The organism is Hyunsoonleella aquatilis, assembly GCF_014270105.1.
Classification (GTDB): domain Bacteria; phylum Bacteroidota; class Bacteroidia; order Flavobacteriales; family Flavobacteriaceae; genus Jejuia; species Jejuia aquatilis.
In genome coordinates, this window is record NZ_JACNMF010000001.1 from 634,385 (window position 1) to 692,055 (window position 57,671).

The 57,671-nt window shown below is 38.3% G+C and carries 51 protein-coding genes (1 of these 51 cut by a window edge); 21 read left to right on the plus strand and 30 right to left on the minus strand.

Annotation, left to right across the window (positions count from 1 at the left end):
- Window positions 1-673 carry the 5' portion of a type IX secretion system plug protein gene (locus tag H7U19_RS02685; protein ID WP_186558369.1) on the minus strand. 572 nt of this gene lie to the left of the window's left edge, so only the first 673 of its 1,245 coding nucleotides appear in the window; it begins with the start codon at window positions 671-673; its stop codon lies off the left edge, out of view.
- Between the two features lie 153 nt (window positions 674-826).
- Here H7U19_RS02685 and H7U19_RS02690 point away from each other — a divergent pair, with 153 nt between their 5' ends.
- From H7U19_RS02690 to nqrF, 6 genes are all read left to right on the plus strand, one after another.
- Window positions 827-2,182 (plus strand): Na(+)-translocating NADH-quinone reductase subunit A, encoded by a 1,356-nt coding sequence (locus H7U19_RS02690; RefSeq protein WP_186558371.1) that lies wholly within the window; start codon window positions 827-829, stop codon window positions 2,180-2,182.
- Window positions 2,183-2,220: 38 nt separating this feature from the next.
- Window positions 2,221-3,447 carry an NADH:ubiquinone reductase (Na(+)-transporting) subunit B gene (locus H7U19_RS02695; RefSeq protein WP_186558373.1) on the plus strand — a complete coding sequence of 409 codons (1,227 nt, stop codon included), beginning with the start codon at window positions 2,221-2,223 and terminating at the stop codon, window positions 3,445-3,447.
- A gap of 2 nt (window positions 3,448-3,449) precedes the next feature.
- A complete protein-coding gene (locus tag H7U19_RS02700; RefSeq protein ID WP_186558375.1) occupies window positions 3,450-4,244 on the plus strand; it encodes a Na(+)-translocating NADH-quinone reductase subunit C in 795 nt (264 codons plus the stop codon).
- A gap of 2 nt (window positions 4,245-4,246) precedes the next feature.
- A complete protein-coding gene (locus tag H7U19_RS02705) occupies window positions 4,247-4,894 on the plus strand; it encodes an NADH:ubiquinone reductase (Na(+)-transporting) subunit D (protein WP_186558377.1) in 648 nt (215 codons plus the stop codon).
- Window positions 4,895-4,969: 75 nt separating this feature from the next.
- Window positions 4,970-5,692, plus strand: coding sequence for an NADH:ubiquinone reductase (Na(+)-transporting) subunit E (nqrE, locus tag H7U19_RS02710; protein ID WP_186558379.1), 723 nt, complete (start codon window positions 4,970-4,972; stop codon window positions 5,690-5,692).
- Between the two features lies 1 nt (window position 5,693).
- On the plus strand, window positions 5,694-6,998 hold the full coding sequence (nqrF, locus tag H7U19_RS02715; RefSeq protein WP_186558381.1) for an NADH:ubiquinone reductase (Na(+)-transporting) subunit F: 1,305 nt from the start codon (window positions 5,694-5,696) through the stop codon (window positions 6,996-6,998).
- Between the two features lie 134 nt (window positions 6,999-7,132).
- Here nqrF and H7U19_RS02720 read toward each other — a convergent pair whose 3' ends face one another.
- The gene (locus H7U19_RS02720) at window positions 7,133-7,576 is read right to left on the minus strand and encodes a Na(+)-translocating NADH-quinone reductase subunit F (protein WP_186558383.1); all 444 of its coding nucleotides are present in this window, start codon (window positions 7,574-7,576) and stop codon (window positions 7,133-7,135) included.
- 113 nt (window positions 7,577-7,689) lie between these two features.
- Between H7U19_RS02720 and H7U19_RS02725 the strand changes: the two genes are divergently transcribed.
- Both H7U19_RS02725 and H7U19_RS02730 read left to right on the plus strand, forming a co-directional pair.
- On the plus strand, window positions 7,690-8,559 hold the full coding sequence (locus H7U19_RS02725) for a DUF4846 domain-containing protein (RefSeq protein WP_186558385.1): 870 nt from the start codon (window positions 7,690-7,692) through the stop codon (window positions 8,557-8,559).
- Between the two features lie 205 nt (window positions 8,560-8,764).
- Window positions 8,765-13,714, plus strand: a complete 4,950-nt coding sequence (locus H7U19_RS02730) for a T9SS type A sorting domain-containing protein (protein ID WP_186558387.1) — start codon at window positions 8,765-8,767, stop codon at window positions 13,712-13,714.
- A gap of 382 nt (window positions 13,715-14,096) precedes the next feature.
- On the opposite strand, the gene H7U19_RS02735 is transcribed toward H7U19_RS02730, so the two are convergent.
- The 5 genes from H7U19_RS02735 to H7U19_RS02755 form a co-directional block, all read right to left on the minus strand.
- Entirely contained in the window at window positions 14,097-16,976 is a 2,880-nt protein-coding gene (locus H7U19_RS02735; protein ID WP_186558389.1) for a CHAT domain-containing protein, read from the minus strand.
- Between the two features lie 15 nt (window positions 16,977-16,991).
- Complete coding sequence (locus H7U19_RS02740; protein ID WP_186558391.1) at window positions 16,992-17,738, minus strand: tetratricopeptide repeat protein; 747 nt, start codon at window positions 17,736-17,738, stop codon at window positions 16,992-16,994.
- A 3-nt stretch (window positions 17,739-17,741) separates the two neighbouring features.
- Window positions 17,742-18,314, minus strand: coding sequence for an RNA polymerase sigma factor (locus H7U19_RS02745; protein WP_186558393.1), 573 nt, complete (start codon window positions 18,312-18,314; stop codon window positions 17,742-17,744).
- Window positions 18,315-18,443: 129 nt separating this feature from the next.
- Window positions 18,444-19,217: a hypothetical protein gene (locus H7U19_RS02750; RefSeq protein ID WP_186558395.1), complete on the minus strand. Its 774-nt coding sequence runs from the start codon at window positions 19,215-19,217 to the stop codon at window positions 18,444-18,446.
- Window positions 19,218-19,275: 58 nt separating this feature from the next.
- Entirely contained in the window at window positions 19,276-20,430 is a 1,155-nt protein-coding gene (locus tag H7U19_RS02755; protein ID WP_186558396.1) for a hypothetical protein, read from the minus strand.
- 101 nt (window positions 20,431-20,531) lie between these two features.
- Here H7U19_RS02755 and H7U19_RS02760 point away from each other — a divergent pair, with 101 nt between their 5' ends.
- On the plus strand, window positions 20,532-20,909 hold the full coding sequence (locus tag H7U19_RS02760; RefSeq protein WP_186558398.1) for a Na(+)-translocating NADH-quinone reductase subunit F: 378 nt from the start codon (window positions 20,532-20,534) through the stop codon (window positions 20,907-20,909).
- Between the two features lie 4 nt (window positions 20,910-20,913).
- Window positions 20,914-21,912 (plus strand): FAD:protein FMN transferase, encoded by a 999-nt coding sequence (locus H7U19_RS02765; RefSeq protein ID WP_246454576.1) that lies wholly within the window; start codon window positions 20,914-20,916, stop codon window positions 21,910-21,912.
- A gap of 9 nt (window positions 21,913-21,921) precedes the next feature.
- Here the strand turns inward: H7U19_RS02765 and H7U19_RS02770 are convergent, their stop codons facing one another.
- The 6 genes from H7U19_RS02770 to gpmI form a co-directional block, all read right to left on the minus strand.
- Window positions 21,922-23,082, minus strand: a complete 1,161-nt coding sequence (locus H7U19_RS02770; protein WP_186558400.1) for a GNAT family N-acetyltransferase — start codon at window positions 23,080-23,082, stop codon at window positions 21,922-21,924.
- Between the two features lie 108 nt (window positions 23,083-23,190).
- Complete coding sequence (locus H7U19_RS02775) at window positions 23,191-23,973, minus strand: methyltransferase domain-containing protein (RefSeq protein WP_186558402.1); 783 nt, start codon at window positions 23,971-23,973, stop codon at window positions 23,191-23,193.
- A gap of 26 nt (window positions 23,974-23,999) precedes the next feature.
- On the minus strand, window positions 24,000-24,374 hold the full coding sequence (locus H7U19_RS02780) for a GxxExxY protein (RefSeq protein WP_186558404.1): 375 nt from the start codon (window positions 24,372-24,374) through the stop codon (window positions 24,000-24,002).
- A gap of 35 nt (window positions 24,375-24,409) precedes the next feature.
- Window positions 24,410-25,228 (minus strand): type I methionyl aminopeptidase, encoded by an 819-nt coding sequence (map, locus tag H7U19_RS02785; RefSeq protein WP_186558406.1) that lies wholly within the window; start codon window positions 25,226-25,228, stop codon window positions 24,410-24,412.
- Window positions 25,228-25,638 carry a BT0820 family HAD-type phosphatase gene (locus H7U19_RS02790; RefSeq protein WP_186558408.1) on the minus strand — a complete coding sequence of 137 codons (411 nt, stop codon included), beginning with the start codon at window positions 25,636-25,638 and terminating at the stop codon, window positions 25,228-25,230. Before H7U19_RS02790 ends, map begins: the two co-directional genes overlap by 1 nt.
- A gap of 53 nt (window positions 25,639-25,691) precedes the next feature.
- On the minus strand, window positions 25,692-27,206 hold the full coding sequence (gene gpmI / locus H7U19_RS02795; RefSeq protein WP_186558410.1) for a 2,3-bisphosphoglycerate-independent phosphoglycerate mutase: 1,515 nt from the start codon (window positions 27,204-27,206) through the stop codon (window positions 25,692-25,694).
- A 245-nt stretch (window positions 27,207-27,451) separates the two neighbouring features.
- On the opposite strand from gpmI, the gene H7U19_RS02800 reads away from it, so the two are divergent.
- On the plus strand, window positions 27,452-27,847 hold the full coding sequence (locus tag H7U19_RS02800; RefSeq protein WP_186558412.1) for an ankyrin repeat domain-containing protein: 396 nt from the start codon (window positions 27,452-27,454) through the stop codon (window positions 27,845-27,847).
- 62 nt (window positions 27,848-27,909) lie between these two features.
- Here H7U19_RS02800 and H7U19_RS02805 read toward each other — a convergent pair whose 3' ends face one another.
- Window positions 27,910-28,677 carry a M48 family metalloprotease gene (locus H7U19_RS02805; RefSeq protein WP_186558425.1) on the minus strand — a complete coding sequence of 256 codons (768 nt, stop codon included), beginning with the start codon at window positions 28,675-28,677 and terminating at the stop codon, window positions 27,910-27,912.
- A 94-nt stretch (window positions 28,678-28,771) separates the two neighbouring features.
- Window positions 28,772-29,122, minus strand: a complete 351-nt coding sequence (locus H7U19_RS02810) for a GNAT family N-acetyltransferase (protein WP_343069067.1) — start codon at window positions 29,120-29,122, stop codon at window positions 28,772-28,774.
- Window positions 29,123-29,302: 180 nt separating this feature from the next.
- Here H7U19_RS02810 and H7U19_RS02815 point away from each other — a divergent pair, with 180 nt between their 5' ends.
- Window positions 29,303-29,728, plus strand: coding sequence for a GNAT family N-acetyltransferase (locus tag H7U19_RS02815; RefSeq protein WP_186558433.1), 426 nt, complete (start codon window positions 29,303-29,305; stop codon window positions 29,726-29,728).
- Between the two features lie 172 nt (window positions 29,729-29,900).
- On the opposite strand, the gene pepE is transcribed toward H7U19_RS02815, so the two are convergent.
- Window positions 29,901-30,608, minus strand: coding sequence for a dipeptidase PepE (gene pepE, locus H7U19_RS02820; protein ID WP_186558435.1), 708 nt, complete (start codon window positions 30,606-30,608; stop codon window positions 29,901-29,903).
- Window positions 30,609-30,751: 143 nt separating this feature from the next.
- Between pepE and H7U19_RS02825 the strand changes: the two genes are divergently transcribed.
- The 6 genes from H7U19_RS02825 (at window position 30,752) to H7U19_RS02850 (ending at window position 38,445) form a co-directional block, all read left to right on the plus strand.
- Window positions 30,752-31,549, plus strand: a complete 798-nt coding sequence (locus H7U19_RS02825; protein WP_186558443.1) for a carboxypeptidase-like regulatory domain-containing protein — start codon at window positions 30,752-30,754, stop codon at window positions 31,547-31,549.
- A gap of 90 nt (window positions 31,550-31,639) precedes the next feature.
- The gene (locus H7U19_RS02830; protein ID WP_246454577.1) at window positions 31,640-32,404 is read left to right on the plus strand and encodes a peptidase associated/transthyretin-like domain-containing protein; all 765 of its coding nucleotides are present in this window, start codon (window positions 31,640-31,642) and stop codon (window positions 32,402-32,404) included.
- Window positions 32,405-32,585: 181 nt separating this feature from the next.
- Window positions 32,586-33,089, plus strand: a complete 504-nt coding sequence (locus H7U19_RS02835; protein WP_186558447.1) for a DUF6702 family protein — start codon at window positions 32,586-32,588, stop codon at window positions 33,087-33,089.
- A 106-nt stretch (window positions 33,090-33,195) separates the two neighbouring features.
- Window positions 33,196-35,499 carry a M1 family metallopeptidase gene (locus H7U19_RS02840; protein ID WP_186558449.1) on the plus strand — a complete coding sequence of 768 codons (2,304 nt, stop codon included), beginning with the start codon at window positions 33,196-33,198 and terminating at the stop codon, window positions 35,497-35,499.
- Between the two features lie 265 nt (window positions 35,500-35,764).
- Complete coding sequence (locus H7U19_RS02845; RefSeq protein ID WP_186558451.1) at window positions 35,765-36,052, plus strand: twin-arginine translocase TatA/TatE family subunit; 288 nt, start codon at window positions 35,765-35,767, stop codon at window positions 36,050-36,052.
- Between the two features lie 113 nt (window positions 36,053-36,165).
- The gene (locus tag H7U19_RS02850) at window positions 36,166-38,445 is read left to right on the plus strand and encodes a tetratricopeptide repeat-containing hybrid sensor histidine kinase/response regulator (RefSeq protein WP_186558453.1); all 2,280 of its coding nucleotides are present in this window, start codon (window positions 36,166-36,168) and stop codon (window positions 38,443-38,445) included.
- Between the two features lie 15 nt (window positions 38,446-38,460).
- Here the strand turns inward: H7U19_RS02850 and H7U19_RS02855 are convergent, their stop codons facing one another.
- The 6 genes from H7U19_RS02855 to kynU all read right to left on the minus strand — a co-directional run bounded on the left by H7U19_RS02855 (window position 38,461) and on the right by kynU (window position 44,784).
- Window positions 38,461-39,105: an O-methyltransferase gene (locus H7U19_RS02855; RefSeq protein ID WP_186558455.1), complete on the minus strand. Its 645-nt coding sequence runs from the start codon at window positions 39,103-39,105 to the stop codon at window positions 38,461-38,463.
- An 8-nt stretch (window positions 39,106-39,113) separates the two neighbouring features.
- Window positions 39,114-40,199, minus strand: coding sequence for an amidohydrolase family protein (locus tag H7U19_RS02860; protein WP_186558457.1), 1,086 nt, complete (start codon window positions 40,197-40,199; stop codon window positions 39,114-39,116).
- A gap of 89 nt (window positions 40,200-40,288) precedes the next feature.
- Window positions 40,289-40,822, minus strand: a complete 534-nt coding sequence (locus H7U19_RS02865; protein WP_186558459.1) for a 3-hydroxyanthranilate 3,4-dioxygenase — start codon at window positions 40,820-40,822, stop codon at window positions 40,289-40,291.
- Between the two features lie 151 nt (window positions 40,823-40,973).
- The gene (locus H7U19_RS02870) at window positions 40,974-41,756 is read right to left on the minus strand and encodes an SDR family oxidoreductase (RefSeq protein WP_186558461.1); all 783 of its coding nucleotides are present in this window, start codon (window positions 41,754-41,756) and stop codon (window positions 40,974-40,976) included.
- A 7-nt stretch (window positions 41,757-41,763) separates the two neighbouring features.
- The gene (locus tag H7U19_RS02875) at window positions 41,764-43,221 is read right to left on the minus strand and encodes an FAD-dependent oxidoreductase (protein WP_186558463.1); all 1,458 of its coding nucleotides are present in this window, start codon (window positions 43,219-43,221) and stop codon (window positions 41,764-41,766) included.
- Between the two features lie 276 nt (window positions 43,222-43,497).
- A complete protein-coding gene (gene kynU / locus H7U19_RS02880; protein ID WP_186558465.1) occupies window positions 43,498-44,784 on the minus strand; it encodes a kynureninase in 1,287 nt (428 codons plus the stop codon).
- Window positions 44,785-44,901: 117 nt separating this feature from the next.
- Here kynU and H7U19_RS02885 point away from each other — a divergent pair, with 117 nt between their 5' ends.
- Both H7U19_RS02885 and H7U19_RS02890 read left to right on the plus strand, forming a co-directional pair.
- Window positions 44,902-45,321 (plus strand): (4Fe-4S)-binding protein, encoded by a 420-nt coding sequence (locus H7U19_RS02885; RefSeq protein WP_186558467.1) that lies wholly within the window; start codon window positions 44,902-44,904, stop codon window positions 45,319-45,321.
- Between the two features lie 139 nt (window positions 45,322-45,460).
- Window positions 45,461-46,261, plus strand: a complete 801-nt coding sequence (locus H7U19_RS02890) for a class I SAM-dependent methyltransferase (RefSeq protein ID WP_186558469.1) — start codon at window positions 45,461-45,463, stop codon at window positions 46,259-46,261.
- Between the two features lie 91 nt (window positions 46,262-46,352).
- Here the strand turns inward: H7U19_RS02890 and msrA are convergent, their stop codons facing one another.
- From msrA to H7U19_RS02905, 3 genes are all read right to left on the minus strand, one after another.
- Entirely contained in the window at window positions 46,353-47,012 is a 660-nt protein-coding gene (gene msrA, locus H7U19_RS02895) for a peptide-methionine (S)-S-oxide reductase MsrA (RefSeq protein WP_186558477.1), read from the minus strand.
- Between the two features lie 186 nt (window positions 47,013-47,198).
- Window positions 47,199-47,978 carry a zinc ribbon domain-containing protein gene (locus tag H7U19_RS02900; protein WP_186558479.1) on the minus strand — a complete coding sequence of 260 codons (780 nt, stop codon included), beginning with the start codon at window positions 47,976-47,978 and terminating at the stop codon, window positions 47,199-47,201.
- A 3-nt stretch (window positions 47,979-47,981) separates the two neighbouring features.
- Window positions 47,982-49,076: a Nif3-like dinuclear metal center hexameric protein gene (locus tag H7U19_RS02905; RefSeq protein ID WP_186558487.1), complete on the minus strand. Its 1,095-nt coding sequence runs from the start codon at window positions 49,074-49,076 to the stop codon at window positions 47,982-47,984.
- A gap of 46 nt (window positions 49,077-49,122) precedes the next feature.
- Between H7U19_RS02905 and lpxK the strand changes: the two genes are divergently transcribed.
- Window positions 49,123-50,130, plus strand: a complete 1,008-nt coding sequence (gene lpxK / locus H7U19_RS02910) for a tetraacyldisaccharide 4'-kinase (RefSeq protein WP_186558489.1) — start codon at window positions 49,123-49,125, stop codon at window positions 50,128-50,130.
- Here lpxK and H7U19_RS02915 read toward each other — a convergent pair.
- The 5 genes from H7U19_RS02915 to H7U19_RS02935 form a co-directional block, all read right to left on the minus strand.
- Window positions 50,127-52,367 carry an ATP-binding protein gene (locus H7U19_RS02915; RefSeq protein WP_186558491.1) on the minus strand — a complete coding sequence of 747 codons (2,241 nt, stop codon included), beginning with the start codon at window positions 52,365-52,367 and terminating at the stop codon, window positions 50,127-50,129. The two genes, lpxK and H7U19_RS02915, sit on opposite strands and share 4 nt — an antisense overlap.
- Window positions 52,368-52,446: 79 nt before the next feature.
- The gene (gene lipA, locus H7U19_RS02920) at window positions 52,447-53,325 is read right to left on the minus strand and encodes a lipoyl synthase (protein ID WP_186558499.1); all 879 of its coding nucleotides are present in this window, start codon (window positions 53,323-53,325) and stop codon (window positions 52,447-52,449) included.
- Window positions 53,326-53,376: 51 nt separating this feature from the next.
- Window positions 53,377-54,621 (minus strand): NRAMP family divalent metal transporter, encoded by a 1,245-nt coding sequence (locus tag H7U19_RS02925; RefSeq protein ID WP_186558501.1) that lies wholly within the window; start codon window positions 54,619-54,621, stop codon window positions 53,377-53,379.
- Between the two features lie 268 nt (window positions 54,622-54,889).
- Window positions 54,890-55,048, minus strand: coding sequence for a hypothetical protein (locus H7U19_RS02930; protein WP_186558502.1), 159 nt, complete (start codon window positions 55,046-55,048; stop codon window positions 54,890-54,892).
- A gap of 415 nt (window positions 55,049-55,463) precedes the next feature.
- Entirely contained in the window at window positions 55,464-57,614 is a 2,151-nt protein-coding gene (locus H7U19_RS02935; protein ID WP_186558503.1) for a peptidase domain-containing ABC transporter, read from the minus strand.
- Window positions 57,615-57,671 lie beyond the last annotated feature (57 nt).

A 57,671-nucleotide genomic window follows, 5' to 3' on the forward strand; every position in this document is an offset into this window, starting at 1 on the left:
CATAACGGTAAATCAGTTTGTTGCCCAAGGTGTATTGGGGTTTGATGTCCTTTATGGCGGTGTATAGGTTTCTGTTTTGAATAATTAAAGTTTTGATGGTCTGTAAAGGATTGTTGATTTGTGGCCCAGTAGAAATCTCGATGTCCACGGTCTGCATTTCGTTGATAGTCTTCACGTTTCGAGAACGTTTGATGCTGATGCCCGGCGTGACCAAATCCTCATAAATCATTAATTTTCTGGAAAATACCAAATTGTCGTCCCGGTCAAAAATTGAAATCATATAATTACCCGAAACCAATAGACGTTTGGTCTGTTGGTTGGGGAGCGTTAAACGGTAGTGTGAATAAATTTGAAAGGTGTTAAAGGAATTGCGATAATCCTGAATCCGGAAATTATCCACACCCAAAATAAATTCGGTGCGCACTAAAATGGACTCTTTCCAATCGTAATCGTAATGTTCAATTTTATAATAAAAATCGGGCTCGTTGCTCACTAATGCATCAAACTCCAAATAAAAGGTTTCGCCCAACTTTAAAATGGGCAATTCCCCGAGTGCACTACTCGTGCTTTTGAAAGTGATGGACTTGATATAATCAGGAGGATTAACTTCTTCAACTTGGGCGTTTAAGCACAAAAAGAAAAAACAGAAAACGATAGAAAATTTATTATGCATTCAACTCTTTTTTGTAAATATAATCAAATTTGATGCCTAAAGCTTAAGATACTTTAATACTTTAAAATTCTGTCTCATTTTTTTGTGGTAACTGCTTTTTACTTTGTATTTTTGCACAGATTTTTAGTCAACTAACTTCAATTAAAAATAAATATGTCAAACGACATCCGCATTAAAAAGGGTCTAGACATTAAGCTAAAAGGTGAAGCCGAAAAAACCTCCGAAAAGGCAATTTTGAGTAACTTTTACGCAATTAGACCTGAAGATTTCCACGGCGTTATTCCTAAGTTAATTTCTAAAGTTGGTACAAAAGTAAAAGCAGGCGAGCCTGTGTTTTATGATAAATCTAACGAAGCTATCAAGTTTGTTTCGCCAGTTTCTGGTGAGGTTTTAGAAATTGCCCGTGGCGCAAAGCGCAAGATTTTAGAGATAAAGATTCAAGCAGATAAAAAGCAGACCTTTCAGGATAACGGAAAGGTTAATGTGGATTCGGCCAGTGCAGAAGACATAAAGTCTCATTTATTGGCGACCGGTTGCTGGCCATTCATAAAGCAGAGGCCTTACGACGTTATTGCGAATCCAGAAAAATCTCCAAAATCGATTTTCGTTTCAGGATATGCCAGCGCGCCTCTAGCGGCCGATTTGGATTTTACACTTCAGGGAAAGGAAGCTGAATTGCAAGCTGCAGTAACTGCTTTGGGTAAATTGACCGAAGGACAAGTGCATGTGTCGGTTGGAAAGAGTTCCAGTTCGCCCTTGGGCGGATTGCAAGGCGTGACTTTACACAAAGTTTCTGGGCCACACCCAGCAGGTAATGTTGGCACTTTAATCAATAAGATCGACCCTGTGAATAAGGGTGAAGTGGTTTGGACCGTAAATGCGCAGGATTTAGTGATTATTGGGGAATTGCTTTTGACAGGCCAGTTTAATGCTGAGCGTGTTGTGGCTTTGGTAGGTTCTTCTGTAAAAGCACCGCGTTATTTTGTTACTAAATTGGGTTCCGAAGTGTCCACAATGATTTATGACAAGGGCATAGAAAAGAGAGCAAATGCGCGAATCATTTCGGGTAATGTGCTTTCAGGAAAAGAAATCAAACCAGATGGGTATTTGGGTTATTACAGCAATGTAATTTCTGTGATTCCGGAGGGTGATGATTATGAGCTTTTCGGATGGAATAAGCCGATTTTTGATAAAGTTTCAACCTCAAGGGCAATGACTTTTTCATGGTTGAATCCAAAGAAACGTTATGACTTAAATACCAATACTAACGGGGAGCATCGTGCTTTTGTGGTTACTGGGAATTACGAAGAAGTATTTCCTTTGGATATCTATCCAATGCAAATCTTGAAGGCATGTATGTACCAAGATTTAGACGAAATGGAAGCTTTGGGAATGTATGAAGTAGCTCCTGAGGATTTTGCCTTAACAGAATTTGTTTGTGTGTCGAAACAACCACATCAAAAAATTATAAGAGAAGGTTTAGACTTAATGCTTAAAGAAATTGGATAATTATTCATTGAGCGCAGTGAAATGAAAAATATTACAAGATGAGTTTAAAAAAGAGATTACATGTTTTAAAGCGGAAGTACCGAAACAAGAAGATGGCACCTGCATTTAATGCCATTCATACGTTTTTGTACTTACCGAATGAAACCACACATGGTGGCACGCACATCAAGGCAGCCGATGATTTAAAGCGTACTATGAACACGGTCATCATGGCCATGGTGCCATGTTTGATTTTCGGGATGTTCAATGCGGGTTATCAGCACCATTTGGCATTAGGTGAAATTCAAGCGGTATCCGGTGGATTTTTAAGTGGTGAATTTTGGACATGGGATAATTTGGTAATTGGCCTATGGAAGATATTACCTCTAGTGGTAGTGTCTTACGGTGTCGGTCTGGCGATCGAGTTCCTTTTCGCTGTGATTAAGAAACACGAAGTTGAGGAAGGATATTTGGTTACTGGAATGCTTGTGCCTTTAATCGTTCCAGTTGATATTCCGTTATGGATGCTGGCAGTTGCAGTTGCTTTCGGTGTTGTTATCGGAAAGGAAGTATTTGGTGGTACAGGGATGAATATCTTAAACCCAGCATTAACCATCAGAGCATTTTTATTCTTTGCATATCCTACTTGGATGTCAGGAGATAAAGTGTGGGTTCACGGTGCTGTGGCAAGAGATCAAGCTATTGCGGCTGGTGAAAATTTAGATGCCATTTCTGGTGAAACCATTTTAGGTAGTTTAGCTCAAAGCAAGGAGGTGGCTTATTCGGCTTCGGATATGTTCCTTGGGTTTATTCCTGGTTCCGTTGGGGAAACATCGGCATTATTGATTCTATTAGGCGGACTCTTCTTAGTGTTTGCCAAAATTGGAAGCTGGCGAATTATGCTGTCCTCAGTGATCGGAGCGATTGTAATGGGATTGATTTTCAATTCTGTTGTAGATGCAGGAATCATTTCTGATAGTAGCAAATTTTACGGATTGATGAGTACTGATTGGTGGCAACACTTAATTATCGGTGGTTTTGCCTTTGGTACAGTGTTTATGGCAACTGACCCGGTAACGGCATCGCAGACGAATAAAGGAAAATGGATTTACGGTTTCTTGGTTGGATTTATTTCGATTTTAATCCGTGTGTTCAACCCAGCATATCCTGAGGGTGTAATGCTTGCCATCTTGTTGATGAACGTATTTGCACCAACCATCGACCATTATGTGGTTCAAGGCAATGTGAAGAAAAGGATGAAACGTTTAAAAGTTAAAACAGCGTAATTATGGCAATTGATACTGATAAGAATTCATATACGATTTTATTCGCCATAGGAATGGTAATCGTCGTTGGTGCTTTATTGGCCTTTACGGCGTCTTCTTTGAAGCCAACGATTACAGAAAATGAGCGTATTGAAAAGCAACAAAATATTCTTTATGCTATGGGCATCAACGAGAATGATGAAAGTAGCGCAAATTTTGTGGCCACTGCGGATGCTCCTGAGTTGTTTCAAAAGAATGTTGTTGAGCAATGGGTGTTGGAGTCTCAGGATGGTGAATTGACAAAGCAAATGTCTCGTGAGGAGTACATGAAAGCGAACAATGGTCAAGAACCTTACCTAATCAATATTAAAAAGCAAAAGAGCAATGCCAAGGATGGTGGGGTTAGAAAATTGCCATTGTTTGTTGGAAAAGATAAAAACGGCAATAAAGTTTATGTTGCGCCTATATACGGAAAAGGTCTGTGGGATGCTATTTGGGGCTATGTTGCCATGGATGATAAAATGGTAGTGAAAGGTGCTTATTTTGACCATAAAGGTGAAACACCTGGTTTAGGAGCAAACATCAAGCAACGTTTCTTTATGGACGATTTTATCGGGGAGCATTTGTTAAGTGAAGATGGTGCATTTAAGGGCATTACGGTTGCCAAAGGCAATGCTGATCCGAAAAATGAAAACAAAACGGATAATGAAGTGGATGCCATAGCTGGAGCCACCATTACGGGGGATGGCGTTACCGCTATGATAAAAAGTGATTTGAAGCTGTACAAGCCTTATTTCGATAACCTATTAAAGAACTAGACATGGGTATACTTTCAAAAAAAGACACAAAATTAATAACGGATCCGTTAGCGGATAATAACCCAATTACCATTCAGGTTTTGGGAATCTGTTCTGCGTTGGCGATTACGGCTGAATTAAAGGCTTCTATTGTAATGTCTGTTTCCGTGCTATTTGTTTTGGGTGTTGGAAACGTGGTGATTTCCTTAATGCGAAATATCATCCCATCAAAAATTAGAATTATCGTGCAATTGGTAGTTGTTGCTGCTTTGGTAATCATTGTAGACCAGGTACTGAAAGCCTTTGCATACGAATTGAGTAAAACCCTTTCGGTATTCGTTGGTTTGATTATTACCAACTGTATCATTATGGGACGTTTTGAGGCATTTGCCTTGGGTAATGGTCCTTGGCGTTCGTTTTTGGACGGTATTGGTAATGCCGCTGGGTACGGTGCCATTTTGATTATCGTAGGATTCTTTAGGGAACTATTGGGTTCTGGAACCTTACTTGGATTTAAAGTTTTAGGAGATCCAATCGAAAAGACAGGATTGTACGCTATCGGTTATGAAAACAATGGATTTATGCTGTTGTCGCCAATGGCATTGATCGTGGTTGGCGTCATCATTTGGGTACAACGTACTAAAAACAAAGCATTAGTAGAAGATCACTAATAGTTGCCAGTAGGCAGATATCAGTAGGCAGTAAGCCACTGAAGACTGGATACTGAGGACTGAAGACTTAAAAATATGGAACATATAGAATTATTTTTCAAATCGATTTTTATTGATAACATGGTATTTGCCACGTTCTTAGGAATGTGTTCTTACCTAGCGGTTTCTAAAAAAGTAAGTACTGCAGTTGGTTTAGGTGCAGCAGTAATTTTTGTTTTGGCGATTACGGTACCATTAAACTGGTTGTTGGATCAGTATTTGTTACAACCGGGTGCATTGGTGTGGTTGGGCCCAGAGTTCGCAGATTATGATTTGAGCTTTTTGTCTTTTATCATGTTTATCGCGACGATAGCGACCATGGTGCAATTGGTTGAAATAGTAGTTGAGAAATTTTCACCATCATTATACAACTCCCTTGGTATTTTCTTGCCGTTGATCGCTGTAAACTGTGCGATTTTGGGAGGGTCTTTATTCATGCAGTCCCGCGAAATTGCCTCCTTAGGATTGGCGTTTAACTATGGTATTGCGTCAGGCATCGGATGGTTCTTGGCCATTTTGGCCATTGCTGCCATTCGTGAAAAAATTAGATATTCTAATGTGCCACCAGCTTTAAGAGGATTGGGAATTACCTTTATCATAACAGGTTTAATGGCCATTGGTTTTATGAGCTTTGGAGGTATGTTGACAGGTGGAGATGAGGAAGCACCCAAAGAAGCAAAAACTGCTAAGGTTGAAGATAAGCTTGATGATTCGGAAGAGAACAAAGTGATAGCTAACAATACAACAATAAATGAGTAATATGATTTTAGCAATAGATTTCGGAGTTATAACAGCAACCGTGGTAGCGTTTTTGATTGTTACGCTATTGTTGGTAGCTCTTTTGTTATTTGTAAAGCAAAAATTATCACCATCGGGTCCAGTTAAAATTACCATTAATGGTGAAAAGGAAATAGAAGTGGCCTCTGGAGGTAGTTTGTTATCCACTTTGGGGGGTAAGAAGATTTTCTTGCCATCTGCATGTGGTGGAGGTGGTACCTGTATCCAATGTGAATGCCATGTTTTGGAAGGAGGAGGCGAAGCCCTTCCAACGGAAACACCACACTTTACAAGAAAGGAATTGCAACATGGAGCGAGATTGGCATGTCAGGTAAAAGTAAAGCAGGACATGAATATCACTATTCCAGAAGAAGTTTTTGGTATTAAAAAGTGGGAAGCAACTGTTGTTCGAAATTATAATGTAGCATCTTTTATTAAGGAATTCGTTGTTGAGATTCCCGAGGATATGGGCTATAAGGCAGGGGGATATATTCAAATTGAAATTCCTCCTTGTGAAATAAAATATTCTGATATTGACATTACGGCGCATCCTGAAGAGCATGAAACCCCAGATAAGTTTCAAGCAGAATGGGATAAGTTTGGTCTTTGGCCATTGGTGATGAAGAATGATGAAACCGTGGAAAGAGCGTATTCTATGGCGTCTTATCCGGCTGAAGGTCGTGAGATTATGCTAAACGTACGTATTGCTACCCCGCCATGGGACAGAGCTAAAAACGGTTGGATGGATGTAAATCCTGGTGTGGCTTCGTCATACATTTTTGCTCAAAAGCCGGGTGATAAAGTCACTATTTCAGGTCCTTATGGTGAATTCTTCATCAATGAGTCTGAAAGTGAAATGTTATATGTTGGTGGTGGTGCAGGTATGGCTCCAATGCGCTCACATTTATATCACTTGTTCAAAACATTGAAGACAGGTAGAAAAGTAACCTATTGGTATGGTGGACGTTCTAAGCGGGAATTGTTCTACCTGGATCATTTCTATCAATTAGAAAAGGATTTTCCTAACTTTAACTTCTACCTGGCATTATCTGAACCTTTACCGGAAGATAATTGGAAAGTAAAAGAAGATATTGATGCCCCAGGTGATGGCTTCGTAGGATTCATCCACAATTGTGTAATAGATAATTATTTAAGCAAGCACGAATCACCAGAGGATATCGAATTGTATTTCTGTGGACCTCCATTAATGAACAAAGCCGTTCAAAAAATGGGAGAGGATTTTGGAATCCCAGACGAGCACATTCGATTTGATGACTTTGGAGGATAAGTAGGTCGCTAACGACATTTAAAATTAATGTCACCCTGCACTCCCGAAAGCTTTCGGGACGCAGGGTCTCTAATAATACAAAAAACCAACTCATTTGAGTTGGTTTTTTTATGCTTTCAAAAGTTGTTTTAGGCTTAAGCATATTTAGGTTTGTCTATTTCAACCTCAAACAATCTCGTATAATCCATTACATTTTCAACACCGTCCAATTGGCATAAAAATTCAATTACCTTACACAGGCCTTTGAATAAATTGTCTTTATCCATTGGGTTTTCGGGCCTGTTATTTTTATGGTGTAATGGCAATTGATAACCACAGGCTTTTAAAAATGTATGTTCAATTCGAAGCAATTCCAAGGGCGAATATCCATTAAATTTTCGGCCTAGATTTTGGTGTACTTTGCCCACGTAATTTAATTCCAAGTCGCCATGGGAATTGGAAAGGTGTTTCCATCCATCGGTATTATCTAAAATATTGCCTACTGCGCATTGTTGACAACATTCCGGGTTTAGCGTGTCATTATGGAAAGCGATATACAGTTTTTGTATTGCGGATTCTAATCGAGGTGAAGTTTTCATAAGACCCAATTTTTCTTTGAAATTACAAAAAATTGCGATTTTAATTGTGAAACTACTCTTAAAATTTCTGTTGAGTTCATACCAAATCTTACTTCATTAGCGTTAAAAAGGGCATGAAGAAACTAGTAATATCTACGTTGACCTTAATCCTAATTATTGCTTTGGCATATCAAATAAAGCCTATTCAACATACCGCAAACGCCATAGTTTCTGAAGTTAAACCGACAAGTTTACTGAACAAAGACAGTCTCACCATTAAATCCAGAGTAAATATACCCAAGGGCTACAAACGAGTAGCATATCTTAAAGGCTCGTTTCAGGACTATCTTCGAAATTATAAACTGAAACCTTTCGGAACTAAAATTATCAATTATGACGATACCGAATATTTTTGGCAGTTTGGGCATATTGGGGTATTGGAAATCCCTGTCCCTAAAAACGGTCTGCAGCAATGTGCCGATGCCCTAATCAGAATCCGAAGTGAATACCTTTGGGACAATAATAGGAAGGATGAAATAGGTTTTAATTTCACCAGCGGACATTATTGCTCTTGGAAAAAATATGCTGAAGGGTATCGCCCAAAGATAAATGGCAATAAAGTGACATTTCATAAAACTGCTTCCAAAAACCATTCAAAAGAAAATTTCTATAAATACCTGAATTTGATTTATATGTATTCGGGGACTTTGTCCCTTTACAATGAATTGCCGAAAATCAACAATCCAAATAATTTGAAAATTGGGGATATGTTGATTAAAGGCGGTTCGCCTGGGCATATCGTAATGATTTGTGACGAAGCCGTAAACTCCAATGGTGATAAAATCTACCTCCTCTGCCAAGGGAACACCCCTGCTCAAAGTGTACATTTGGTAAAAAATTTAGAGGATTCCCAAATATCCCCATGGTATCGTTTGGAAAAGGACGCGGTGATTCCTGTGTCTAATTATACCTTTTATAGTTCAAAATTTGTGCGATTTAAATGATAGAAAGACAGCATCATTTTAATGGATTTGATTTCAAACTTGCCCCCTTTTTGTCCGAAGTATCCGAAATCAAAGAGGCGATACAACGAAAAAAATAAACCATACAGCCAAAATTCCACTGTTTTCGGGTAAATCAGGTGATTTACTTGCTCACCTTCTTTTTTTCATCCGATGTAGCTATATATGAATCATAAAGCTATTAATCATGAAAAAAACTTTACTTCTTGCGTTGCTATGCTTCGTAAGCATTAATGTATTCTCCCAGACCTGGACTGGCGGAGGAGCACCTGACACCAACTGGAACAATACCGACAACTGGGATAATAATGCCGTCCCAACAGCGTCGGATGATGTGGTTATCCCAAGTGGGTTTACCGTAACGCTAAATGTAGCCGGAAATGTAAAATCAATTGATATTCAAGGGACTTCTGTTTTTGAAATGAATACTAATTTTACGTTTACTGATCCATCCAGTTTTGGTGCAGATACTACTGTCAATTGGAGTGCTGGCAGTTTAAACGGCAATGCAGCTATTCTTAGCAATTTTGGTACGGTTAACCTCATAACTGTGGGAAGCAAAACTATTATTGGAAATACTAGTTTTGATAATTCTGGAACTTTTAATATCTCTTCAAGCGGCGATTTATCGATATCAGACGGCACTTTAAACAATCTTGCTTCGGGCGTTATCGATATGCAATCCGATTCAGGGGACATCACATGGTTTTCGGGAAGCACACATATTTTGAACAATTCAGGAACCATCAAGAGAACCAGTACGACCGGAGAAGCCCAAATTGTTGTGCTTCTCAATAACAATGACGGCACAATTCAAGTGGAAAGTGGTACGTTGTCTTTACAAAATGGTATTGGAAAAAATCTAACCGATGGTACTTATAACGTATTTTTAGGAGCTACATTGGATTTTGATACGGTAGTCACGTTATCGGGTACCATTGCGGGTGTAAACAATGGTACGATAGGCTGGAATAACACCTTTAGCGTTCCATTAAGTGCAACATTAAATTTCACGGGTTCGGGGGATTTTAATTGGAACGTCGGTACGCTAAATGGCGGCGGCACACTGACCACCCTAAGTACTGTCAATCTAGCAGGGACGGGTACCAAGACAATTTCCGGGGATACTACATTGAGCAATCAAGGTACTTTGAGCTTTACAGGAATAGGCGATTTATCGATATCCGATGGAATATTGGACAACCTAGCTTCAGGTGTTATCGATATGCAATCCGATTCGGGGGACATCACATGGTTTTCGGGAGGCACGCATATTTTGAACAATTCAGGAACCATCAAGAGAACCAGTACGACCGGAGAAGCCCAAATTGTTGTGCTTCTCAATAACAATGACGGTACTATTCAAGTGGAAAGTGGTACGTTGTCTTTACAAAATGGTATTGGAAAAAACCTAACCGATGGTACTTATAACGTATTTTTAGGAGCTACATTGGATTTTGATACGGTAGTCACGTTATCGGGTACCATTGCGGGTGTAAACAATGGTACGATAGGCTGGAATAACACCTTTAGCGTTCCATTAAGTGCAACACTAAATTTCACGGGTTCGGGGGATTTTAACTGGAACGTCGGTACGCTAAATGGCGGCGGCACACTGACCAACCTAAGTGCTGTCAATCTAGCAGGGACGGGTGCCAAGACAATTTCCGGAGATACTACATTGAGCAATCAAGGTACTTTGAACCTTATGGATGGTGGTGATTTATCCATATCGGATGGGATATTGGACAATCTGGCTTCAGGTGTTATCGATATGCAATCCGATTCGGGGAACATCACATGGTTTTCGGGAAGCACGCACATTTTGAACAATTCTGGAATCATCAAGAGGACTAACACGTTTGGGGAAGCCCAGATTGGAGTAATCCTCAATAATACTGATGGTACTATTCAAGTGGAAAGCGGCACATTGTCCCTTCAATCTAATATTGGTAAAAATTTTACAAATGGTATCTACAATGTCTTCGCTGGAGCTGCTTTTGATTGGGACGGGGAAGTTACCCTCTTAGGCAATTTAACAGGGACCATCGATGGGGATTTGAATTTTACAAGCACAATTTTAGTCAACTCTACAACCACCGCAACAATAGACTTCAGTGGTACGGAACATATTAATTGGGTGTCTGGTACTTTGAGCGGAGGGGGAACCCTTGTAAACCAAAGTACTATTGATTTAGTAGGGACAGGAAGTAAAACAATTAACGGGGATACTGTATTGAACAATGAAGGGACAATAAACTTTACGTCAAACGGCGACCTTAGTATCTCCCAAGGTGTCGTAAATAACCAAGTTGGGGGTACTATAGATTTACAGACTGATGGAGGGAATCCAACATGGTTCAGTGGAGCCTCTCATATATTAAATAATTTTGGATTGATAAAACGATCAACATCAACAGGATTGGTGCAGTCTTTTGTCGAGTTACATAATTTCGGTACAATTGAAGTATCATCTGGTGAATTAGAAATTACCAGTTCTCAGCCATTTACCAATGAAACGACAGGTATAGTGAAGGGTATTGGAACGTTCGATTTGCCTCCAATAACTACTTATACCAATAACGGTACTTTTGCTCCTGGTCTTTCACCAGGTACTTTACTTGTGCAAGGAACTTTTGAATCGACGTCATCTTCAGTTTTAGATGTTGAATTAAATGGTTTGACACCGGATACCGAACATGATGTTCTGGAAATCATAGGAAACAACAATGTTTTTGAAGGCACTGTAAATGTCACCATGGGCTTTGAAGGCACCGTTGGTGATGAGTTTACCATTGCAACAACTAGTGGAACTATCGTTACGGCCAATTTACAATCCCCCATTGAAAATGTAGATTTTGATGGGAAGCGATACACCTTTGAAGTAAGCTACCCGGATAATAATAAGGTAGTATTGACCATTACCGATAAGTTGGACATTTTGCCTCCAGATATTATCACCAAGGATATTACGGTGCAATTGGACAATACGGGTAACGTAAGTATTGTGCCCACCGATGTTGATGACGGGACAACCGACAATTGTACCCCAACAAACGAATTGGTTTTTGCGCTGGATGTAATGGATTTCACCTGTGCAGATTTAGGCGATAATATTGTTACGCTTACCGTCACGGATAATGACGGCAATGCGGGAAGCTTAAATGCAACAGTAACTGTTGAAGACAGCATTGACCCGACGGTTGTCACCAAAAATATTACAGTTCAGTTGGATGCTTCGGGCAATGCTAGCATCGCGCCTGGTGATATTGATGATGGTTCCAGCGATAACTGTACCATTGATAATTTAAGTCTGGATATTACCAACTTCACCTGTGCGGATTTGGGAGCCAATACGGTAAATTTGACGGCCTCCGACCAAAGTGGTAATAGCGCTTCGGCTAGCGCGAATGTTAACGTTGAGGATATTATTGCTCCAACCGTAATTACTGATGATATCACAGTTCAGTTGGATGCCTCGGGTAATGCTTCTATTACTACGGCAGACATTGATAATGGTTCGAGTGACAACTGTACGATTGATAATTTGAGTCTGGATATCACCGACTTCACCTGTGCAGATTTGGGAGATAATACGGTTAACCTGGTGGTGATGGATCAAAGTGGGAATAGTAATTCGGCACCTGCAACAGTGACGGTTGAGGACAATATCGATCCTACGATTGTTACCAAAAACATTACGGTTCAGTTGGATGCATCGGGCAATGCTAGCATTGCTGCTGGTGATGTCAACGATGGTTCAAGCGATAACTGTACAATAGCTGGTTTAAGTTTAGACATTACTGATTTTACCTGTGCAGATTTGGGAGCCAATCCAGTAAACCTTACCGTAACCGACCAAAGTGGAAATAGTGCTTCTGCTCCAGCTACGGTGACCGTGGAAGATGTTATAGATCCAGTAGTATCCTGTCCTGTGGATATCATCCAACCTAACGATCCTGGAACATGCGGAGCAGTGGTAACCTTTATGGCCACGGCAACAGATAATTGTACTGGGGTAACCACATCCAGTGTACCGGCTTCGGGAAGCGTATTCCCTGTCGGAACAACAACAGTTACAGTAACGGCTACGGATACATCGGGCAATACGGATGTTTGCACCTTCGATGTAACGGTAAACGATACTGAGGATCCAGTTGTAGCTTGCCCGTCCGACATCGTACAATCCAACGATCCGGGAACCTGCGGCGCTGTAGTCACATTTATGGCCTCGGCAACGGATAATTGCCCAGGGGTAACCACTTCTAGCTTGCCAGCTTCGGGAAGCGTATTTCCTGTCGGAACAACAACAGTTACAGTAACGGCTACGGATGCATCGGGCAATACAGATGTTTGTACTTTTGATGTTACGGTAAACGATACGGAGAACCCGGTTGTAACTTGTCCGTCCGATATCGTTCAAGCCAACGATCCCGGAACCTGTGGTGCGGTAGTCACTTTTATGGCCTCGGCAACGGATAATTGTCCCGGGGTAACCACATCAAGTGCACCAGCATCAGGAAGCGTATTCCCTGTAGGAACAACCGAGGTTACAGTAACGGCTACAGATGCCTCTGGAAATACTGATGTTTGTACTTTTGATGTAACTGTGAATGATACTGAAGACCCAACCATATCTTGTCCATCAGACTTTTCAATAGAAAACGAAGGGCCTTATACACTTCCTGATTATGTAACGGACAATACGGTTGTGGCATCCGATAATTGTGGCTTTACCGTTGTACAATCCCCAGTTGCAGGAACAGTGTTGCCTTACGGTTTGCATGCCATTTCGTTTACGGTTACGGATGATTCCGGGAATCAAAATACGTGCTCATTTAACCTTTTTGTAGATGACACCACTTTAAGTTCAGATGAAAACGTTTTAAAGGATGGTGATATCATGTTATATCCAAATCCGACAACAGATAAACTCAACATCAAGAAACTTGGCAATTTTGAATTATCGAAGGCCGAAATTATTGATGTGTCCGGTAAAATAGTCCATAAAGTTGATTTAAAACAAATGACTATTTCAAAAGAAATATCGCTTGGCAATTATGAAAGCGGTGTTTATTTCCTAAAGGTTTATGGCACCAATAACAGTGTTGTTATCAAAAGGGTCATGAAGTATTAGTTAGTTTTATGAGTTGAGTGGAAAGCTATCAACTTCGGTTGGTAGCTTTTTTGCTCACAATTTTTATCATTTTAACCAATAATCTTATTTTCATTAAACAATTTCAGGGTAACCAAACGCTGTTACCACTTAATTCACTATCAATAACCTTCAAATATTGAATTTAAATCTCTTGAAATACGTTATGTCAATTAAATACGGCTTTAAATTGCAAATTTCAAAAGTTCTATTTCCCAGGCGAATTATATCAGAGGTATTTATTCTGTGATAATAAATTCTGTTAAGCGAACTGCATGTGAAAATAGTGTAAAAAATTAAAACAAGAACCTAACTAGAAGCCATTGATTATTATGATTGATGGCTTTTTTCAACCTTATATTTTCTATACCCGTAGCTTATTCCTTCTTATTATTAGAATGACTGCAGCGGTAATCAAGATTAAAATTGAGATAAGGTACCAAGCAAATTTGGAGGGTCCACTTATGATAATTGGGCTTGTATCCCCAATTAACACCAAACCCGCCCAATACTGCGGCGTAACGGTTCTGCCTTCAGCTTTGGAAATATAGTCCAGTTTTGCTTGTTGAAGGGCTTTGTCTTTAGGTAACCCTCGTTTGATATATTTATAGAAAAGTTTCAATATTTCTGCACTAGATTTTTCATCAATTTTCCAAAGACTGGTCAAAATACTTTCGCTTCCAGCATAGTTGAAGGCATGGGCCAGGGATATCATGCCTTCTCCAGCTTGATAGGCAGGTTTTCCCGTTTCACAAGCCGTTAAGATGGCCAAATTTGAGTTGAGGTTTTCATTGTAGATTTCATAGGTGTACAGTGAATTATCTTCTACAGATTCGTTTTTCGCAAAAATTAACCGGGACAGTTCTGGGGTAAGATTATTAGATTCGGCATGCGTACCGATATGGATAATTTTATGCTCGTTAGCCTCGTTTTTGAAAATTGTCTTGGATGCATTTTCATTGATAAAATAATCTCCGTTAAATACCTTGGAATACTCTTTGGCCAAATCCACACTAAAAGGTTGTGGCAACAGACTTAAATATGTTTTGTCCAAACCAATTGAATCCGTGATGGCCACTTTATAAGAGTCTTTCATGCGGTCGTTAAACTCAGGAGCAAAGGCCACGAAGTCCTTTTCGTAATTTATGGGCTTTTTATTTTTTCCAATCAACAAAAGGCTGTAATTATATGAAATGGAATGGTCGCTAAGTAAACTTTTGCTTTTTAGATCCTTAAATGAGTTGATTTTGAAAGGTGTTAGGCTTTCAAAACTCAAATTGAAAAGGTTGCCGTCGGGAATGATAATGACATGTTCAGTGTCAATGTTACTTTCAAAAGGTTTCCAAAGCTGCCCATAAAGTTGATAAAGGTTATCGCTCGTAGATTCCAAACCGGACTGGTTTTCTGCCAGATTTGAAATGGCATCACTGACTCCTTTATGATTTAACTTAAACAATTCCTTATGGTTTTTGGAAAATACCAAGCCGTACAGAGAAGTGTCGACATACATATAGCGCACCACGGTGGCGTTTTTTGGAATATCCTTATGAAGATTATCCAGGGGTTCTTCAATGGATGCATATCGCATTTTATGATACTTTGGAAAAGTTTGTTTTAGGGAGTCCAAAAATATGTTCCATTCATTATTTGATTCCATAAAAGATTCAAATGAAGCCTCTTTGCCGTTTAAGGTAGCAAACATATTTTCTTTTAGGGCGCTTTCCCTTAATATGGTTGCCTCTGGAACATTATAGAAATTGACTCTTTTCAGGTTGAGCCTAGATCGTATTCTATTATATATGCTGGATTCGTGTAATTCAATAAGATTTACCAAATGCGATTGGTCTTTATTTTTATCATAAAGGTCTATCAAAAGGCGTTTTCTAAAATCAATCAATGCATTACTGTCATACAAAAGCGTTTCAAGGTCGGCATGTGTTTTAATGATGTTTTTTCTTCTTTCAACAATTTTGAGTGCCGCTTCGGTTTGCTTTAAAAGACTGTCTAAACTTGATGTGCTGTGTTCTTTTTTTAAAAAATACTCGGATTTCGATTTTATAAGAAGGGACAGAGGTTTTCTGGTTTCATTTTGGATGGAATCCAATAGACTATTCATATTCAAACGGCCTTTGTCAAAAAAGGAAAGGGCTTTATTGCTATATTTTAATGCGTTGTCATAATCCTTAATATCAAAATAAACGATTGCCAAGTTTTGGGTTTGAAAAAACTTAAGCAGTTCGTTCTGATAAGATTTTTTTTGAGTGAAGTTGTAACCTTCAAAAGCTAATGCAAGCGCTTTTTTATTCATGCCAAGTTTTGCATAAAACCTCGACATTTCTACTAAACCATCTAAAAATGAATTTGAATAGACACCGTTAAAATTTTCCCTGTAGAATGCTTCGCACTTTTCATACATCTTTTGTGCGTTTTCAAAATCATCAATATTTTCATAAATCGATGCTCTGACCAAATAAGCATAAGCCTTTGCAAAAGGTATGTTTTCAATATTTTTAAGGCCTTTATCCGTAAATGCACCGGCTTTGTCAAAGTTTCTGGCTATTAGGTGTAAATGCCCCAAAATAAGTTGCGAAATGGTAAGTCCGTTGTCACTTCGGGGTAGTATTTTTTGCTTTTCTGTATAGGCAAACGTAGCCAAGTCTATGGCCCGCTCGTTATCCCCAACACCTCTATAAAAACCTGCGAGATTATCAATGCATGCCAAACGTTTTTTTGTGCCCTTTAATTTTTCAGCTTCATCAGTAATTTCATTGCTATAATCGTGTAATTGCACTATGGCCTCATGTAATGAAGCAATGGCTTTTTCGGTTTTACCTGTATTAAATTGGTTCAGGGCAACGCTGTTTTTTGTGATGCCCCTGGTGTATTTTTTTTCTAAAGTGCCTTGGGGAGATTGGTTCAAGAACCTTAGGGCTTCGGCATAATAATAGTTGGAACTGTCCAATTTCTGCAGGCGCGTATTTATAAGGCCTAAAAGGTTATATGTTTTGAAGTGAAATTCCTTGGTAACGTTGGAATCATTTGCAAAATGATGTAGCACTTGGTGCAATATACTTTCAGAAAGCACCAGATTATTGTTGCTAAATAAACTATCGGCTATTTGTACTGTTTTTTTTAAATCTTCTATATCGGAATCCACCGAAATACTTTGTGCTTCAAATGCCGTCGTATTTAGATACAAAAGCAGACAAGTTGCGTATCTAAAATATTTGAAACACCTAATCATAGTTTGATTGAAGTTTTAATCCGTCAGTTCAGAAAGAATTGTCTTAGCTGAATCTATACGGCTCAAGGTAAGATATTTTTTAGCTAATTCCACATTTCCTTCTTTGATATATGCCAGTCCCAAGTAAAAGTAAGCCTCGTTTAAAAAGACGAAATCATCTTCGGCTTCAACGGCACGTTCCAAAAATGGAATGGCCTCAGTGGCATTTTTGTTGGCCAGATAAGCCGAACCTATGAAATAGTTTATGGTGTCGTTTTCTGGCTCCTTTTGGCTTAAAGCGCCCCATTTTTTTATGGCCAAATCATAGTCTCCGTGTTTATAGTTCACCATTGCATCCAAAAACTCAAAATCGGTTTCACTGCTGCTCATGGTTGTGGCCAGACCCGGGTCTGGGCTGTAATATTTTGTATAGATGCTTTGATTTGGGTTTCCACTAAAGAACCAAATACTCCCAACAGCAACTATTATGGCCGCGGCTGCCGCCAATTTGCTGTAATTCAAAAACCGCACTTTTCCAGAGGTAATGTTCTTTTGGGTTTCTGTAATGTGAACATCCTTATGGAATTCGTCCAGATCCTCCTTTAAGGATTGCGCCTCAATGCCATAAAGCATCGTTTTTACATCCTCCACTTGGGTCCTAAAATCCTCATCAAGTTCCAACAAGCGGTTAAAGTCCTTTAGCTCTTGGGTGGTCATAGTGCCGTCTAGATAACTCTCAATTATTTCGAGTAAATCTTGTGGTATGTTGCTATTATCTTTCATCAGTTATTTTGAGCCTACAATCATAGACTTCAATTTTTTCATACACCTATATTTTTTATTTCGGGCCGTGGTTTCTTCAATGTTCAGTTCAATAGAAATATCCCGTAACGATTTTTTCTCAAAGTAAAAGGTTCTTAAAAGTTGTTTACAAGGTTGTCCCAAATTTTTAAAGGCCTCCATGGCTAGCTTTAGTTTTTCATCGTCTTTGGGTTTACCCTCATTAAAGTCCTCATCCTTAAAAGTATTCAGGGCTTCATCTGTTAGCGATCTTGAGCCTTTAAATGACTTTGAACGCACCACGTCTGTCCATTTGTTTTTTGCAATTCGATACAGATACCCTTGAAGCGCAGTTTCATTTTCGGGCTTAAACCTGTCAATTTTGACATGATTCCAAACCGTAATAAATGCCTCTTGATAGATGTCTTTGGCATGATCGACAGATCCGCTGTTTTTTAAAACCAAACTTTCCACTTTAGGATAATTTTCAATGTAAAAACTTTTTAAAGCTTTTGAATTGTTGTTTTTAATAGCCTCGATAAGATGCAGTTGATGCTCAAGTTTGGTGGCTTGTCTCATAGTTATAGCAATTCCAATGAGAAATATACAACTATTTCATCCTACACCAAATACTTCACTATTAAATGGTTATTATTTCGATTATTTACTTTTTTTCTCTGTTTTTGTGTGATATATTTTTCGTTCTCATTAGCTTATATTCGGGTTATCTGGTGCTACATCGAAAATGTCAGGAACACCGTCGTTATCTCTATCAGATAGAGATTCTCTGTCCGGAAGCAATAATTCGAAGGTAATGGGGAAGAACACATTCATTACCAAATTATCGTATTCATTTATTGGTCCTGCTGAGATTGAAATTGTAGCGGAGCTTCCCAAGGGAGTTGGAACAACAGCAACCGAAATAATAGCCCTTGTATTGCCAAACCTTATGGCTCTGTTGCTTACGGCTCTTGAAATTCCTCCAAAATCTGCAACTTGGGTAGGGGGCGCACAATCAACTATTGGTGTGCCATTAAATCCGTATTCGTTAACCAAAAGATCATTAATAACAATGGCTCTTATTTGGTCAATATTTGTGGTGGTAAATGAAACCACGGGATAATATCGCCAAAATACTTTATTTTGAACGTCATTATTCGATCGCCTTATGTCTGCACCAAATGCCGAATTGGGTATGGCGATTTCGGTAGCCGTATATCCTTGTGGCACATCAAAACTCATATTGATATTAGGAAATGAATGGGTGAATCTGACTTTGGGATCTGGCATAATAGGAATACTCGAAAAGGGGGCGGGAATTCCATTTGCGGCGTCCCAATATACGGCTGTTGGGCCAACCAAATTTGGGCACCCTTGCTGGGATGTTGCGTTTGCTAAGTTTACTGCATCATTATCATTGGTGCTGCAAGATGCCAAAAGAATGACAATTACTAATATACCGCAAAGTTTTATCGCTTTCATGGTTTTAAACTTTTAGTATTTGATGTACATCGAAAACATGTATTAAATGTCATCAATATTATTGTTGAATATTGTATTGCGTCCAATCTTGGTTATTCATGGAGTTGTCGATATTGGGATTGTAGTTGGCATCATTGGTGCCATAGTATTCATCATTTTGGTTCACCCAATAATGGTCGTTTTGGCCTTCGGCGTAGTATTGTTGCCCGGTGCTCGGATTTGAAATTGTAGTGCGTTCCCATATACCATTGTTGATGGAGCTTGAATGTCCGGCATCGTTCATTGCATTGCGACGTTTCCAGCTTTCATGGTTGCTGTCGGTGATGGAACTGTAGGTTCTGCCGTTGTTCAAAATAGCCTGTCCTTGAGCCTTGATATTGGACATGCGTTGCTGGTGTGCGGCCGCACTTTGTCCCGAAAGTTGCGCATAATATTGGTTGTTCGCCTGCACCCATTGTGGGTTGATTTGAAAATTCACCAAGGAATTGATAAAAGCTTTTTTTGCTCCTTCGTAAGCATTGGCGGGTGCACCCATCGCATTCAAGGTATAGCCCCAATCCATGCCACCGGTAGTTGGGTAGTGGTTGGTAAAATAGCGGATGATGCCTATCGATTTTTCGCCTTTTTGGTCTACCCATTCTGTGGCTACGCACTGATATTGCTTGTTCTCTGGCATTCCTTTAAATAGATAACTGTCAAATTGTTTATCGAATCGCGCCAATGCGGGCAATTGAAACTGATTTACAAGTTTAAGGCCTTGTTGCTGGGCATAGGGGATGATATCCTCCTGAAGTACCCGGTTTAAATCTTTTGGAGGTGCAACGCGACTGCCATTTTGCTGACTGATGTAATTTAATTCTTGGTTGTTGGAAAAGAAATGGGAAATAAAACGTTCGCCATAAACCTTAACGCCATCATTGGATTCAAACAAAACACCTTCCTGCTTATTATTGCTTACTTGCCAAGAGTTTGGAATGGGCATTACGCCTACGGGCATGCCAAATTGCTTGCTCATTACTTTGTAACCTTTTAAGGCGCCATTAGGACGAGCGTTAGTTTGTACAGGTTGAGCTTTATTAAATTCTGGTGCTTCATCCTCAAAATAAGTTTCGGAATCGTATCCGAATTCGGCGTAATCGTTGTTTTCTTTTTGCTGTCCGCAGGAGAAAATAACTAGGGTTAAAAAAGATAGAATACAAATGGAAGTTTTCATAATTTCTAATAGGTTAACAGTTTATTATTTCGATTTATACTATCACATCGAAAGGATTTAAAAATGTCATCACCGCATCAACTTTTTAGTATTTTTGTGAAATGGGAAAACCGCTGACCGAGCAAGAGTTACATAATTTGGCCATGAACCATGTGGGTAAGGAATTGGAAGAACGTGGTTATGAATTTATTGCCGTAAACAGTAAGTTGAAAAAGCACCCGCAATTTGTGTGTGTGGATAAAGACAACCAATATTATTTTGTAATTGTGAAGGTGGCGATACTGCCGGATAACCCAAATAATTACGATGTGGTTTGGATGGAATCCTTCAAGAAACATGCGCGGGACAATAATGCCAAGGTACTTTATGCAGGAGTGGGTATTGGCAATATTGATGGCGAAACATCTCATATTTATTTGGACGAGGAATACCTTTTGGAATATAGTGGTATCCGACTTGTTGAAACCAATTTAAATTAGGTTTATGATTTTTATGAAAAAGAAAATGGCTCCAGCCTGGGGCTTTGTTTTTGTGTTTGTTTTGATTTTAGTTTCGTGCAAAACGGAGGTGAAAAACACTAAGTTGTCAGGTTCGGTTTTCGGTACGGGATACTCCATTATTTATGATTCCCAGGTGGATTATACTTCTGAAATTGATAGTCTGTTTGCAATATTGAATAAATCGCTATCCACCTATATGCCTAATTCGGATATTTCGAAATTGAATAGAAACGAACCTATTGAAATTGACGAGCATTTCATCAAAGTTTACGATACTTCAAAAGCCATTTTTGAGCTAACTGAAGGTGCTTTTGATCCTACCATCGGGAATGTGGTGAATGCCTGGAGTTTTGGCGCAGATAGAGCCATTGAAAATTTGGATAGTTTGAAGATTGACAGTCTAATGCAATATGTGGGTTTTAATAAAACTAACAGAAAGGGTTCAGAAATTTTAAAATCTCATCCTAATGTATATTTGGAGTTTAATGCAATTGCTAAGGGCTATGGTGTGGATGTCATTGGCCAGTTTTTGGAATCGAAAAAGGCCCATAATTATTTAGTTGAAATAGGGGGCGAAATACGAGCCAGGGGTAAGAATGCAGAAAAACAATCACCGTGGAAAGTGGGGGTGGAGGAACCTCATTTTGATGGACAGCAATCCATTTTAAAAGCCATAACTTTAAATGATGAAGCGATGGCAACATCAGGAACCTATAGAAAATTTAAGGTAGACGAAAATGGGAATCGCTATTCTCATATTATCGACACCAAAACTGGTTATCCCAGCAAAACCAATTTGTTGAGTATTTCCGTAATTGCCGAAAATTGTATGATAGCGGATGCCTATGCCACAGCTTTTAAAACCATGGGGATTGAAAAAATAAAGCCGTTTTTAAAGAATCACCCTGAGTTAAAAGTATTTTTGATTTTCCAAAATGAACATAAGGACTTTGAAACATTGGCACTGAATGGATTTGAGTAACCCAGAGGTTTAATTATTGAGCCTTACTCTGGCTTCACTCTGTCTTCCTTTCACCCAAAATATGTTCTTGTTTTCAATGGCTGCGTAAACTTTTAAATCACCAAACCGCTCTTTATTGCTGTATGCGTAGTCACAAAGTATTTTTTTAAAAAAACAGCTGGCATTGGATTCAATATCAATTTCATCTTTTGAAAATTTGATTGTGTTGGCTTCGATGATCTCAAATTTTAATTCCTTATGGGTTTTATGCCTTCCTGTTAATCTTGAAACTGTATCGTAGTATACGTTGTTGAATCCTTTGGAAATAAGATAATACATCAGCTTTGATTTCTTTTCATGCCAAAGAAAGTATAATTGATGTAAAACATTCTTTTTCTGCGAAATATAAAATGTCTCAAAATCATAAACAAGATTGGCCCATCTGCGTTTATAAGCAAAATCACCAAACCCAATATCGAAAAGTTTGATATTATTATCGATAGACCATTCGATTTCTTTGTACAGACCGATATTGCCTAGGCTGAATTTGGAATAGTCAAGGTCATATGAAGATACCGAACCCACTAGAATATCGTCTAGATTGTAGTTCAGTGATATTTGTATTGGCATGCCATAGTCGTAAATCACAAATAGGGAAGCACTCTTATTGTTAATACCGTTGTATGCCAGGTTAACAAAATACCCCCAGTCTTTTAAGGCTTTATTTCGTCCACTTCTTTGCGTAAATCGCTTGCGGATCATTTCTTTAAGTAGATGCATCAATTCCTCGCACTCTTCTTTTGAAATATGCCCAAAAAATGTTCTGTACGAAATATCGAAACTTAGTTCGAGTCTGCTAATGGAACGTGTGATAACCTTTCTGAAATTACTACTACATTCGGATTTTAAATAATCTTCGACAGAAGTAAGTTCTTTTTTAAGGCTAATGGCAAGGCCTGGTTTTACAAGGGTCTTTGTGGGGTGTAATTCACTGTTAAAACTCAATTCTAGATAATTTGGAATTAATTCAAGAATATGACTTGTTGCGTCAAGCTGATTTTCAGTAACTATTCTGAGGTTCAAAGGTGAATCAAAAAGGAATATGCTTTCTAAAACTTGAGGGACATAGTGCTTTTCAAACACAGATGTATAGAAATCTATCGTGCGTATTGAAAATAGCTTGAGTTTCATGTCAGTGGTATGTATTTTGAGTCCTTAAAAGACTCAAATTCATATTTAGGGCAATGGGATAAATATAGTAAAAATGGTAAAAATGTGCATGAACCCCTATTGTTGCCCTTAAATAGTGGGGCTCGTTTTATGACAGATTGGAATAATTTCGCCCTTTGCCAAACAGTACTTTTCTATTTGACTTTCTTTCATAGCGGAGGTATAATCAACTTCCTTTACTTGAAAGCCTACGCTTCTTAGCTTGTCAAAAAAATCCCTTCCGTAAACACGAACATGGTCGTACTGCCCAAAGATTTTAGCACGCTCTTTTTTATCGGTTATGCTATCATCTTCAAAAGTTCGCTCTCTATTTAAATCCTGTGGAATTTGAAAAACACCCCAGCCATTTGGTTTCATTACGCGATAGAGTTCTTGCATGGCCTTGGTGTCATCTGGAATATGCTCTAAAACGTGATTGCAAAGAATAACATCAAATTCATCATCTTCAAAAGGAAGATTACAAATATCTGCCTTTACATCTGCCAAAGGGGAGTTTAAATCCGTGGTGACATAGTCCAAACTTTCCATATTCCGGAATCGTTTGTAAAAGGCTTGCTCTGGGGCAAAATGCAATACTTTCAGATTGGAGGTAAAGAAATCAGTTTCATTTTTTAAATACAGCCAAAGTAACCTATGGCGTTCTAAAGAAAGAGTGGAGGGGGATAGCACGTTATTTCTCTGTTTGCCATAACCGTAAGGCAAAAAGGTTCTAAAACTTTTGTTGTCTATTGGGTCAGTAAACTGATGACCCTTCAAAAAGAATACTAAAATAGGACGAATGACGTAGCTTAACCTAATGAGCAGGGGTCGAGGTACAATATTTAGAATAATTTTGAAGAGTTTTTTGGACACGAATTTCACGAATTATCACAAATTAATTAAAGTACGATGCGCTTATACTTTAAGCTATCTTCACCAAAATTAATTAGTAAACCTAACTTTAATTTAGAAACGGCCAAATAGTTTAGAGTTTGCTTTGTATGAGCGGGTGTCAAACATTCAATGGCTTTGATTTCTAAAACGATCTTATTTTCAATAATAAAATCCGCGTTATATTTATGAGGTAAAACATTGCCTTTGTAGTTGATGGAATACTTGGTTTCCCTAGAATAGTTTATATCATTGTCAATAAGCTCAATTTCTAAAGCGTCGGCGTAAACAACTTCATTAAACCCCTTGCCTAATTGATTGTGAACCTCCATGCATAATCCAACGATTTTATAAGCTTCATCTTTATAAATCAAATTGGGCATGGTTTAATATTGGTGCAAATTAGTGAAATTCGTGTCTAAAGCACCAAAGCTTCTTGCCTAAATTCAGCCTCTTCATTACTTTCAATACCTAATGCCTCATAGATATATGCAAATGTTGAAAGCAGTTCAGGTTTGCCATCGATAAGCGCCACGTCATGTTCAAAATGTGCGGATGGTTTACCATCTAAAGTTGTAATCGTCCAGCCATCCCTGTGTTGTCTAATGCGGTGTGTACCCATATTAATCATAGGCTCAATAGCTACCACCATACCCTCAACGAATTTCTTGCCTCTGCCCCGTTTGCCATAATTTGGCATTTCTGGGGCTTCGTGCATTTCGCTTCCTAATCCGTGACCCACAAGTTCACGAACCACACCGTATCCAAAGGATTCACAATATTTTTGAATGGCAAATCCAACATCGCCGACACGATTATTAGCCTTAAATTCTCGGATGCCAACATAAAGAGATTCTTTAGTGACTTTTAAAAGTTGTTCCGTTTCGGGTGCAATTTCACCAACAGGAAAGGTATAAGCATGGTCGCCATAAAAACCATTTTTCAAAGCCCCACAATCTATAGAAATAATATCTCCATCAACTAAAGGATCGTTATTAGGAATACCGTGAACCACCTGAGAATTTGGGCTCATGCAAAGTGTGTTAGGAAAATCATATAGCCCCAAAAAACCAGGAACCGCACCATGGTCCCTAATAAACTCTTCGGCGATTCTGTCTAATTCCAACGTAGTCACACCAGGTTTAATAGCTTTTGCTACTTCCCCCAACGTTTTTGAAACAATCAGTGCGCTCTCGCGCATCAGTTCAATTTCTTCTCTGGTTTTTACCTTAATCATTATCTAAATAAATCTAAAAAACTCTTTTTCTTTTTGGGTTGGATAGGTTTTGTATCCGAACCTATCAGGAGCTGGTAAATTTCGCCCCAGCCCAAAAAACCACCAATGTTTCTATCATCAATAAATACATCGGCGTTAATTTTTCTGCTGATATCGTTGGTGTATTCTTCTTCTGGAAAACTTTGGTTTACCGCATAAAAATGAATGCCATTGTCCTCACAAAAGGCCACAGCTTCATCTAATTTATCTCCGCAACGATAGGTCCATAATATCAAACGGTGGCCTTCCTCTTGCAACTTTTTCAGCGTTTGAAAGGCGAACATTTGAGGCTTTCCAATTTTTGGGTATGCGTCCTCAACAATGGTGCCGTCAAAATCAACCGCTATTATAAGTGTATCACTAAAATTCATTCGATTCAGGGTGTAAATTACGGCTCAAAGTTAATGCTTTTTATTCTATTGCCTTAAACCAAAGGATGTTGCGTCATGGCCTTGGGCTGCTCAACTCCTATCAACTTTAATATTGTAGGAGCTAAATCCCCTAAAATACCATCCTTGATTTCCTTTAATTCATTGTCTATTAAAATGACTGGCACTGGATTCGTGGTATGTGCTGTATGAGGCGAACCATCTGGATTTATCATGGTTTCGCAGTTGCCATGGTCAGCAATAAGCAAAGTGGTATAGCCATTGTCTAAAGCAGTGGTTACCACTTCTTCTACGCATTTATCTACAGCTTCGCAGGCCTTTATGGCGGCTTCCATCACTCCCGTGTGTCCTACCATATCACCATTGGCGAAGTTTAGACAAACAAAGTCTGTTTCCCCTTTTTCCAGTTCAGGAACAAGTGCATCTTTCAATTCGTATGCGCTCATTTCAGGTTTTAAATCGTAAGTGGCCACTTTGGGCGAATTTCTTAAAATCCGCTTTTCGCCTTCAAAAGGCTCTTCCCTTCCACCAGAAAAGAAAAAGGTTACATGTGGATATTTTTCGGTTTCGGCTATCCTAATTTGAGTTTTATTGTGCTTTGCCAAAACTTCACCCAAGGTTTCCGTTAGGTTTTCTTTGTTGAAAACCACTTTTATGCCCTCGTAAGTATCATTATAATTGGTTAGGGTGACGTAATGCAAATCAAGGATTTTCATATCGTAATCGGGAAAATTTTCCTGAGATAAAGCTTCCGTCAACTCGCGTCCTCTGTCAGTCCTAAAATTGAAGAAAATAATAACATCGCCATCTTTTATTTTGGTTACCGGTTTACCATTTTCCGTAGCAATTAGGGGTTTGATAAACTCATCGGTAATATCGTTTTCGTAATTCGCCTCGATGGAAGCAACAATATCCTCGGTAGATTCTCCTTCACCTTTCACCAAAGCATCATAAACCAATTTTATGCGTTCCCAACGTTTGTCGCGGTCCATGGCGTAATACCGTCCAGAAATTGATCCAATTTTGGCACCTGTGCCTTCAATGTGGGATTGCAACTGCTTTACAAAACCAGCACCCGATTTAGGGTCAACATCGCGTCCGTCTGTAAAGCCATGTACATAAGAATTAGCAACGCCAAATTCGTTTGCGGCATCAATCAGTCCCAAAAGGTGATTAATATGCGAATGCACCCCACCATCACTTAAAAGTCCTAAAAAATGAACATCTTTTTGCTCCTCTTTGGCATAGGCAAAGGCATCAATTAAAACCTGCTCTTTTCCAAGTGTTTTGTTTTCAACAGCTTGATTTACTTTTACCAAATCCTGATATACAATTCTGCCTGCTCCCAAATTCATATGGCCCACTTCGCTATTGCCCATTTGGCCTTCTGGAAGCCCAACGTGCAACCCGTCGGTTCTCAGGGAAGCACTGGGGTATTTTGTGTATAAGGAATCTATAAAAGGGGTATCTGCATTATCTATGGCCGATACTTTTGGGTCGGGTGATTTCCCCCAACCATCTAGTATCATTAGGATGACTTTTTTGTTCATTTTTTGTGGTTTATTTAAGGTTGCAAAGATATGAATTTCGTAGGGATTCAGTCTCAAATAGGAGCTGAATTATTGGGGTTGAAAGCGAAAAGTTTTATTGTGTTTTGGGGATCGATTTAATCTTAACATTTGTTAATTAAAACGTTAAAAATATGTTATTTAAGATTTTGTAGTGTAACAAATAAATTTTTTTGTCGTCTCTTTAACATAATCAAAAAACAAATCATTAATCAAAATCTTTCATCATGAAAAAAACAATCATTCTTTCAGCCATTGCGCTATGCGTATCTTTTTTAAATGTTAATGCAACAACTACCATTGAAAATTCTGCGGATTATGGTATTCAGGCCGTTTACGAGGTAAACCCTTTTTGCGTGTCCATTGCAAAAGGAGACTTCGACACCGTTAAAAAACTAATTGACAGAGGAGTTGACATCAACCAAAAATCTAATGGAATGACTCCTGTAATGTACGCTGCCAAATTTAACAGAACCGAAATACTAAAACTTTTAATAGAAAAGGGGGCGAAATTAAAAACCAAATCAGATAAAGGCATGACTGCTATGAAGTACGCTAAAATACATAAGGCAACTGATGCGGAAGCAGTTTTAAAAGAAGCCCTTACCAAGAAGAAAAAATAATTAATAGTATCAATAATTATTTTGAATTAGTCACATGAGAAAAGCCCCGAACGGGGCTTTTTTTATTGGTTTCTGTATTTATCGATGGCTTCCTCGATTTTCTCAATCCTGTTTTCTGGGTCAGGGTGTGTGCTTTGAAACTCTGGTACGCGATTGGGGCCAGCGGCTTCTTTTAAAATCTTCATCACACCAATCATTTCTTTGGGGTTGTAGCCAGCTTTTATCATAAATAGAACTCCTAAATCGTCACTTTCCAGCTCATCATCCCTGCCATTTTTAAGCAAGGTGTTTTGTCCAATACTGTTTACGAAACTGCCCATGTCCGCTCCAACTGAGGCACCCATGGATAAGGTCTTCCAGAAGTTAGCCTCGCTTATCCGCTCATTCGAGTGTTTCCCTAATACATGGCCGATTTCATGTCCTAAAACTCCCGCCAATTGGTCTTCATTTTGAAGTTTGGAAAATAGTGCGTAGGTAATGAATATCTGTCCGCCGGGCAATGCAAATGCGTTGATAGCTCTTGGATCGTTTAGCAAATGAAACTCATATTTATAGGGAGTTTTTCTTGCGATACTATTATTGACAAGTTTCTTGCCCACATTATCTACCAGTGCCTGATATTGCGTGTTGGGGTGAAGTCCTCCATGTTGTTGCGCCATTTGGGGTGCACTTTGTAAACCAATTGCGATTTCCTGTTCAGGAGATAAGGTGATGGTTTGGGTTCTGCCAGTATATGGGTTTTCTTCTTGTTGACTGCACTTTCTGAGAAAGGCAAACGCAACAATTGCAACGCCTATTAAAAGCCTTATTTTAAAATTTCGTCCTCTCATGTTTAGGTTTTTAGGGTATTAAATTTACGAAATTTTTGAGGCTTATTATTGAGACCCAGTTTTTTTGAAAATGTCACAGGAAAAAAAGCGGTCATTAAAGGTTTTTGAACATAACATAATGGGTGCCGATACCTTCAATATTAAAGGGATTGCCAATAATTTCATATCCATTTCGATTGTAGAAATTAACCGCGACCTTCCTGGCATTGCACCACACCGTTTCAATATCTTCAGCTTTTAGAGCTTTTTCACCGAAGGCCAATATTTCTTTTCCAAACCCCATGCCTTGAACTTTTTTCATTACAGCCATGCCTCTTAACTGGTATTGGTCTTTACTTTTCAGAAGGTCATTTTTGTTTTTCATAAAAGAAGCTATAGCTACAATTTCATCTTTCAGAAATAACCCAAAATGCAATGTGGATTCTAAATCATCACCATCAAACACACATGTGGAAACAGGTTTTCCCGGCCGTAAAACGGGATGTCTTACAATGTGTGTTTCTTTCGCAGTGATTTTTTTTATTTTGAAATCGATAACAATATAACTTTAACCAAATCTCTGGTTCAAACTTAATGAAATTTTAATTTTTTACTGAATTAAGTATCTTCACCTAAAAATAGATAGATGTCTCTCAAATTCGAAATTTTGGATAATGCGGATATAGGTAAAGTAGTTCCTTTGGTTGAAAAGTTAAATGACTACAAAATCCCGAAAATCATTTTGAAACAGCGTTTTTCGGAAATGGTGGGACAGAATTATGAATGTGCCGTAATTCTTGATGACAGTGTTATTGTTGGAGTGTGCGGACTTTGGTATTGTACGAGGCATTATTCGGGGAAAAGCGTGGAGGTGGACCACGTTTTCATTGAGGAAAATTATAGGGGTCAGGGCCTTGGAAACCGGTTTTTTAAATGGATTTATGACTACGTAAAAGCCAAAGGTTTTGAGGCTATGGAATTAAATACCTATGTGACGAATGCTGGGTCGCATAAGTTTTATTTCAATGAAGGTTTTAAAATTTTAGGCTATCATTTTTTAAAGAAGTTCTGATTGTTTTTTTGCAAAACCGATCCGGGTTTCTATATATTTTCGGTGATAATGCGGGAGTAGCTCATCCCGATAGCTATCGTGAGGTGGAGCGTCAGCCTTCCAAGCTAAATGTCGTCACCCTTATGGCGTGATTTCCAGCTCTCGAGGCTTCATTTTCTCAATGGAGCCTTTTTTATTTCAAATCTTTTAGGCTTGTTTGGGTTTCAATTTCATATGGTGCCTTTGCATATTCAAAAATACGAGCTTTGAGATTGCCTTTTAGAATAATATCATCATCCGTAACGTACAACCAACTTCCTTCTCTAAGGCCCACGACCGGCTGGGTATTAAAATGGTGAAATTCCTTTATTCGAGTTTCTCGCGTTTCACCCATGTGGGTGCTATTTTTATCGTGGTCTAAATAATGGGGATTGACATTGAAAGGCACAAAAGCCAAAGCATTAAAACTTGGCGGATACACAATCGGCATGTCGTTTGTCGTTTTTACCGTAAGTCCGCATATGTTACTTCCGGCACTTGTGCCTAAATACGGTATGCCATTGTTTACGGCAGATTTCAAAGATTCTATTATATTATTGCGATATAATTGGTCAATGAGAACAAAAGTATTGCCTCCGCCAACAAAAATACCTTCGGCCTCTTCTATGGCTTTCATAGGGTTTTTAAGGGTGTGGAGACCAGCTACAGTTTTTCCGATTTTTGAAAACGCTACGGATACAATTTTGCTATAATCATTATGCGAGATACCACTGGGGCGGGCATAGGGTACAAAAAGAATCTCCTTAGCTTCCTTAAAAAATACCGACAATTCATCCAAAAGATATTCGAGGTAACCACTCCCGTGGACTGTTGAGGTACTGGCAATAATAATGTTACGCATGTTCAAACTGGTTTTGAGAATAAAACTAACCAATTTTTAACATAATTTAAATAATCGGTGATTTTTAAAAATCAGTTTTAAGTCGTATTTTTCATAAAAATTGTAATGAAATTTGCCGTTGTGCAAAAGCAAAAATCTAATCTATGAAAAAGACATTTTATCTTTTAATCTTATTTGTTGTTCCTTTTTTAAATGCCCAAACTGTTTCGAGAACCGAGGTAGAAGGGAAAATAGTGGTCGAGCATAATGATATTTCGGGGATAACCATTTACAACGCTTCGTCCAATAAGGGTACAATTACTAATGATGCCGGGGAATTTGTTATAGCTGTTGGTTTGAATGATAGGATCGAGGTAAGTGCACTACAATTTCAAAATTTAAATTTCAAGGTGAACGAGGCCATTATCCAGTCCAGACGAATGAAGATTTTCCTAATTGAAGAAATCAATAAACTGGACGAGGTTATTGTGAAGACTAGGGGTTTAATTGGGATTTTGGATGCTGATATCGAATCCACAAAAACCTTCAACCCAAAATTGGACGCACTTTATTTTGGAGTAAAGCACAGTAGCGAGTACGATTTTGAAAAGGACAATAAAACTGAGGTGCGGAATGTGTCCATGGTGACGGAGCAAACGCGATATGTTAATGGATTAAACCTCATTAATGTTGTTGACCAACTCTTACTTCCCCTTTTTAGGTCCGAAGCCAATGATAAAAAGAAACCTGAAGTGCCAGAAGTACCGGCGAAAGCGGTGAAGTATTATTTTGCATCTGAGTTTTTGGTGGACAATTTCAATATCCCAGAGCATCGTGTTGAGGATTTTATCGCCTATGTGGAAAGTGGTGATTTTGATTTTTCCCTGCTGAATTACGGCAGGGAATTGGAGTTTTTGGAACTACTCAATAAAAAAAGTGTGGAATTTTTAAATAATGAATAGGATTCCATTCGCTTCTTAACAAAACTTTACAATCGATTTTAATTTTATTTAAGAGTCTAAGCCCGTTATTTAGGCTCTAAATTACCGATTTTGAAGGTTTTTATTATTTTCGTTTTGCTTTTTTCCATCCAAATTGCAATGGCGCAGACTATTGAAATTTATGGTAAAGTTGAGAGTTCAGTAAATATTGAAAACATCCACGTAATCAATGCAACGGCCCAAAAATTTACGATAACTGACCAAAATGGTGCCTTCCGAATTCCCGTAAAATTAAATGATACGGTAAGTTTTTCATCCGTTCAGCATGAGCCTAAAGATATTATTATCACTTCGGAAATTTTAAGAATAAGAACCATTTCCGTCAGGCTTAAAGAAAAAATCAATACTCTGGATGAGGTGTTTGTAGGAAAGATTTTAACTGGGGATTTGTCTTCGGATATTGGAAATGTAGGGGGGGAAATGCCAGTCAATTTTTTTGACCTTGGCATTCCTGGATATACGGGAAAGTTAGCCACCCAAAGTGAGCGAAGATTGCACGAAGCCACTACTGGGGCTGGTATCGTACCTTTAAATCCAATAATAAATGCGATTACTGGCAGAACCAAAATGCTAAAGCAACGCATTCAGCATGAGAACAATGATGCCCTCTTGAAACGTATTCGTATCGATTTGTCGGAAAGTCTATTTGCCTTAAATCCATTGGAAGAAGAGTTTCGAATGGACTTTTTCTTTTTCTGCGAGATGGACCCGAACTTTTTTTCTAGGTGCAACGGAAAAACTGATTTGGAGGTCTTGGATTTTCTTCGTGAAAAGCTAAAGGAATACAAAATAAATCAAGCTGAAACTAAAAATTAAATGGCTTTCGTTTTTTACCCATAAATATTGGCGAAACTACTGGAGAAGAGCTTCCCCTCTAAGAAGAGGGGAGTTAGGGGAGTGTTGAATCCCTGGTATCCAAAATATTCGAGATATAATATTTTGGAACGTTATTTGAAAATGATATTTGACTATTTTAGCCATTATTTCTAAAATACTTATGAGGTATTTCAAACTTCTTGCATTAACGGTTTTGTTTATCGGAGTCACCGCTTTCAAGACGCTTCATAAATATTATATCAGTGTCACTCAGGTGGAATATGTGGATAAAAAGCAGTCGGTGCAGATCATCACTCGAATTTTTATTGATGATTTAGAAAACGTTTTAAGAGAGCGCTATGACGCAGATATTACTTTGGGTGAAGGGAATTCGCAGTTGAGTGATATGTATATTGAAAAGTACCTCAATAATAAACTGAATATAAAAATAAACGATAAAGATTACCAATTGATTTTTATTGGAAAAGAAATCGATATCGATATTGTAAAATGCTATCTAGAAATTGAAAACGTGAAAAGTATCGATAACTTTGAAGTATCAAACAAAGTATTGTTCGATTTGTTTTCAGATCAGCAAAACATTGTAAAATTGAACATTAACTCCCAAAAGAGGAGTTTTGTACTAACTTCCCAAAATACTAAAGCAGTGTTAAATTTTAATTAAATTAAAGTTTAAACCTTGTTAAAACCCTTATTTTTGAACGCTTTGTGTAACAAGTTGATAAAATCTGTTCTCATATTGTGAAATTTACTAAAGAACTATTAGCACAATGACACGTCTTCTGAATTTCTTCCTATGTTTTGTTCTTGTGTCGGCAGGAACATTTGCCCAAGAACAAGAAAATACAACGGTAAAAAAGGGTCGCACCAATACCAATAAATTTAGGCAACTGTATGACGAGTTTGCCACGCCAAACGTTTACAGAACAGCCTCGGGTGCCCCAGGCCATGCCTATTATCAGCAACAGGCTGATTACAAAATGGATATTGTTTTGGATGATAAAAACACCAAACTTTCAGGTTTTGAAACCATAACTTACACCAACAATTCCCCCGATGAACTAAAATATCTGTGGTTGCAATTGGAACAAAATATGCGGGCTAAGGATTCAAAATCCCCATTGATTGAGAGTAGTTCTACCGAATCGATAATGTTTCCAAGGACCTTTATAGGTAATTATCTACAAGAACCTTTTGACGGAGGTTTTAATATTGAAAAGGTGGAGGATACCAACGGCAAACCTTTAAAATATATGATTAACCGAACGATGATGCGGGTGGAGCTACCAAAACCTATGAAGACGGGTGATAAGTTTTCATTCAATGTCCAATGGTGGTATAATATCAACGACCATGTAATTAAAAGGGATCGTTCCGGCTACGAGTATTTTCCAAAGGACGGGAATCGGGCTTATGTAATTGCCCAATTCTTTCCAAGAATGGCAGTTTATAACGATGTTGAAGGCTGGCAAAATTTCCAGTTTTGGGGAGATGAGGAGTTCGCGTTGCCCTTCGGTAATTATGAGGTGAATATTACTGTGCCGTCTGATCATATTCTGGACGCAACCGGAGTGCTTACCAATAGAAAGGAAGTGTACTCCAAAACCATGATGGAGCGTTATGAGAGGGCCAAAAAATCCTATGAAGAACCAGTATTAGTTGTTACCCAAGAAGAAGCCGAAATGGCAGAAAAAGGCTTTTCCAACGAAACTAAAACATGGAAGCTTAAAGCGGAAAATGTTAGGGATTTTGCTTTCGCATCCTCCAGAAAATTTATTTTGGATATGATGGCCGTTAAAATTGGAAATAAAGATGTGATGGCTGTATCTATGTATCCAAAGGAAGGTAATCCACTTTGGGAGGATTGGTCCACCAAAGCGGTAGCCAGCACCTTAAAGACATATTCCAAAATGACTTTTGACTATCCGTATCATAAAGCGATTTCGGTACATGCAAAAAATCAGGGTATGGAATATCCAATGATCTGTTGGAACCCCGGACGACCTAAGGAAGATGGTACGTTTAGCAATAGAGTTAGATATAGTATGCTAGGGGTAATCATTCACGAAATTGGACATAATTTTTTTCCAATGATTGTCAATACTGACGAACGGCAGTGGGCTTGGATGGACGAAGGTATCAATTCTTTTTTGGAGTATTTGGCGCAGTTGGAATTTGGTGAAACTTATCCAGATGCCTTGGCTCCTGGACATGATATTTACCCTGCGGATAGAGGGCCAGCTAAGTTGATTGTTCCTTATATGAGTGGCAATCAGGATAGGATAGCGCCCATTATGTCGAAACCCATGAACGCCTATCAATTGGCAGATAACGCCTATAGCAAACCCGCAGCGGCACTGAATATTTTAAGGGAAACCGTAATGGGCCACGAACTGTTTGATTATGCCTTCAAGGAATTTGCAAATCGATGGAAATTCAAACATCCTACGCCTGAAGATTTTTTTAGGACAATGGAAGATGCCTCTGCAGTAGATTTGGACTGGTTTTGGCGTGGCTGGTTCTACACCACCGATTGGGTGGATATTGGCGTAAAAGAAGTGAAAAAATATTATGTATCCTCTGAGCCAGATGCAGATATGAAAGCAATAATGAAAGACCGTGGCATAAAAAGAAGACAATTAAGGCCATTGGTGTATTTAGTTGAAGAGGGGAGCGAAGAATTTAAAAGTGCTATGAAAGATCAAGATCCTTCAGAAGTCGTTACGGTCAAGGAATACTTGATGGACAATTTTACCGCTGAAGAACGTCAAAATATTAAGGCCCCAAAATATTTCTACAACATTACTTTTGAGAAACCGGGCGGTTTGGTAATGCCCATCATTGTAGAGTACACTTATGCCGACGGAACAAAGAAATCAGTGACCTACCCTGCTCAAATTTGGCGTTTCAATGATAACGAAGTTAGCAAGGCTATAGCTTCAGATAAGGAAATTATAAGCATCGCCATTGATCCTAATGAAGAGACTGCAGATGTGGATACCTCAAACAACACGTGGCCTAGGGAATTCCAGCAAAGTGAGTTTGAGAGGTTCAAACAACGGGTTAAAGGATAAGAAAATGAAATTGTTCTGGGTATCGAAAACCTATGGAATTTTGTCATTTTGAACTATCAGACTGAGCGGAGTCGAAGTCCTATATCAGAATCCTAATGGGTGATTTTTGTGAGAACCTGAAACAAGTTCAGGTTCTCTAAAGATAAGGCGTTTCGTTAGCAAAGATTCTGAAACAATCCCGAAAGCTTTCGGGACAGAATGAAATAGTTCCTTTCTTTTTAAATAACCTTTTTATTCTCACCGAACAACTCACTATATTTGCATTGTGATACAGCAAGCAATATTTTTGTTTATAAGCGGTGGTGAAATCGCCTTTATCCTATTTATCGCGGTGATGGTTTTTGGAGCCGATAAGCTCCCCGAAATCGCTAGAGGTTTGGGCAAGGGCATGCGTACCCTCAAGGATGCCACCAACGATATTAAGCAGGAAATCACTAAAACTGCCGAAAACCACGGCGTAGATACCAGTATCACCAAAGATGTTAAACAAGAGCTTGATAAGGTAAAAGAGGATTTGGAGGACTTCACTGGATCAGTTAAGCGGAAATTTTAGCGCTTTTCTTGCTGTGTATTTAATCTATTAATCGATTTCATAATACATTTTACCGAATTTTTAAGCGAGGTATCATTTTAAAAAATAGGTTTGGAATCCCAAATCTATATTTTATGAAAACAAGCCTACTATTCTGTTTTCTATTTTTTTCCGTGTTTTCTTTTGGAAATGAAGATAGAGAAGTTATCAAGCGCATTGACGCATTAAATACTTCGGCCAAAAAATCGTTTGATAATAACGATATATTGGAATCATTTAAACAATTTTTAGATGCTAAGGCTTTATCGGATTCTATAAGCGATAATTACGGAAGTGCCACAGCCGATTTCAATTTGGGCAACATATATAGTTTAATGGGCGACCATGAATCGGCAGAGGCCCATTACCATTCTACCTTAAAGATGTTGCATAAAATAGATGATGCTTACCTTGTTTCTAATGCCTATTTTAATTTGGCCAAAATATATAAGGGCAAAAGGTATTTCAACCAAAGCATAAATTATTTTGAAAAAGCAATAAAATTTGCAATACAAGGTGACGGCCAAAGTGAAACGGAAAAGCATAATATACAACGCGTAATTTTTGAAGCAAGAGCCAATTTGTGCGAAATATATATTGATAACAATGATTTTGAAAGGGCCTTGTTGGGGTTTTCTAAAATGAACAGTTATCTAAAGGAAAACGAAATTGATAATGCTTCAAAGGCCTATTTTAATTATGTATATGCTAAGTATTATGCTGAAAATGAAATGTACAATAATGCCAATTCCAAATTTAGGGAAGCGGCTTTTTTGCTGGAAAGTAGAGATGAGGAGTCGAGTTTGGAATTGCTAAGTAAAATATATTTTCAATTGTCAATTTCTTTGGCAAAATCAGATCACAGTACCCAAGCCTACCTTGCTTTGCTGGAGCACAACAAATATAGGGACAGCTTTTTAGATACAGGAAAAGGAAAGCGGGATTTGATCACAAAATCTAAGTTCTTAATTGAAGATTACAAAAATAATGCTGAGAAGGCAAACGCGGAAAGGTTATATCAACTGGAAATAGCCAATAAGTTCCGCAAAATTAATATCGCCATAGTGGTGACGCTTTTATTGCTCATCATTTCAATGATTATCATTTACAGGAGCTATGTCTCCAAGCGAAAACTCAATGATTCCTTAAAATTAAAAAACAGCGAATTAGAGCAGGCCAAGGATGCGGCACTAAAAACATCAGAATTAAAGAGTAAGTTTATTTCTAACGTTTCTCATGAGTTGCGGACGCCTCTGTATGGCGTGGTCGGGTTGTCCTCTTTGCTTTTGGATAACAACGATTTGAATCCTGAAGATAGAAAACATCTAAAGTCATTAAAATATTCGGGGGATTACTTGCTGAATTTAATTAATGATATTCTTCAAGTAAGTAAGATGGAACACAATAAAATTGAACTTACAAGTGTTTCTGTAAACCTAAGTGAGCTTTTAAATAATATGGTGGGCTCGTTTAATTACAGGCTTGAGGAAACGAATAATAAGATTGAAATAGCGATAGATAATTACGTGCCTCAATACATTATGTGCGATAAGGTTCGGTTGTCTCAAATCCTCATCAATTTGATAGGGAATAGCATAAAATTTACGAGTAATGGAATTATCAATCTTAATGTGAAACTGTTGAGTCTTGATCCGAATAAAGTGGGGTTGCGCTTTGAGGTTAAGGACAATGGTATAGGGATACCAAAGGAAAAATTCGATACTATTTTTGACAATTTTGCGCAATTGGAAGATAGCAATCTCAACTACCAAGGTACTGGACTAGGGTTGTCAATTACCAAAAGTTTGATAGAACTTTTCAACAGTGAAATAAAATTGGAAAGCCAAGTTGGTGTTGGTACAAAAATAAGTTTTGAGGTAGATTTTGAGTTGGATATCACCAAGGATAATTCAGTTGCAACCTTTAATTCTAGGGCAAGTAAAATTAGCGCACAAAAAAACCGGTATAAAATTTTAGTGGCGGAAGACAATAAGATAAATCAGGTAGTCACCAAAAACCTATTGGAAAAGCAAAATTATGCCTGCACTCTAGTTGGAAATGGCAAAGAAGCGCTAGAGGAGGTAAAAAAGAACCAATACGACCTTATTTTGATGGATATCAATATGCCAATCATGAACGGTAATGAAGCCACCCAGGCCATTAGGAGGTTTAATCGGGTTTTGCCCATCATTGCATTAACGGCTTCAGATATTGATGAAATAAAGCATCAATATAAAAATGTCGGATTTAATGATATCATTATCAAACCTTTTGATAATTACGAGTTTTACCAAGTGATATCCCAAAATATTCAAAATAGAACAAAAGGAGATGGTGAAAACGGTGGAGATATTTCGTTGGTTATTGCATCTTAAAATTGAGCGGATCGACTAAAGCTTCCTGCTTATTGTCAACCCATCCCGAATAGGCAAAACCACAGTCTCTACCCGTTTATCTTCTTTCAAAAGTTTGTTGTAAGCTATCAAGGCTGGGGTCGAGGTGTCCTCTTTTTTAAATGTGGTATCCAAAACTTTCCCGCTCCAAAGCACATTATCCGATAAAATAATTCCGCCCGGGTTTAACTTGTCAATAATGATTTCAAAATAGTTGGAATAGTTTTCTTTATCCGCATCAATAAACACCAAATCAAATGTGAGCTCCAGCTCAGGGACAATCTCAAGCGCATTCCCAAGATGCTGGATAATTTGATTTCCATATGCCGATTTGTCAAAATACTTGCGCTGGAAATCATATAATTCCTCATCAATATCAATGGTGTGCAATTCCCCGTCGGCTTGCATACCTTCTGTCAAACACAATGCGGAATAGCCTGTATACGTCCCAATTTCCAAGATATTTTTGGGGCTTACCAATTTTGAAATCATACTCAATACCCGCCCTTGGTAATGCCCGCTCAGCATCCGGGGTTGTAAAATTTTTTGGTTGGTTTCGCGGTTTAATTGTTGTAACAATTCTGGCTCATCCTCAGAATGGGCGACCACGTATTCGTCTAAATCTTCAGGTATAAAATGCATCGTTTTTTTTAAGCTAGAATTCTACTAATTAGTTTTTCTTTTCCCTCCTGATCCTCACCATACAACCATTGCAACACATTGTCCTCCCAAATCCTATCATAATCCTGCTGGGAAATCACTTCTTTTTCCATAGCCAAATCCAAAATTTTCCCCGGATAGGAAGATTGCGCATCACTTTCCATTTCTCCTAAAGGATAGGGGTCATCCAGCCCCATCAATACTTGTTTGGAGCCATGGTTTCGTATCAATAATTCCAACCCTCCAGTGTCATGCACTAAGGTGTCAAAGAAAATATTTTTATGTCCAACGGCTTTTCGGGGGTGATGTTTGCCCTCAAACAAATCGGGCCTGCCATCAAACCCTTGTATGCGTCGCCCCAAATTAATTTGTGCCAATTGCCCGCCATGGGCAAAACAGGTCCGCATGTTCGGGAATTTTTCCTGATAGCCGTTAAGCGTTAAAAAATGATAAGCATCTGCGCATTGGGCCAACATCCAAATCAAATGAAACCGCCATGCTGTATTGTCCAAGTTGATAAACTTTTCCCCATCATAAGGATGAACTTCAACGGCCAAATTATATGTATTGGCCAATTCAAAAAGCGGTTCGTTTTCTTCATCAAAAATGCAACGCCAAGTACCGATGGTATCCATATAATGGGTTGGCAGACATAACAATCGCATGCCGAGGGTCTCAACACAACGCTCAATTTCCCAGCCCGCACTCCGAATAAAACCAGGGTGCACTACAAAACCGCAAGTAAATTTATCGGGGTTGTCATGCTGAATCCGCGCATTAAAATCATTCTGAAAACGCAGGGCCTTTTTCATTTCCTCAACTCGAAGCCCATTCCCATAAAGTTGAGAAAGGTTCAATACCACAGCATGGTCAATCTGGTTGCGTTGCATCCACTCCAACTTTTCGTTCAGGAAAAAACTAGAATCGGTCACAGGGCGTTTCCATCCCTTCTGTAACATATATTTTCGCTCCTTGTCCACCCAAAAAATACCCTTTTCGCGCATAAATTCAGGAATTTCCTCAGGATAAGGAAGTAAGTGGGAGTGGCCGTTAATTCTAAGTTTGCGCTTTTCCATACTGGGACGTTACCAAGCGATTAATCTGTTGATCTTTAAATAAATATATATGGTCAGGGTTCTTCTCAATGACGAAAATCAAAAAACTATTACTCAATCTTCACTTTTTTAGGGGGTTCCATTACATGGTTACAATTGGGACAACAACGTTTATTGAAATCGCCGTAATATCTATCAAAAATCTTGGGCATATCGGATTCAATATTGTCCAAAGTAAAGTCTTCTTCATAGAGCTTGGTATTACAATTTTCACAAAACCAAAGCAGCGCATCTTTCATGCCTTTTGGTCGCGGATATTCAATTACCAAACCCACTGTATTTGGACCCCTTTGAGGCGAGTGGGGTACCTTTGGAGGCAACAAATAGATATCCCCTTCCTTAATGTGCACATCCTTGGGCGTACCCTTATCAATAATTTTCAACACGATGTCGCCCTCCACCTGATAAAAAAACTCAGGCGTTTCATTATAGTGATAATCCTTCCGATTGTTTGGCCCACCGACCACCATCACAATAAAATCACCATCCTTCCATACCACTTTATTCCCCACGGGCGGTTTCAATAGATGCCGGTGTTCCTCAATCCAATCTTTAAAATTTATGGGAGATGTTAAATTGCTCATAATTATAAGCCCCACTTAATCCCGCCTTGGGCGGGAAACTCAAACGGGTAATTGAGTTTTTAATTAGAATTAAAATCTACATAAAGATAAGACATCTTGCTGAATTGCCCTCTCCCTTTGGGAGTCCCGATAGCTATCGGGAGAGGAGGGCCTACAAGGATTTTGTCCGTCCGCCATCCACTGGAACGTTGATGCCATTGATGTATCCCGCCGCCCCGCTGGCCAAAAATACAATGGCATTAGCCGTTTCCTCGGGCTGGGCAAAACGCTTGGCTGGGGTGTAATGCTTCATGATTTCGGTCATTTCCTCGATGGATTTATCCTCCAGTTTCGCTTTGATGTTTATGATTTCCGTCAGACGTTCGGTATCCGTAAAACCGGGAAGTACATTGTTTACAGTGATGCCAAATTCAGCTACCTCCATTGATAGGGTTTTGCTCCAGTTACCAACGGCTCCACGAATAGTATTACTTACTCCCAGTCTTGGTATGGGTTCTTTTACCGAGGTTGAAATCACATTCACAATTCGTCCAAAACCTTCAGTTTTCATGAAAGGAATTGTGGCTTGAGCCAAAAGGTGGTTGCATTTCAGGTGCATGGTAAACGCATTTTCAAAAGCCTCTAAGCTGGCATTGACAATTTCCCCACTGGCGGGTCCTCCGGTGTTATTAACTACAATATGAAAACCGTGCTCCTTCTCGATAAATTTAATGACTTGTTCTTGTAATTCCCTCGGCTTCAAAAAATCTGCCACAATATAATTGTGATTACGATGTTGTGGCAATTCGGCCAAAACCTCTTTTAGCTTTTCCCGATTTCGGGCTACCAAGGTTACATGAACACCTTCTTGCGCTAATGCAATTGCTGTTGCTTTCCCAATGCCCCGCGTGCTACCGCAAACTAGGGCGTTTTTGTTGTTTAGTTTTAAGTCCATTGGTGTTTTATTTCAACCCTGCAATTCTATCATCTTCCAAAATTGCTTCGGTTGCTTCCTTAACTTTTTTTAAAATCGTTTCAAGATTACCTGAGCTTGTGATTTCGCCATCAGAAAGCATATTCAAAATGGCTTTATCCTGTGCGCGCCCTTTTAGCATGGCTTCTCGGTATCCCATATCCTCATTAAAGGTAACCAAACTATATTTTGAAGAATAATGATTTGGGAAGTTTTTTTCTAAAGCCATTTCTATTTTTCGCTTTTCCTGAAATATGGGGTTGGCCACATGGTCTTTCATTTCATGGAAATTATCAATGGCCAAATCGGCTATGGCATCGGTATCCTTTTTCCTTGTTTTTTCGTATTCGGAAAAAACCGTTTCCCAATTGCCCTTATATTTATCCAAAATAGAATCAAATTCCACCACATCCTCAAAGGAGGCGTTCATCCCTTGCCCATAAAAAGGTACAATCGCATGCGCTGCATCCCCAATTAAAAGTGTGTTGCCTTTATAATGCCATGGGGAACATTTAATGGTGCCCAACGGCGATGTTGGATTTGCAAAGAAATCTTCCACCAAATTTGGCATTACTGCCAGGGCATCGGGAAATTCATTTCGAAAAAATTCCAATACGCTTTCTTCGCTCTTTAAATTATTGAAATTGTATTCGCCTTCATCGTAGCTTAAAAATAGTGTCACCGTAAAACTACCATCCAAATTGGGCAATGCAATCAACATAAAGTTGCCACGAGGCCAAATATGCAGCGCATTCTTGTGGATTTTATAATCTCCATTTTCTTTTGGTAAAATCGCTAATTCTTTATAGCCATGGGTTAAATAGGCTTGGGAAAAGCTGAACAAAAACTTCTTGCTCAAGTAATAGCTTTTTCGCATGGCCGAACCTGCTCCGTCGGTACCAATAATGATATCGGCATCTTCTACAAACTCATCCTTGGTATTATAATCTTTGAATCGGGCAGTGGTTTTTTCAAAGTTGACCGATTTACATTTTTTATTGAAATATATATTGACGTTTTTGTGTTTTTCGGCTTCATCCAATAACAAAGCATTCAACCCCCCGCGAGAGATGGAATTGATATATTCATTGGCTCGCCCACTGTAGTTGGATTGAAAGATATTACCGTGTGTATCGTGAATCATGCGCCCGTGCATGGGGATACAAAGCTGTTTCACTTTGTCTTCCAAGCCTACCAGTTTCATCGCTTTATTGCCCCTATCGGAAAAGGCGAGGTTTATGGAGCGGCCGGCACTAATATCCACTTTTCGTAAATCGGGGCGCATTTCATAAACATTGACGTTGTAGCCTTTTTGGCCTAATCGCAGTGCTAATAGGCTACCGCAGAGTCCTGCACCGATGATGAGTACATTCTGAGAAGCCCCTTCTAAATCTTCCCCATGGGGGAAGACTTTCTTACTCGCATCTTTAATTTTCTTTTTACTCATGTGTTGTCACCCTGAACTTGTTTCAGGGTCTCATTGTGTTTTAAGGGTATGTTCATTTTGCCTTGATGCAAAACGAACCAAAAAATCAAATTGAAATGAGGAAATTGCTAAGGCACCATTCGTTCTCGGAATTCCGTGCTTAAAGCTTCGCTTTGCATCTACATTCCTTCACTCATTATTTCTGCATTTCAATGTTCAATTTTTTGAATTGATTTGGGACTCGACCTTTTACTTTACTTTGTTCCTGCCTCTTTTATTTCTTATAATCAGTTCGCTTCAGTTCCTTCCCTTCGGGAAGGTTAGGATGGGCTTTAGTTTTTCAACCAACCAATACACATCCTCAAACGAATTATAAAGCGGTACGGGCGCACATCGTATCACATCCGGTTCTCGCCAATCACTGATAACACCTGCTTGGGTTAATTTTTCATACAAGGATTTGTCTGCCCTCTTCACCTGAATAGAGAGCTGGCATCCCCGTTCTTCAGGATTTTCAGGAGTGATAATTTTAATTACATCTTCACCCAAATTTTTCAGCAAATATTCAAAATAGCCAGTCAGTTTTTTTGATTTTTCAGTCAAAGCCTCCATGCCAACTTCGGAAAAAATGTCCAACGAAGCTTTAATGGCAGCCATTGATAAAATAGGTGGATTACTCAACTGCCAACCTTCGGCACCAGGTAATTGGTCGAACTCACCACGCATCAGAAAACGGGTCTCTTTATTATGGCTCCACCAGCCTGTAAACCGGTTTAAATCTTTTCGGTGAGCGTGGCGTTCGTGTACAAAACAGCCTGCTAAACTCCCCGGGCCAGCGTTTAAATATTTATAGGTACACCAGGCGGCAAAATCTGCTCCAGACTCATGAAGGTTGAGTTGAACGTTTCCAGCACCATGGGCACAGTCAAATCCAACCATACAGCCATATTGATGGCCTAACTCTGTAATCCGCTTTAAATCAAAAAACTGGCCGGTATAATAGTTTACGCCTCCAATCATTATTAAAGCAACGTCCTCGCCTTGGGTCTTTAAAATGGTCTCTAAATCTTCATAATGTAACAGTTCTTCGCCTTTTCTTGGTTTCCAAAGTACCAAGCCTTCTTTGTCATCAAAATCATGATGGCGCAATTGCGATTCTACCGCATATTTATCTGATGGAAAAGCATCACTTTCAATTAATATTTTATAACGGGTTTTGGTAGGTTGGTAAAATGAGACCATTAGGAAGTGCAAATTGGCCGTTAGTGTATTCATAACCACTGTTTCAATAGGCTTTGCCCCGACAACTTTTGCCATGTTTTCCGTTAGAAATTCATGGTACTTCAACCATGGGTTTTTGGCTTCAAAGTGGCCTTCAACTCCCAGATTGGCCCAATCTTTCAGTTCTTGATTGACGTATGTCTTCGTTTGTTTGGGCTGTAATCCTAAAGAATTGCCAGTCATGTAAATCACTTCATTTCCATCTTTATCTTTGGGAATATAAAACTGTTTTCTATATGTGCTTAAAGGATCATTTCGATCCTGTTCCAATGCGTATTCATGACCTAATTTGAAATCGGACAACGGGTATTTGTTTTCGGTTTCTAACAAAAATAAGCAATATAACCTTAGAAAAGAAGACCGAAAACGGCATGCTACAATGATTTGAAAATTTTGTATCTTTAGTAAAAACTAAAAGCTATGGGGAAAATAAAAGAGTATTCAAATGGAGAAACCACGGTAGTCTGGGAGGCCGAAAAGTGTATACATTCTGCAATTTGTGCAAAGGGGTTGCCCAAAGTTTTCAGGCCGAGGTTGCGGCCTTGGATTAAAATGGACGAGGCAGAAACTGAAGCTATTATCAATCAGGTGAAACAATGCCCATCTGGAGCTTTGAGTTATTATATGAACGATGAAAAAGACCAATCTTCGCAAACCATGGAAACTAAAGTTGAGGTTTTGGAGGACGGCCCATTACTGGTCTATGGAACTTTAAAAGTAGTAGCAAAAGACGGTTCTTCAGAAACTAAAAATAAAACGACGGCCTTTTGCCGGTGTGGAAAATCTGAAAATAAGCCTTATTGCGATGGCGCGCATGTAAAGGCTGAATTTAAAGGATAACCGCTAAAAAATTGCTAAAAAAGATAAAGCGCTTCAATTTAATTATTGAGGCGCTTTAGATATATATAGACGCGTATGCGGAAAAAACGGTTTACTTTATTTACGATATTTGTCGCGAAATAGACGTTTGCTTACAGTTATGGATAAAAATCAATCCTTTTTTAAAACCAACAAGTCAACCTGGAATAATAAGGTCAAAGTTCATGCCAAAAGTGAAATGTATGACATGGAGGCGTTCAAAAAAGGCAAATCCTCTTTAATGCCTTATGAATTGGAAGCTTTGGGCGGTGTTTCAGGGAAGTCTTTATTGCATTTGCAATGTCATTTTGGCCAGGATACTTTGAGTTGGAGTAGAATGGGGGCAAAGTGTACCGGTGTAGATTTAAGTGATGAAGGTATTAAATTGGCCAAAGATCTGAATGAAGAATTAAAGTTAGATGCTGAATTTATATGCTGTAACGTTTTGGATACTTCTGAGTATGTAAAAGAACATTTTGATATTGTTTTTACAAGTTACGGTGTCATAGGTTGGTTGCCAGATTTAAAACCTTGGGGCAAAATGATTGCGAAGCGTTTAAAGCCGGGCGGTACTTTTTTTATGGCAGAATTTCACCCAATGGTTTGGATGTTTGATTATTTACAGGATGAACCCATCATTAAATATGGTTACATGCAAGATGAGGTGATTTATGAAGAATATGAAGGCACCTACGCCGACGAAAACTCAAAAATGGTTAGTAAAGAATATGGTTGGAACCACGGTTTAGGTGAAGTAGTTTCTGCTTTGACAGAAGCTGGGTTGCGTATAGACTATTTAAAAGAATTTGATGAAAGTCCTTACGATGTATTGCCCAATTTGATAAAAACAGATTCTGGGATGTACGTTACCAAAGATAAATTGTATCCTTTGATTTTTTGTTTGAGGGCTTCAAAAAAATGAATAGTGATTTTTTTAACGCCAAATGGGTTTAAAAATTAAAATCTAATTGTATTGAGAAAATGGAACGTTCCGAAAAGCAGAACAAATTCAATTAGTGCGCGTCTTTCAACAACTCCTTTGGGAACTTGGCCTGAAACCGCTTTAACCTCGGGATTGAAACATTTCTAATATAACTATTGTTAGGATGCAAACGTTCGTAGTTTTGGTGGTAATCTTCGGCCACCCAAAATTTTTGAAAAGGATACACTTCGGCCGCTATTGTAGCGTTCAGTTTTTCGGCCAAAGCTTCTTTTTTCTTTAAAATAACTTCCTTTTGCGATTCATTTTGATAAAAAATTATCGAGCGGTATTGTGAACCGCGATCTGGCCCCTGTCCATTGACCTGAGTGGGGTTTTGGGACGCAAAATAAGCATCAACTAAAATATCAAAACTGACAATTTTCGGGTCATAAATAACCTCGACGGCTTCGGCATGACCGGTGCGACCCGTATTACTGGCGTCGTAGGTCGGGTTGTTTGTGTGGCCGCCGGAATAACCGTTAATCACCTCTTTTACACCTTTAATACTTTCATAAACAGCTTCGACACACCAAAAGCAACCGCTTGCAAAATAGGCTTTGTCTAGACCGTTTTCCATAGGAACGGCCACAGGTTGGGCGTTTTTAACTGCATCCGTTTTCTTGTTGTTTTGCGCCACATTTTGGCAACTAAATAACAAGGTTAAAACAAAAAGGGTGATGATATTTTTCATAGCGATATGTTTACGTATGCAAAAGTTACTTTTATATAGACGCCTAAAAATACAAAACCTTAAACGTTTTTGATTTTTTTTTCAGGTGTTAAATTATCGTAATATTGCAATATAACGATTAAATTAGATAAGAATAAACCCTAGCAATAAAATCACTAGGGTTCGAATTATATATTTATAAGAAGACTATAGCTTAGAAAACAGCTTGTCCATTTTTGCTTTTTGCTCTTCTGCAAGGGTGGCGTCCACTAAAATTCTACCGCTATGCTCATCGGTAATTACCTTCTTGCGTGAGGCAATTTCCACTTGCACTTGTGGAGGTATGGTAAAAAACGAGCCTCCTGAAGCACCTCTTTCTATTGGCACAACTGCTAATCCGTTCTTAACATTTTTACGGATTCTATCATAAGCAGCTACCAAACGGGCTTCAATCTGAGTTTTGTATTCATCAGATTTCGCAAGCAATGCCTGCTCCTCTTTTTCCGTTTCGGCCAAAATTGCATCCAATTCGCCTTTTTTATGCTTTAAGTGAGTTTCGCGCTCCTTTAATTGCTCTTTGGTTTCAGTAATCACCTCTTTTTTCTGCTCAATTTGTACCTTAAATTCCTTGATATGCTTTTCGGCCAATTGAATTTCCAACTCCTGGAATTCTATTTCCTTTGACAAAGAGTTGAACTCCCTATTGTTACGAACATTTTTCTGTTGCTCGGCATATTTTTTCATCAGAGCCTTAGATTCTTCGATCAGGTTCTTTTTGGAAGAAATATCATTGTCAATAACCTCTAAACCGTTAACCAGTTTTTCGAGTCTGATGTTTAATCCTGCAACTTCATCTTCTAAATCTCTAACTTCTAAGGGTAATTCTCCACGGACATTTCGGATTTCATCAATGCGAGAATCTATAAGTTGTAAGTTGTATAAAGCTCTCAAACGCTCTTCTACGGTAGCTTCATTCTTTTTAGCCATACTTTAAAAATACTTAACGGGATTGGTATTTGTATTTGATAAAATGATTGCAAAATTAGTGATTTTTTTCTTAAGATAAGCTGTCAAAAGATTTTTTGTGAATTGTTCACTTTCGTAATGGCCAATGTCCGCTAAAAGTATGCGATTTTCGGCGTTAAAAAAGTCGTGATATTTTAAGTCTGACGTTACAAAAGCATCTGCTCCCAAAGCTTTGGCCGCCGAAATAGCAAAACTTCCCGACCCACCTAAAACGGCTACTTTTTGGATGCTTTTGCCCAAAAGTGATGAATGCCGGATGACACCAGTATTCATTTTTTCTTTGAGGTAATTAAGGAATTCAGTTTCTGACATGGGAGAGGCCAATTCCCCAACCATACCCATACCTATTTGCTGGTTTTTATTTTCTATGGTGACCACCTCATAAGCCACTTCTTCATAGGAATGCACTTCAAAAAGGGTTCGAAGTATTTTGGATTCCAAATGTTTTGCAAAAATCACGGTGACTTTAGTTTCTGCTTGGGTATGCGTTTCACCTTTATTACCGATAGTTGGTGAGGATTTATCGTTGCCTTTAAACGTGCCATAACCCTCAACATTAAAACTACAATTACTGTAGTTGCCAATATCCCCAGCTCCGGCTTTAAAAAGTGCAGTCCTTAATGCTTCAGCTTCATTTTTTGGAACATAGGTCGTCAGTTTTTTGATGGTGCCACTTTGCGGAATGAGAATAATTTTGTCCGTCAATCCCAATTGATTGCAAATCATATCGTTTACCCCTTGAAAGGCATTGTCCAGTGCCGTATGCATACTGTAAATAGCAATATCGTGCTTAAGGGCTTTTATTACCGCGCGTTCGACATAAGTTTTGCCAGTCAACTTTTTTAAACCTTTGAAAACGATGGGGTGGAAACTGACGATTAAGTTGCATTTTTCTGAAATAGCCTCATCAACAACCGATTCAAGCGTGTCTAAAGTGACCAAAACTCCTGTCAATTCTGCATTTTTGTCACCCACCAAAAGCCCAACATTGTCAAAATCTTCGGCATAGGAGAGAGGGGCGAGTGCTTCTAAATGGTCAATGACGTCTTGTACAATCATGGTTTATTTATTTGCTTCAAAGATAAAATATTATACATTCGCTTAAATGAAGCTTCTTCGAAAAATATTGTTCCCAATTGTACCGGTTTATTTTATAGTAACATGGTTTCGCAACAAACTTTACGATTGGGGCATAAAATCATCCACTTCTTTTGATTTCCCTGTTATCTGTGTGGGGAATTTAAGCGTTGGCGGTACCGGAAAAACACCGATGATAGAATATTTAATTCGTCTTTTAAAAGATGAAAATAGTTTGTCAACTTTAAGCCGGGGTTACAAAAGAAAGACGAAAGGATTTCAGTTGGCCGATGAAAATGCTACTGCACAGACCATTGGAGATGAGCCTTATCAACTTTATCATAAATTTAGAAGTGAAATACAGGTTGCTGTGGATGGTAATCGCGTGAACGGAATTCACCAATTGCGAAATTTAGAAGATATCCCAAATTTAATTTTGCTCGATGACGCTTTCCAGCATCGAAAAGTAAAGGCAGGATTATACATTTTACTAACCACTTTTGACAATCCCTATTTTAAGGATATCGTTTTGCCCACGGGGGATTTAAGAGAGCCAAGAGGGGGAGCCCAAAGAGCTGACATCATAGTTGTCACTAAATGTCCGCCGAAATTAAGCGAGGTTGAAAAATCACAATTTGTAAAACGAATCAAGCCAAAAGAAGGACAGTCCGTTTTTTTCAGTTCGATAGGGTATGCCGATGAGGTGCTTTCCGAAAGATCAAAAAAGAAATTAACAGAATTGGATAGTTTTACCTTGGTAACTGGCATCGCCAATGCTATGCCCCTTGTAGATCACTTAAAACGAAAAGGATTAAGTTTTGAGCATTTGAATTTTAAGGATCATCACGGATTTACTGAAAAGGACATTGCTTTGCTGGAAAAAAAATCCATGATTTTGACCACCGAAAAAGACTTTATGAGATTAAGGCAATATCCATCTCTATTGGATAAAATGTACTATTTGCCTATTTCTGTTTCAATAGAAAGGGATACAGACTTTAATGCTAGGATAAGGTCCTTTGTAAGTGCCAATTAGGCTGTTGCATTATTTTTCTTGGACAGTGCATTGAAAAGTTTTTTCTCGAACTCTTCCTGTTTGAACGGTTTTGGGATAATGTCGGTAAAGCCAGCTTCTTCAAACTCGTGCATTTTGTCTTCAATAGTAACCGCTGTTAATGCAAATATGGTCAGCTCTTTATCAAACGTGCGTATAATTTTGGTAGCTTCAATACCACTAATGCCTGGCATGTGGATGTCCATCAAAATAATATCATACTTGTTAGCTTTTACCATATCCACAGCCCCTTCTCCATTATCCACAATTTCGCAAAACAAATCCATTTTGTTGAGGATTTTTTTGGTAATCATCTGGTTGATTTTATTGTCCTCAACCACAAGGATTTTTACGCTGCTGAGGTCTAGATTGGCTGGTTTGACATCTAATTTTTTCACCTTTTTGTTGGAAGCTATTTCTGAGGCTTCATTATACTCTAAAGGAATTTCAAAGAAAAAGGTGGTGCCTTTTCCTAATTCACTTTGCATATAAATATTACCTTTTAAAATATCGATCAATCCTTTCACGATCGATAGTCCAAGGCCAGTACCTCCATATTTTCGGTTAATTTGGATAGAACCTTGAGAAAAGCTTTCAAACATATTGTCCTGCTTCTCTTTTGTGATACCGATGCCGTTGTCTTCCACTTCAAAACGTAGCGTGTAATTGTTGTTTTCCTCACCAATTTTATATACTCGAATCCAAATATCCCCATCTTTGGTAAACTTGATGGAGTTTCCGATAAGGTTGATTAGGATTTGTGAAATCTTCAATTGGTCTGCAATGAAGTTTTCGGGCAAATCCTTGTCGTATTCAAAATGAATGGTGATGTTGTTGTCCAAAGCCTGATTGTTCAGTGCAAGGATAATATTGTTGATTTTCTTTTTAAGGTTGAAGGGTTCTGGTTCAATTTCAACCTTATTGGCTTCAATTTTATTGATTTGAAGTATATCGTTAATAAACGTCAATAAGTAATCCCCTGAGAATTTCAACGATTTTAAATGTTGGATCTGCTCTGGTTTGGGGTCTTCGTCCAATAACATGTTGCTCAGGCCCGTTACCGCATACAGTGGTGTACGGAGCTCGTGGGTAACTGTAGATAGAAAGTTGGCTTTTGTTTTTGAGGCTAATTCAGCTTTTTCTTTAGCAATAATTAGCTCGTTGTTTTTCTTGTGGAGCATATTATTGGTTTTAAGTCTGATATTATTATTCTTGTAGAGTGATAGGGTGAGTAGCGATAGAATGGTAATCAAAGCCACACTTAATATAGAAATTAGCGTGCTTAAATCATTCTTGCTATTGGCTTCGTCAAGTTCAGCCTTTTGTCTTTTGTTATGTTCTATTTGATCATTGATCAAAAATTGAATGCGTTTTTCAGGGGATAAATTGGCTTTTTTCACGGCGCGTAAAGAGTCGGAAAGGGTAACGTGCTTTTTCAAGTAGTCATTTGCCAATTGATGGTTTTGGGTGCTTTCGTAAATCGTGCTTAAAACCAAGTATCCTTCGTTGGCGGTGCTGTTATAGCCGTTTGTTTTGGCAATATCCAAGCCTTCCTTTGTAAAACCCAGAGCTTTGGCGGGATCGCTTAAGGCATGATATACCTTCCCGTGATAAATCAAGGCACTACTAAGGATATCATTGAATTCTTCCTTTCTTGAGAGCGCTACGGCTTGCTCAATCAATTCTCTTGATTTTCGGAAATTTTTAAGTTCCAGATATGCATTTCCCTCTGCAAGAAGGGTTTCGGCCAATTCTTTTTTGAGTTCTTCTTCTTGGAATTTTGACTTGGCCGCCCTGTAGGAGTCCAATGCCTGATATGTGTTTTTCTTGGACATATAAACGTCCCCAAATGTTTTAAACGAACGCCCCAAATTTTTATTATCGTTGGTGATGCGTTGCATTTCAACAGCTTTATTAAGTGCCTGGATGGCATCTTCTTCTTCCTCTATAATAAGGTGTAAACGACCTTTGATGGAATAAATTAAACCAATACTTTTTTTCAGGTTAGCATCTTGAGCTAGTTCCAAAGCTTCATCCAAAGTTTTTTGAGCTTCGAAATATTTGAAATTGGCAATATCCTTTTGAGATTGCTCTACTCGATAGTCGATGTTATTCTGTATGATTTCAGGGTCATCCTCAATAGAATTTTGAGACGATAAGCTGAAGGACACAAGCATTAAAACAATGCATATGCTTATATATTGCTTTATTTGGGACATTTTAGTATAAATAGGTCCGACAAATATAAATATTTATTCGATAAAATACACTTTTTTTCCGATAAATTGCACATTTTATCTAATTTATGTGCTTTTGAGCCTTGTATGACGAGCGAACCAAAGCACTACTTTCTACGTGTCTAAAACCAAGTTCAAGCCCAATTTCCTTGAATTCATCAAACTCACTTGGTTCAATAAAGCGTTTAACGGGTAAGTGCTTTTTAGAAGGTTGAAGGTACTGGCCGATAGTCACCACATCAACGTCATGGGTTTTTAAATCATGCAAGGTTTCAATAACTTCTTCCCGCGTTTCCCCTAACCCAAGCATGATGCCTGACTTGGTGCGCCGTTGCCCTTGTTGTTTCAAATATTTTAAAACGCCCAAACTTCTTTCATATTTTGCTTGTATACGAACTTCCCTTGTGAGCCGTTTTACCGTTTCAATATTATGGGATACTACTTCCGGAGACACAGCGATTATACGGTCGATATGTCGTTCAATGCCCTGAAAATCTGGAATTAAGGTCTCTAATGTGGTTTCAGGATTCATTCTGCGGACGGCCTTTACAGTTTCAGCCCACATGATACTACCCATGTCTTTTAAATCGTCTCGGTCCACACTAGTCAGTACAGCATGTTTTATCTTCATGATTTTTATGGAACGGGCTACTTTTTCCGGCTCGTCCCAATCCACGGACTCTGGCCTTCCGGTTTTTACCCCGCAAAAACCACATGAACGTGTACAAATATTTCCCAGAATCATAAACGTTGCAGTGCCCTCGCCCCAGCATTCGCCCATATTGGGGCAACTCCCTGAAGTACAAATGGTGTTCAGGTTGTATTTGTCCACCAAACCCCTTAATTCGGTGTATTTTTTTCCTGTGGGCAACTTAACTCGCAACCATTTTGGTTTGCCTTGGCGTTCTGGTAATATATTGGAGACTGCTTCTGTCTTCATAAGCTGAAAAAATGGACAGCAAAGATACGAAGTATTCTTTTAATTAAGGGCTTAAAGAGTTGTGAGGTACCATACGCTGAATCCAATAAGGAAAAGGATACCAAGCCAACTCAATACGTGCAGATTTCTGGAAGGATGCCATTGTTTGGGTGTGTGCTTGCTCGAAATGAGTCGATAATTGACGATGGCATAAAAGGGAGCCGTGATAAAGGACAAAATAGTAGCGATTTTTATGAGCAACCCCATTTCAGAAGCCAAAAATAAAAAGATACAAACCGTTCCAATGCACAATAGCACGATCCAAAACAGGTATCCAAATTTAAAGGGCCTTTTGAGCAATAATTCCGTTGTTCTATCCATGGACCTTGGAGAGGCATCCAATGTGGTCAATGTTGTACTGAACATCGTTGTAAAAGCCGCTAAGCCAATAATAATGTAGGCCCAGTTCCCCAGGCTAGTAGTATACATATCTATCAACTGGCCTGCAAATACCCCTGCGGAATTACTAAACGTCTCCCCGCTACCATACATCACCAAAGCTCCCAAAAGGACAAAGCCGATGCCAAGAAAAATAGTGCTGAAATAACCCATATTGAAATCGAACAAGGCTTTTTTAGTTGAAAAGGAATTATGGTCTTTTTTCTTTTCTATGGCCCAAAGGGAATGCCATATGGAAATGTCCAAAGGTGCTGGCATCCAGCCCATAAAGGCAATTAAAAAGGTAATTTCCAAACTGTTTTCGGGCAATACTTGGGTCAGTGAAAGTGGAGTGGTATTGTTGAACAATGCCATAGCGACAGCAACAACGGTGCTTATGGAAAGTGTAATGATGATAACTTTCATCAAGTTATCCAGCAATTTATATTTTCCAAGTATCAAAAGTAAAAGACAAATTAAAAGGATAATTATAGACCATATTTGAACACTTGAAATTGCATGACTGCCAAAAGAAATGGGTTCAAAATCAATAAACAATGAAGAAGCAATCCCCGCCGTTACAATGGTCACCGCCATCTGAATCACAAACATGGTGCCTAAGGTTAGGATGTAATAGGCTATTAAAACCCCTTTGCCTAATTTTTTGTAACCTTCAAGCAAGCTTTCCCCGGTGGCCGCCGCATATCTTGGGCCATATTGAAAAAAAGGATATTTAAAGAGCGTTACCAAAACTAATGCCCATATCAACCCCAATCCAAAATCGGCTCCTGCCCTTGTGGATTGTACCAAATGAGACACGCCAATGGCCGCTCCCGCAAATAATAATCCGGGTCCAAGGGCTTTTAGTTTAGTAATCAAAAATAGAAGCTTTTTTAATTCTATGTCTTTCCCTTAATTTACTCAAATGTAAATGGTTAATATAATAATATTTTAAAACTTTAGAGACTTCTTTTTCAAAGGTTTTTTTAATGTAAATAAAGCGAAAACAAAAAATAGCAAGTAATAACTTACCGCGTTCAATGATATAAACCATAAACGTCTGACTTTAGTAAATTTAATTACTAAAAAAGTCAGACATTTAAAGCTTTATTCTTATGATTAAGAAGTGCGTGTGTCTATTGACTCACTAGCCTATCCATATACTCATACTAAGTTCATTAATCCACGAATGACTACTAGGATCCGTCATTACTTCCCAATAAGTATCCCAAAGAGACTTACCACCAGATGTTTCGATTAATTCCTCAGCTTGCATTTCCTGAACATTTAATTTTTGTAAATTCATAAAATTTGAAATTTTTAAGGCACCCAGTATAAGTGCCAGGTTAAACAATAATATCTTGACCGAATATACATAAAATATTTTGAAAGAATATACGTAATCCTTTTTTGGACGAGATATCTTAACAAAAATTCTCACTTCTTATATAACGCAAAATCTAATATAGATCGGCATACTCTGATATGGGATCTATGGTACGATTTCATTAAATGACTTACATAGATATGTTTAAGCTCTTTGGATAATCCTACTAAAAACGTCAATAACTCACGACAAAACCTTCAGGTAAAAAATTAATGGTTTTTTAGATGCCACAACATGCTTTTAACTTTTGAGAAAAAAAACCTTTATATTGACTTAATAAGAGCCTTTTAGTAGGGCACTAATTTTTATATGCTTAAAACAATTCAAGTTTGGTTTAAACCAAGCTTTGTTTATTCCAAAGTTCAAAATACTTCCCTTCTTTGGATAGTAGATTATTATGATTTCCATGCTCTACAATTGTTCCATTTTCCATAACCAAAATAGTATCTGTATTTGCTATAGTGCTTAATCTATGTGCAATTACGATAATTGTTTTGCCATGTGATTTGAAATCTTCAATAACTCGTTTTACAATAGTTTCAGCATGCGTATCGAGAGCAGAGGTTGCTTCGTCCATTAATAATATTTCTGGATTTTTATATAAGGCTCTTGCAATGGAGATACGTTGTTTTTGCCCTCCAGATAGCATCGCTCCATTTTCTCCTATTTGAGTTTCAAAGCCATTGGGTAATTTTTCCACAAATTTAGTGATATCCAGTTTGTTGGATAATTCGATAATGCGCTTCATATCAGGAAAATTTTCCCCTAATGCAATATTTTCTATAATCGTACCAGAAAATAAATTAAGCTGTTGGGGTATAACTCCAATAAGCTGTCTTAAACTTTTGTAATGAATATGCTTTAAATCGTAATCTCCAATATATATTTTACCTTCTTTAATAGGGTATAAATTTTGAAGTAATGCTATAAGTGTTGTTTTTCCACAACCACTTTCTCCAACAATTGCTGTTGTTTGTCCTTTTTTAATGGCAACATTAAAATTGTTAAAAACCTCTGTTCTTGAACCATATCTAAATGACACATTTTCAAAAACAATATCTCCAAGATTTTCTTTGATAAGGTTGATTTTATTCTCCGTTTCCTCACGTTCTAAATCCATAATTTCGAATAACCTGTCGGCCGCAATCAATGCATTTTGAACAGTTTTATTCATCCCAACCAAAGAGGTAACAGGAGATGTAAAATATCCAATAAGGGCATAAAATGAAAACAATTCACCTGTGGTAATCTCATTATCCAACACATAGCCAGAACCTATCCAAAGTAAAATAACAGTAAAAATTGATGCCAAAAACTGTGTTGAAGTTCCAGAGAAGATACCATTTAGTCCAGATTTATAAGTAGTAAATAATAGTTTTACAAATCGGTTTTCAGTTTTAATATTCGAAAATTCTTCTATACCAAACTCTTTAACAGTTCTTACGTGCGTAATGCTTTCCACCAGTTGTGTCTGAAGTTCTGCTGTGTTTTCCATGAGTTTACGTTCCACTTTTTTGTTAAATCGATTCATTAAATAATAAACGAAGATATAAAACGGAATAACCAATAAAATTACCAATGCCAATTTCCAGTAGTACGTAAACATTAGAGCAAACGCGAACACCACTATAAAAATATTTACCAGCATATCTATGGCTACGTTGTTTATAAAAGCACGAATTTTTACTGCATCATTTATTCTTGAGGTAATTTCACCTATCTGCATGGTATCAAAAAAGCGTTGTGGTAACTGGAGCAAATGTTTGTAGTATCCCAAAATTAGTTTCGCATCTATCAACTGTCCTGTTTTAAGGACAAAAACGCTCTTTTTGCAGCCAATATAAGCCTGTAGTAAAATAACAGCAACCATAACGATACTTAACAGGTTTAGTAAATTTCGGTTTGCACCAACCAATACATAATCTGTTATTTTTTGAACATAAATAGACATGGCAAGACCAAGAATTGTAAAAACTATAGCTCCAAAAAGTGCTTGTATTAAAACGGTTTTATGAGGTTGTATTAAATCCCAAAAGCGTCTAAAGGCACTGGTTTTTTCGTTAACGTTTTTAAAATTATCATTTTTGGCGAATAATATTAAAACTCCTGTCCATGTTTTTTTAAAATCCTCATTACTATAGGTAACGAGTTTTCCATTTCCAGGGTCCATAACTTGGATGCTCTTTTTAGTTACTTTATAAATAACCACAAAATGTTGCAATTGTTTACCGACAACCACATGCGCAATAGCGGGTAAAGGTATTTTTGGTATTGAGTCTAAACCGCCTTTTACTCCTTTGGCCTTAAAACCCATTTTTTCTGCAGCTTCAATAATACCCAAAACATTTGTACCTCGTTTATCGGTACTAGCAAATTGCCGTATTCTAGCAATAGGTAAATTAATGCCAAAATGATTACCGATAGATGCTAAACACGCTGCTCCGCAATCTTTAATGTCATGTTGTTTTATTTTTATACTTGGCATTTTATACATTTAGAGTAGCGAATAACAATTTTTGAGTCCAGAGCTTTCATATAGCCT

Coding starts and splice junctions, on each gene's coding strand:
- H7U19_RS02835 (WP_186558447.1), top strand. CDS start 32,586: ATGAGGTATTTCAAACTTCTTGCATTAACGGTTTTGTTTATCGGAGTC.
- H7U19_RS02770 (WP_186558400.1), bottom strand. CDS start 23,082: ATGAAACTCAAGCTATTTTCAATACGCACGATAGATTTCTATACATCT.
- H7U19_RS02875 (WP_186558463.1), bottom strand. CDS start 43,221: ATGAGTAAAAAGAAAATTAAAGATGCGAGTAAGAAAGTCTTCCCCCAT.
- msrA (WP_186558477.1), bottom strand. CDS start 47,012: ATGAAAAATATCATCACCCTTTTTGTTTTAACCTTGTTATTTAGTTGC.
- H7U19_RS02885 (WP_186558467.1), top strand. CDS start 44,902: ATGGGGAAAATAAAAGAGTATTCAAATGGAGAAACCACGGTAGTCTGG.
- H7U19_RS02915 (WP_186558491.1), bottom strand. CDS start 52,367: ATGTCCCAAATAAAGCAATATATAAGCATATGCATTGTTTTAATGCTT.
- nqrE (WP_186558379.1), top strand. CDS start 4,970: ATGGAACATATAGAATTATTTTTCAAATCGATTTTTATTGATAACATG.
- H7U19_RS02825 (WP_186558443.1), top strand. CDS start 30,752: ATGAAAAAGACATTTTATCTTTTAATCTTATTTGTTGTTCCTTTTTTA.
- H7U19_RS02690 (WP_186558371.1), top strand. CDS start 827: ATGTCAAACGACATCCGCATTAAAAAGGGTCTAGACATTAAGCTAAAA.
- H7U19_RS02765 (WP_246454576.1), top strand. CDS start 20,914: ATGATTTTTATGAAAAAGAAAATGGCTCCAGCCTGGGGCTTTGTTTTT.
- H7U19_RS02705 (WP_186558377.1), top strand. CDS start 4,247: ATGGGTATACTTTCAAAAAAAGACACAAAATTAATAACGGATCCGTTA.
- H7U19_RS02700 (WP_186558375.1), top strand. CDS start 3,450: ATGGCAATTGATACTGATAAGAATTCATATACGATTTTATTCGCCATA.
- H7U19_RS02855 (WP_186558455.1), bottom strand. CDS start 39,105: ATGCATTTTATACCTGAAGATTTAGACGAATACGTGGTCGCCCATTCT.
- H7U19_RS02935 (WP_186558503.1), bottom strand. CDS start 57,614: ATGCCAAGTATAAAAATAAAACAACATGACATTAAAGATTGCGGAGCA.
- H7U19_RS02760 (WP_186558398.1), top strand. CDS start 20,532: ATGGGAAAACCGCTGACCGAGCAAGAGTTACATAATTTGGCCATGAAC.
- H7U19_RS02870 (WP_186558461.1), bottom strand. CDS start 41,756: ATGGACTTAAAACTAAACAACAAAAACGCCCTAGTTTGCGGTAGCACG.
- H7U19_RS02890 (WP_186558469.1), top strand. CDS start 45,461: ATGGATAAAAATCAATCCTTTTTTAAAACCAACAAGTCAACCTGGAAT.
- H7U19_RS02900 (WP_186558479.1), bottom strand. CDS start 47,978: ATGGCTAAAAAGAATGAAGCTACCGTAGAAGAGCGTTTGAGAGCTTTA.
- H7U19_RS02720 (WP_186558383.1), bottom strand. CDS start 7,576: ATGAAAACTTCACCTCGATTAGAATCCGCAATACAAAAACTGTATATC.
- H7U19_RS02695 (WP_186558373.1), top strand. CDS start 2,221: ATGAGTTTAAAAAAGAGATTACATGTTTTAAAGCGGAAGTACCGAAAC.
- map (WP_186558406.1), bottom strand. CDS start 25,228: ATGATTAAGGTAAAAACCAGAGAAGAAATTGAACTGATGCGCGAGAGC.
- lpxK (WP_186558489.1), top strand. CDS start 49,123: ATGAAGCTTCTTCGAAAAATATTGTTCCCAATTGTACCGGTTTATTTT.
- lipA (WP_186558499.1), bottom strand. CDS start 53,325: ATGAAGACAGAAGCAGTCTCCAATATATTACCAGAACGCCAAGGCAAA.
- H7U19_RS02930 (WP_186558502.1), bottom strand. CDS start 55,048: ATGAATTTACAAAAATTAAATGTTCAGGAAATGCAAGCTGAGGAATTA.
- H7U19_RS02865 (WP_186558459.1), bottom strand. CDS start 40,822: ATGAGCAATTTAACATCTCCCATAAATTTTAAAGATTGGATTGAGGAA.
- H7U19_RS02790 (WP_186558408.1), bottom strand. CDS start 25,638: ATGAATTTTAGTGATACACTTATAATAGCGGTTGATTTTGACGGCACC.
- pepE (WP_186558435.1), bottom strand. CDS start 30,608: ATGCGTAACATTATTATTGCCAGTACCTCAACAGTCCACGGGAGTGGT.
- H7U19_RS02815 (WP_186558433.1), top strand. CDS start 29,303: ATGTCTCTCAAATTCGAAATTTTGGATAATGCGGATATAGGTAAAGTA.
- H7U19_RS02780 (WP_186558404.1), bottom strand. CDS start 24,374: ATGCCCAATTTGATTTATAAAGATGAAGCTTATAAAATCGTTGGATTA.
- H7U19_RS02735 (WP_186558389.1), bottom strand. CDS start 16,976: ATGATTAGGTGTTTCAAATATTTTAGATACGCAACTTGTCTGCTTTTG.
- H7U19_RS02905 (WP_186558487.1), bottom strand. CDS start 49,076: ATGATTGTACAAGACGTCATTGACCATTTAGAAGCACTCGCCCCTCTC.
- H7U19_RS02800 (WP_186558412.1), top strand. CDS start 27,452: ATGAAAAAAACAATCATTCTTTCAGCCATTGCGCTATGCGTATCTTTT.
- H7U19_RS02745 (WP_186558393.1), bottom strand. CDS start 18,314: ATGAGACAAGCCACCAAACTTGAGCATCAACTGCATCTTATCGAGGCT.
- H7U19_RS02750 (WP_186558395.1), bottom strand. CDS start 19,217: ATGAAAGCGATAAAACTTTGCGGTATATTAGTAATTGTCATTCTTTTG.
- H7U19_RS02730 (WP_186558387.1), top strand. CDS start 8,765: ATGAAAAAAACTTTACTTCTTGCGTTGCTATGCTTCGTAAGCATTAAT.
- H7U19_RS02805 (WP_186558425.1), bottom strand. CDS start 28,677: ATGAGAGGACGAAATTTTAAAATAAGGCTTTTAATAGGCGTTGCAATT.
- H7U19_RS02755 (WP_186558396.1), bottom strand. CDS start 20,430: ATGAAAACTTCCATTTGTATTCTATCTTTTTTAACCCTAGTTATTTTC.
- H7U19_RS02740 (WP_186558391.1), bottom strand. CDS start 17,738: ATGAAAGATAATAGCAACATACCACAAGATTTACTCGAAATAATTGAG.
- H7U19_RS02850 (WP_186558453.1), top strand. CDS start 36,166: ATGAAAACAAGCCTACTATTCTGTTTTCTATTTTTTTCCGTGTTTTCT.
- H7U19_RS02725 (WP_186558385.1), top strand. CDS start 7,690: ATGAAGAAACTAGTAATATCTACGTTGACCTTAATCCTAATTATTGCT.
- nqrF (WP_186558381.1), top strand. CDS start 5,694: ATGATTTTAGCAATAGATTTCGGAGTTATAACAGCAACCGTGGTAGCG.
- H7U19_RS02840 (WP_186558449.1), top strand. CDS start 33,196: ATGACACGTCTTCTGAATTTCTTCCTATGTTTTGTTCTTGTGTCGGCA.
- gpmI (WP_186558410.1), bottom strand. CDS start 27,206: ATGAACAAAAAAGTCATCCTAATGATACTAGATGGTTGGGGGAAATCA.
- H7U19_RS02860 (WP_186558457.1), bottom strand. CDS start 40,199: ATGGAAAAGCGCAAACTTAGAATTAACGGCCACTCCCACTTACTTCCT.